This is a genomic window from Streptomyces coelicoflavus (genome assembly GCF_003112555.1).
GTDB classification, from domain to species: Bacteria; Actinomycetota; Actinomycetes; order Streptomycetales; family Streptomycetaceae; genus Streptomyces; species Streptomyces coelicoflavus.
This window is the reverse complement of record NZ_BEWB01000010.1, coordinates 337,090-393,175: the sequence shown is the minus strand read 5'-3', so window position 1 is coordinate 393,175 and position 56,086 is coordinate 337,090. Positions and strand designations below refer to the sequence as shown.

The 56,086-nt window shown below is 73.1% G+C and carries 51 protein-coding genes and 1 riboswitch (1 of these 52 cut by a window edge); of the genes, 14 read left to right on the top strand and 37 right to left on the bottom strand.

The features are described 5' to 3' along the window. From fxsA to Sco07f_RS25660, 4 genes are all read right to left on the bottom strand, one after another. Window positions 1-499, bottom strand: partial view of an FxsA family membrane protein gene (gene fxsA, locus Sco07f_RS25675; protein WP_007447396.1) — the 5' portion only. Its footprint begins 77 nt before the window's first position; only the first 499 of its 576 coding nucleotides appear in the window; it begins with the start codon at window positions 497-499; its stop codon lies off the left edge, out of view. A gap of 46 nt (window positions 500-545) precedes the next feature. Then, window positions 546-1,433 carry a polyprenol monophosphomannose synthase gene (locus tag Sco07f_RS25670; RefSeq protein WP_108989305.1) on the bottom strand — a complete coding sequence of 296 codons (888 nt, stop codon included), beginning with the start codon at window positions 1,431-1,433 and terminating at the stop codon, window positions 546-548. A gap of 524 nt (window positions 1,434-1,957) precedes the next feature. Beyond that, window positions 1,958-3,562, bottom strand: coding sequence for an amidohydrolase (locus Sco07f_RS25665; protein ID WP_167468223.1), 1,605 nt, complete (start codon window positions 3,560-3,562; stop codon window positions 1,958-1,960). 89 nt (window positions 3,563-3,651) lie between these two features. Further along, entirely contained in the window at window positions 3,652-4,092 is a 441-nt protein-coding gene (locus tag Sco07f_RS25660; RefSeq protein ID WP_007447408.1) for an Lrp/AsnC family transcriptional regulator, read from the bottom strand. Between the two features lie 277 nt (window positions 4,093-4,369). On the opposite strand from Sco07f_RS25660, the gene Sco07f_RS25655 reads away from it, so the two are divergent. Beyond that, window positions 4,370-4,807, top strand: coding sequence for a hypothetical protein (locus Sco07f_RS25655; RefSeq protein ID WP_007447415.1), 438 nt, complete (start codon window positions 4,370-4,372; stop codon window positions 4,805-4,807). A 180-nt stretch (window positions 4,808-4,987) separates the two neighbouring features. Beyond that, the gene (locus tag Sco07f_RS25650) at window positions 4,988-5,305 is read left to right on the top strand and encodes a hypothetical protein (protein ID WP_042825771.1); all 318 of its coding nucleotides are present in this window, start codon (window positions 4,988-4,990) and stop codon (window positions 5,303-5,305) included. Here Sco07f_RS25650 and Sco07f_RS25645 read toward each other — a convergent pair. Beyond that, complete coding sequence (locus Sco07f_RS25645) at window positions 5,268-6,476, bottom strand: acyl-CoA dehydrogenase family protein (RefSeq protein ID WP_108989303.1); 1,209 nt, start codon at window positions 6,474-6,476, stop codon at window positions 5,268-5,270. The two genes, Sco07f_RS25650 and Sco07f_RS25645, sit on opposite strands and share 38 nt — an antisense overlap. Window positions 6,477-6,842: 366 nt before the next feature. On the opposite strand from Sco07f_RS25645, the gene Sco07f_RS25640 reads away from it, so the two are divergent. Next, complete coding sequence (locus Sco07f_RS25640) at window positions 6,843-8,108, top strand: glycoside hydrolase family 18 protein (RefSeq protein ID WP_108989302.1); 1,266 nt, start codon at window positions 6,843-6,845, stop codon at window positions 8,106-8,108. Window positions 8,109-8,233: 125 nt separating this feature from the next. Here Sco07f_RS25640 and Sco07f_RS25635 read toward each other — a convergent pair whose 3' ends face one another. From Sco07f_RS25635 to Sco07f_RS25625, 3 genes are all read right to left on the bottom strand, one after another. Continuing rightward, window positions 8,234-8,896, bottom strand: a complete 663-nt coding sequence (locus Sco07f_RS25635) for a TetR/AcrR family transcriptional regulator (protein ID WP_007389777.1) — start codon at window positions 8,894-8,896, stop codon at window positions 8,234-8,236. A gap of 82 nt (window positions 8,897-8,978) precedes the next feature. Then, a complete protein-coding gene (locus Sco07f_RS25630) occupies window positions 8,979-9,119 on the bottom strand; it encodes an SCO1431 family membrane protein (protein WP_007389776.1) in 141 nt (46 codons plus the stop codon). A gap of 111 nt (window positions 9,120-9,230) precedes the next feature. Next, the gene (locus tag Sco07f_RS25625; protein ID WP_167468222.1) at window positions 9,231-10,622 is read right to left on the bottom strand and encodes a C39 family peptidase; all 1,392 of its coding nucleotides are present in this window, start codon (window positions 10,620-10,622) and stop codon (window positions 9,231-9,233) included. Window positions 10,623-10,861: 239 nt separating this feature from the next. Here Sco07f_RS25625 and Sco07f_RS25620 point away from each other — a divergent pair, with 239 nt between their 5' ends. Next, window positions 10,862-11,482 (top strand): uridine kinase family protein, encoded by a 621-nt coding sequence (locus Sco07f_RS25620; RefSeq protein WP_167468225.1) that lies wholly within the window; start codon window positions 10,862-10,864, stop codon window positions 11,480-11,482. Between the two features lie 430 nt (window positions 11,483-11,912). After that, window positions 11,913-13,769: an AAA family ATPase gene (locus Sco07f_RS25615; protein WP_108989300.1), complete on the top strand. Its 1,857-nt coding sequence runs from the start codon at window positions 11,913-11,915 to the stop codon at window positions 13,767-13,769. Between the two features lie 157 nt (window positions 13,770-13,926). Here the strand turns inward: Sco07f_RS25615 and Sco07f_RS25610 are convergent, their stop codons facing one another. The 9 genes from Sco07f_RS25610 to Sco07f_RS25570 all read right to left on the bottom strand — a co-directional run bounded on the left by Sco07f_RS25610 (window position 13,927) and on the right by Sco07f_RS25570 (window position 21,263). Beyond that, window positions 13,927-14,964 (bottom strand): hemolysin family protein, encoded by a 1,038-nt coding sequence (locus Sco07f_RS25610; RefSeq protein ID WP_108989299.1) that lies wholly within the window; start codon window positions 14,962-14,964, stop codon window positions 13,927-13,929. After that, on the bottom strand, window positions 14,961-16,292 hold the full coding sequence (locus Sco07f_RS25605; protein WP_108989298.1) for a hemolysin family protein: 1,332 nt from the start codon (window positions 16,290-16,292) through the stop codon (window positions 14,961-14,963). The genes Sco07f_RS25610 and Sco07f_RS25605 overlap by 4 nt, the downstream gene beginning before the upstream one ends. Before the next feature lie 203 nt (window positions 16,293-16,495). Next, the gene (locus tag Sco07f_RS25600) at window positions 16,496-16,966 is read right to left on the bottom strand and encodes a PH domain-containing protein (protein ID WP_007447425.1); all 471 of its coding nucleotides are present in this window, start codon (window positions 16,964-16,966) and stop codon (window positions 16,496-16,498) included. Window positions 16,967-17,004: 38 nt separating this feature from the next. After that, window positions 17,005-17,862 carry an ATP phosphoribosyltransferase gene (hisG, locus tag Sco07f_RS25595; protein WP_007447429.1) on the bottom strand — a complete coding sequence of 286 codons (858 nt, stop codon included), beginning with the start codon at window positions 17,860-17,862 and terminating at the stop codon, window positions 17,005-17,007. Between the two features lie 49 nt (window positions 17,863-17,911). Further along, window positions 17,912-18,184 carry a phosphoribosyl-ATP diphosphatase gene (locus tag Sco07f_RS25590; RefSeq protein WP_007447430.1) on the bottom strand — a complete coding sequence of 91 codons (273 nt, stop codon included), beginning with the start codon at window positions 18,182-18,184 and terminating at the stop codon, window positions 17,912-17,914. 33 nt (window positions 18,185-18,217) lie between these two features. Beyond that, entirely contained in the window at window positions 18,218-18,703 is a 486-nt protein-coding gene (gene ribH / locus Sco07f_RS25585; protein ID WP_007447431.1) for a 6,7-dimethyl-8-ribityllumazine synthase, read from the bottom strand. 21 nt (window positions 18,704-18,724) lie between these two features. After that, window positions 18,725-20,014 (bottom strand): bifunctional 3,4-dihydroxy-2-butanone-4-phosphate synthase/GTP cyclohydrolase II, encoded by a 1,290-nt coding sequence (locus tag Sco07f_RS25580; protein WP_087791996.1) that lies wholly within the window; start codon window positions 20,012-20,014, stop codon window positions 18,725-18,727. After that, window positions 20,011-20,655 (bottom strand): nicotinamide mononucleotide transporter family protein, encoded by a 645-nt coding sequence (locus Sco07f_RS25575; protein WP_007447433.1) that lies wholly within the window; start codon window positions 20,653-20,655, stop codon window positions 20,011-20,013. Before Sco07f_RS25575 ends, Sco07f_RS25580 begins: the two co-directional genes overlap by 4 nt. After that, window positions 20,652-21,263 carry a riboflavin synthase gene (locus Sco07f_RS25570; protein ID WP_108989297.1) on the bottom strand — a complete coding sequence of 204 codons (612 nt, stop codon included), beginning with the start codon at window positions 21,261-21,263 and terminating at the stop codon, window positions 20,652-20,654. Before Sco07f_RS25570 ends, Sco07f_RS25575 begins: the two co-directional genes overlap by 4 nt. 154 nt (window positions 21,264-21,417) lie before the next feature. Next, window positions 21,418-21,548, bottom strand: a riboswitch (FMN riboswitch). Between the two features lie 215 nt (window positions 21,549-21,763). Between Sco07f_RS25570 and Sco07f_RS25565 the strand changes: the two genes are divergently transcribed. The 3 genes from Sco07f_RS25565 to Sco07f_RS25555 all read left to right on the top strand — a co-directional run bounded on the left by Sco07f_RS25565 (window position 21,764) and on the right by Sco07f_RS25555 (window position 25,493). After that, window positions 21,764-24,133, top strand: a complete 2,370-nt coding sequence (locus tag Sco07f_RS25565) for a chitinase C-terminal domain-containing protein (protein ID WP_108989296.1) — start codon at window positions 21,764-21,766, stop codon at window positions 24,131-24,133. Between the two features lie 161 nt (window positions 24,134-24,294). After that, entirely contained in the window at window positions 24,295-25,059 is a 765-nt protein-coding gene (locus Sco07f_RS25560) for an SDR family oxidoreductase (RefSeq protein WP_108989295.1), read from the top strand. Then, entirely contained in the window at window positions 25,056-25,493 is a 438-nt protein-coding gene (locus tag Sco07f_RS25555; RefSeq protein WP_239109908.1) for a hypothetical protein, read from the top strand. The genes Sco07f_RS25560 and Sco07f_RS25555 overlap by 4 nt, the downstream gene beginning before the upstream one ends. Window positions 25,494-25,514: 21 nt before the next feature. Here the strand turns inward: Sco07f_RS25555 and Sco07f_RS25550 are convergent, their stop codons facing one another. Continuing rightward, on the bottom strand, window positions 25,515-26,714 hold the full coding sequence (locus Sco07f_RS25550) for an ROK family transcriptional regulator (protein ID WP_108989294.1): 1,200 nt from the start codon (window positions 26,712-26,714) through the stop codon (window positions 25,515-25,517). Between the two features lie 132 nt (window positions 26,715-26,846). Here Sco07f_RS25550 and Sco07f_RS25545 point away from each other — a divergent pair, with 132 nt between their 5' ends. Beyond that, on the top strand, window positions 26,847-28,058 hold the full coding sequence (locus tag Sco07f_RS25545; RefSeq protein ID WP_054101798.1) for an MFS transporter: 1,212 nt from the start codon (window positions 26,847-26,849) through the stop codon (window positions 28,056-28,058). On the opposite strand, the gene Sco07f_RS25540 is transcribed toward Sco07f_RS25545, so the two are convergent. Beyond that, window positions 28,018-28,476 carry an acyl-CoA thioesterase gene (locus Sco07f_RS25540; protein ID WP_087791992.1) on the bottom strand — a complete coding sequence of 153 codons (459 nt, stop codon included), beginning with the start codon at window positions 28,474-28,476 and terminating at the stop codon, window positions 28,018-28,020. The genes Sco07f_RS25545 and Sco07f_RS25540 overlap by 41 nt on opposite strands. Before the next feature lie 226 nt (window positions 28,477-28,702). On the opposite strand from Sco07f_RS25540, the gene Sco07f_RS25535 reads away from it, so the two are divergent. Continuing rightward, window positions 28,703-30,121: a uracil-xanthine permease family protein gene (locus Sco07f_RS25535; protein ID WP_007447480.1), complete on the top strand. Its 1,419-nt coding sequence runs from the start codon at window positions 28,703-28,705 to the stop codon at window positions 30,119-30,121. On the opposite strand, the gene Sco07f_RS25530 is transcribed toward Sco07f_RS25535, so the two are convergent. Continuing rightward, entirely contained in the window at window positions 30,103-31,239 is a 1,137-nt protein-coding gene (locus Sco07f_RS25530; protein ID WP_108989293.1) for a glycoside hydrolase family 6 protein, read from the bottom strand. The genes Sco07f_RS25535 and Sco07f_RS25530 overlap by 19 nt on opposite strands. 173 nt (window positions 31,240-31,412) lie before the next feature. On the opposite strand from Sco07f_RS25530, the gene Sco07f_RS25525 reads away from it, so the two are divergent. Together Sco07f_RS25525 and Sco07f_RS25520 are read left to right on the top strand one after the other, a co-directional pair. Beyond that, window positions 31,413-32,108: a DUF5995 family protein gene (locus Sco07f_RS25525; RefSeq protein WP_007447481.1), complete on the top strand. Its 696-nt coding sequence runs from the start codon at window positions 31,413-31,415 to the stop codon at window positions 32,106-32,108. Between the two features lie 130 nt (window positions 32,109-32,238). Continuing rightward, the gene (locus tag Sco07f_RS25520; RefSeq protein WP_054101802.1) at window positions 32,239-33,171 is read left to right on the top strand and encodes an LLM class F420-dependent oxidoreductase; all 933 of its coding nucleotides are present in this window, start codon (window positions 32,239-32,241) and stop codon (window positions 33,169-33,171) included. Window positions 33,172-33,190: 19 nt separating this feature from the next. Here the strand turns inward: Sco07f_RS25520 and Sco07f_RS25515 are convergent, their stop codons facing one another. Further along, entirely contained in the window at window positions 33,191-34,888 is a 1,698-nt protein-coding gene (locus Sco07f_RS25515) for a flavin monoamine oxidase family protein (RefSeq protein WP_108989292.1), read from the bottom strand. A gap of 58 nt (window positions 34,889-34,946) precedes the next feature. Next, entirely contained in the window at window positions 34,947-35,735 is a 789-nt protein-coding gene (locus Sco07f_RS25510) for a carbon-nitrogen hydrolase family protein (protein WP_108989291.1), read from the bottom strand. Between the two features lie 307 nt (window positions 35,736-36,042). Here Sco07f_RS25510 and Sco07f_RS25505 point away from each other — a divergent pair, with 307 nt between their 5' ends. Continuing rightward, window positions 36,043-36,600, top strand: coding sequence for a hypothetical protein (locus tag Sco07f_RS25505; RefSeq protein WP_007447485.1), 558 nt, complete (start codon window positions 36,043-36,045; stop codon window positions 36,598-36,600). On the opposite strand, the gene Sco07f_RS25500 is transcribed toward Sco07f_RS25505, so the two are convergent. The 13 genes from Sco07f_RS25500 to Sco07f_RS25435 all read right to left on the bottom strand — a co-directional run bounded on the left by Sco07f_RS25500 (window position 36,548) and on the right by Sco07f_RS25435 (window position 52,941). Further along, on the bottom strand, window positions 36,548-37,786 hold the full coding sequence (locus Sco07f_RS25500) for an MFS transporter (RefSeq protein ID WP_108989290.1): 1,239 nt from the start codon (window positions 37,784-37,786) through the stop codon (window positions 36,548-36,550). The genes Sco07f_RS25505 and Sco07f_RS25500 overlap by 53 nt on opposite strands. Before the next feature lie 148 nt (window positions 37,787-37,934). Then, on the bottom strand, window positions 37,935-38,387 hold the full coding sequence (locus Sco07f_RS25495; protein WP_003977367.1) for an Lrp/AsnC family transcriptional regulator: 453 nt from the start codon (window positions 38,385-38,387) through the stop codon (window positions 37,935-37,937). A 15-nt stretch (window positions 38,388-38,402) separates the two neighbouring features. Then, window positions 38,403-39,893 (bottom strand): amino acid permease, encoded by a 1,491-nt coding sequence (locus tag Sco07f_RS25490; RefSeq protein ID WP_108989289.1) that lies wholly within the window; start codon window positions 39,891-39,893, stop codon window positions 38,403-38,405. A gap of 444 nt (window positions 39,894-40,337) precedes the next feature. After that, window positions 40,338-40,733: a hypothetical protein gene (locus tag Sco07f_RS25485; protein WP_054101806.1), complete on the bottom strand. Its 396-nt coding sequence runs from the start codon at window positions 40,731-40,733 to the stop codon at window positions 40,338-40,340. Window positions 40,734-40,805: 72 nt separating this feature from the next. Next, window positions 40,806-42,248, bottom strand: a complete 1,443-nt coding sequence (locus Sco07f_RS25480; protein ID WP_007447445.1) for a GuaB1 family IMP dehydrogenase-related protein — start codon at window positions 42,246-42,248, stop codon at window positions 40,806-40,808. Between the two features lie 141 nt (window positions 42,249-42,389). Next, window positions 42,390-42,710: a barstar family protein gene (locus tag Sco07f_RS25475; protein ID WP_007447447.1), complete on the bottom strand. Its 321-nt coding sequence runs from the start codon at window positions 42,708-42,710 to the stop codon at window positions 42,390-42,392. A gap of 41 nt (window positions 42,711-42,751) precedes the next feature. Next, window positions 42,752-43,795: a sugar-binding transcriptional regulator gene (locus Sco07f_RS25470; RefSeq protein ID WP_042825775.1), complete on the bottom strand. Its 1,044-nt coding sequence runs from the start codon at window positions 43,793-43,795 to the stop codon at window positions 42,752-42,754. Between the two features lie 77 nt (window positions 43,796-43,872). Beyond that, window positions 43,873-44,559 (bottom strand): ribulose-phosphate 3-epimerase, encoded by a 687-nt coding sequence (gene rpe / locus Sco07f_RS25465; protein ID WP_007447451.1) that lies wholly within the window; start codon window positions 44,557-44,559, stop codon window positions 43,873-43,875. Between the two features lie 114 nt (window positions 44,560-44,673). Beyond that, window positions 44,674-45,879, bottom strand: a complete 1,206-nt coding sequence (locus Sco07f_RS25460) for an ABC transporter substrate-binding protein (RefSeq protein WP_108989288.1) — start codon at window positions 45,877-45,879, stop codon at window positions 44,674-44,676. After that, on the bottom strand, window positions 45,876-46,814 hold the full coding sequence (locus Sco07f_RS25455) for a GlnX family signal transduction membrane protein (protein WP_108989287.1): 939 nt from the start codon (window positions 46,812-46,814) through the stop codon (window positions 45,876-45,878). Before Sco07f_RS25455 ends, Sco07f_RS25460 begins: the two co-directional genes overlap by 4 nt. Next, window positions 46,811-48,265: a vWA domain-containing protein gene (locus Sco07f_RS25450; protein ID WP_108989286.1), complete on the bottom strand. Its 1,455-nt coding sequence runs from the start codon at window positions 48,263-48,265 to the stop codon at window positions 46,811-46,813. The genes Sco07f_RS25455 and Sco07f_RS25450 overlap by 4 nt, the downstream gene beginning before the upstream one ends. Before the next feature lie 229 nt (window positions 48,266-48,494). Continuing rightward, the gene (locus tag Sco07f_RS25445; RefSeq protein ID WP_167468221.1) at window positions 48,495-50,888 is read right to left on the bottom strand and encodes a tetratricopeptide repeat protein; all 2,394 of its coding nucleotides are present in this window, start codon (window positions 50,886-50,888) and stop codon (window positions 48,495-48,497) included. 49 nt (window positions 50,889-50,937) lie between these two features. After that, a complete protein-coding gene (locus Sco07f_RS25435; RefSeq protein WP_244942145.1) occupies window positions 50,938-52,941 on the bottom strand; it encodes a S1 family peptidase in 2,004 nt (667 codons plus the stop codon). A 75-nt stretch (window positions 52,942-53,016) separates the two neighbouring features. Here Sco07f_RS25435 and Sco07f_RS25430 point away from each other — a divergent pair, with 75 nt between their 5' ends. Continuing rightward, entirely contained in the window at window positions 53,017-53,313 is a 297-nt protein-coding gene (locus tag Sco07f_RS25430) for a trypco2 family protein (protein WP_174855406.1), read from the top strand. Window positions 53,314-53,371: 58 nt separating this feature from the next. Here the strand turns inward: Sco07f_RS25430 and Sco07f_RS25425 are convergent, their stop codons facing one another. Both Sco07f_RS25425 and fmt read right to left on the bottom strand, forming a co-directional pair. Next, on the bottom strand, window positions 53,372-54,790 hold the full coding sequence (locus tag Sco07f_RS25425) for an RsmB/NOP family class I SAM-dependent RNA methyltransferase (protein ID WP_108989283.1): 1,419 nt from the start codon (window positions 54,788-54,790) through the stop codon (window positions 53,372-53,374). A gap of 127 nt (window positions 54,791-54,917) precedes the next feature. Next, window positions 54,918-55,850 carry a methionyl-tRNA formyltransferase gene (fmt, locus tag Sco07f_RS25420; RefSeq protein WP_054101812.1) on the bottom strand — a complete coding sequence of 311 codons (933 nt, stop codon included), beginning with the start codon at window positions 55,848-55,850 and terminating at the stop codon, window positions 54,918-54,920. Window positions 55,851-56,086: the final 236 nt, after the last annotated feature.

The window sequence follows — 56,086 nt, the reverse complement described above, 5'->3', positions numbered from 1 at the left end:
TGCCGTCCGGGCGGTGCATCCGGGCCTGGCGGAAGGCGTCGCCCAGGGTGCCGGGGCCGGCGGCGCGGAGCTTGCGCTCGACCGTCCGCTGGGCGTAGCGGCTGACGGCCTTCTGCACTGGGGGCAGCAGCATCAGCAGGCCGAGCGCGTCCGAGATCAGGCCGGGCAGGATCAGGAGCAGCCCGCCCAGCATCATCAGGCCGTTGCCCTCGCTGTTCGGACGGGCGGCCTCGGGCGGTGTGCCCGACTGCTGCTGATTGAGCGTCTCCGTGAGATTGCGGAAGGCCCGGCGCCCGGCCGCCTTGATGACCACGGAGCCGAGGACCACGCCGGCGACCAGGAGCAGGAAGACCACGAAGCCGCTGGAGGCCCCCGCGACCAGGACCAGCAGCCAGATCTCCAGCACGAGCCACGCGGCGACGCCCAGCGGCAGGAAGGTGCGCAGCCGGGAACGCGGGGGCCGGGCGGGGGACCTGGGGGTCTGAGCGCCAGTCGTCATGCTTCCAGTGTGCCTGGCCCCGGCTCAGTGCGGCGTAAGGGGGCCGTCAGGCGTTGCCGTCTGGGACCTTCGCCGACCCGGTCGACTCCGCCGGCTTTGTCGACTTGTCGCCAGGAGCCTCCGGCCCACCGGGCGCGGCGTCGGGCAGCTTGTCGCGGCCCAGGACCTTGCCGACCCGCTCCCCCACGCCCCACGTGGTGACCCGCCACAGCGCCTCGACGAGGATGTCGCGGCTCATCTTGGAGTCGCCGAGTTCGCGTTCGACGAACGTGATCGGCACCTCGACGACGTGGTAGCCGGCCTTGATCGCCCGACGGGCGAGGTCGACCTGGAAGCAGTAGCCCTGCGAGGCGACCTCTTCGAGGCCGAGCCCTTCGAGGGTCTCGCGGCGGAAGGCGCGATAGCCGCCGGTGATGTCGCGCAGCGGCAGGTCGAGCGCGATCCGCGAGTACATGCTGCCGCCGCGCGAGATGTACTCGCGGGACTTGGGCCAGTTCACCACCCGGCCGCCCGGCACCCAGCGGGAGCCGAGGACCAGGTCGGCGCCCTTGAGGGCGGTCAGCAGGCGAGGCAGTTCCTCGGGCTGGTGGGAGCCGTCGGCGTCCATCTCGATGAGCACGCCGTACCCGTGCTCCAGCCCCCAGCGGAAGCCCGCGAGGTAGGCCGCGCCCAGCCCTTCCTTGCCCTTGCGGTGCATGACCTGGACATGGTCGTCCACGGCCGCCAGTTCGTCGGCGAGCTTGCCGGTGCCGTCGGGGCTGTTGTCGTCGGCCACGAGCACGTGTGCCTCGGGGACGGCCTCGCGCACGCGCGTGACGATCGCCTTGATGTTCTCCGCCTCGTTGTAGGTCGGGATGATCACCAGGGCCGTGCCCAGGGGGCCGAACCGCCTCTCACGCCCCGCAGCCGCGGGCGTCCCGTCGCCGTCGTTCACCGATGCCCCTTCGTGTCCGTACACAGAGGACCACCATAATCGCCGCGGCCTGCGTCGACGTGACAGGACGGCCGTCCGGTGGTGTCGTTTCCCCGAGAGCGGGGTAAGGATGGCCGATTCGGGTCGTTGTGCGACGGATGGGGGCCCGGCGCCCTTCGGGCCGGCCCGGGACCCGCCGGCTGCGGGTCGACCTGAGCCGTTGTCTACTGAGCGCCCGGGCCCCACCCGGGTCACACCTCCCGACCGGCCGGAACGTTCCCTCGTCGCGGTGCGGGCACTGAGCCTGGCTCCCAGTGACGGTGCCCCGGTGCGGCACACCGTCCCTGACTCAGCGGCGCCGCGACGCTTGTGCGGAAGATTCCCCGGTCGGGCGTCCGGTGGTGGACTCCGCCGAACCTACCGGCCCCCGGCCGTCGCCTGTCAACAGCCGTTCGACCTGCACCTTTACCATCAATGCGCAGGTCAGCGCGGAGACGAGGCAGGTCGTGGCCGCCCGAAGATCATCGCCCCGTCGGCCGTGGAGATCACTCGCCCGGCCGTACGAAGACGGTCCGGCCGCCCACCACGGTACGCAGGCAGACGGGCAGGTCCCGGCCGGGGGTGAGGTCGGGCAGGCCGGGCGTGCCCGAGCGCGGGTCGGTCGACCAGCGGGCCACCCGGTCGTCGGGAGCCTGGACGACGAGGTCACCGGTACGCCAGACGGCGTAGTCCGCGGGCACGCCGGGCACCAGGACGCCCGCGTCGTCGCGGCCGATCGCCCGCCAGCCGCCGCGCGTGTGCGCCGTGAACGCCGCGCGGACGGAGACGCGGTGCTCCGGCGTGTGGTGGAAGGCGGCGGCCCGGACCGTGCCCCAGGGGTCGAGGGGCGTGACCGGGCTGTCGGAGCCGAAGGCGAGCGGCACACCGGCGCGCAGCAGGGCCGCGTAGGGATTGAGCGTGCGGGCCCGCTCGGCGCCCAGGCGCTGGGCGTACATGCCGTCCTCGCCGCCCCAGAGCGCGTCGAAGGCGGGCTGGACTGAGGCGGTCAGACCCAGCTCGGCGAAGGCCGCGACGGTCTCCGGCGTGAGCATCTCGGCGTGCTCGATCCGGTGGCGGGCGGCGCGGACGCGGGCGAGGCCGATCTTGTCGGCGGCGGCACGCACTCCCTCGACGACGGCGCTCACGGCGGCGTCGCCGATGGCGTGGAAGCCCGCCTGGAGGCCGGCCTCGGTGCACGCGACGACGTGGGCGGCGACGGCGGCGGCGTCCAGGTGGGCGGTGCCGGTGTGGTCCGCGTCGGCATAGGGCTGGTGCAGACAGGCGGTGTGCGAGCCGAGGGAGCCGTCGACGAAGAGGTCGCCGGCCGCCCCGACGGCTCCCAGCTCCCGCGCCTTGTCGACGTCCTGTTCGGCCCAGTAGCCGATCACCCTCGGTCCGGGTTCCCCCGCGGACAGGCGCAGCAGCCCGGTGAGGTCGTCCTCGGAGGAGATGTCCGGGCCTGCGCATTCGTGAACGGTTCCGATGCCGAGGGAGGCGGCGTGCGCGAGGGCGGCGCGCTGGGCCCCGGCGCGCTGGACCGGCGTGACGGCCCCGAGGGCGGCGGCGCGTACGGCGTGGTGGGCGTCGCCGGTGAGCGGGCCGTCCCCGCGTGCGAGGTCACCGGGCGCCAGGTCGAGGAGGGCGGTGGTGACGACGGCCGAGTGGACGTCGATCCGGCTGAGGTAGAGGGGACGGCCGCCGGTCGCGGCGTCCAGTTCCGCGCGCGTGGGGGGCTGCCCGTCGGGCCAGCGGGCGGCGTCCCAGCCGTGGCCGAGGAGCACCCGGTCGTCCGGGCGGGCGGCGGCGAAGTCCCGTACGAGGGCGAGGGCCGCCTCGCGGGTGGGGGCGCCGGTCAGGTCGAGACCGGTGAGGGCGAGGCCCGTGGCGGTGGTGTGCACATGTGCGTCGGTGAACGCGGGGGTGACGAGGGCGCCGTCCAGGTCGATCACCTCGTCGACCCCGTCCGCGAAGGCGTCCGCGGCGCCCTCCGAGCCGACCCAGGCGACCTGGCCGCGCTCGACGACCATGGCCGTGGCGAAGGGGTCGGCGGGACTGTGGACCTCGCCGCGGCGCAGCAGGACGGTCGTGGACGGGGTGGTGGACTCACTCATGGGCACCAGTCTCGCCCCTCACGGGCCCCGCCCGGCAGCCGGGGCGGCCGGGGAGCGGGGCGGGTCCCGGCGCTCCCTCGCGGCGCCGGTCAGATCCGCGGCGGCCGGGACTCGTAGGGGGTCGACAGGACCACGGTGGTGCGGGTGGAGACACCGGCGAGGGAGCGGACCCGTGCGAGCAGTTCCTCCAGCTCGTGCGGGGTGGCCACGCGGACCTTGAGGATGTAGTTCTCGTCGCCCGCGACGCTGTGGCAGGCCTCGATCTCGGGGACACCGGCGAGGCGGTCCGCGATGTCGTCGGGCGCGCTGGGGTCGAACGGTTTCACCGAGATGAAGGCGGTCATCGGCAGCCCGACGGACTCCGGGTCGACCACCGCGGCGTAACCGCGGATGACGCCACGCTGCTCCAGCCGCCGCACCCGCTGGTGCACGGCCGAGGTGGACAGGCCCGTGGCCTTGCCCAGGTCGGTGTAGCTCATCCGCCCGTCCTTGACGAGCAGCTGCACGATCTGTCGGTCCAGCTCCTCCATGGCGCAAGAACCTACAGTGCCGCTGATCTCCCCGGATAGCCGAGCAGCCCAGGTCATACCCCGTTCGTGATGTGACGGGCGCGCGACGGGGCGCCGGGACCGCGGCCGGGCGGGACAAATCCCCCGCAGGGGGCATCTGCGAGCGGCATGTGACGAAGACCACACTGGTTGAACGTTCTCCGTAATGTTCCCGTGATTACCCCGGAGGGGGGACGGGAAGTGCTTGCTGTGGTCGAGGCCGCAGTGCCGTCACGGCCCAGCCCGAGGGGGAGATCCCATGCAGAGTCTTAAGCGCCCTGGTCGTACCGCGTCCAAGCGGCAGCAGCCGGTTGTCGAGCCCGTATCGGAGGGCGTCGAACCGGACGCCTTCGACGACGAGGAACTCGACACGTACGACACCTACGAGATGTACCGGGTGGTCTGCCCGGACTGCGCGCAGCCCATCGCCCTGCTGGCGGACGAGGAGAAGCTGCCGGAGCACGCGCTGTGTGCCTCGCCGTGGAACCCGTTCGGGCTCACGGTCTGCGCCGGCACCGGCCGCAGTGCCACCGAGGCGCGTTCGGCGGACGAGTCGCTCCGGCCCCACGAGCAGGACACCGCGCTGCTGTTGACGCTCCCCCACGGCCTCGACTGGCGCACCCAGCCCTTCTCCCACGTCGGCGGCCCGGGCTCGCGCCCGATGCGGGTGCCGACGATGCGGCGCGAAGCGGCCTGAGGCGGCGAAACCGGCCCGCGTCACGTTGCTCCGGGGCCGTGACGCGGGTGGGGGGCGACGGGGCGCGGCGAGGGGCGTCGGGCCGGGGCCGGCAACCGGTGTTCGCCCGTGGGCACCCGCGAACTCACGCTCGAATACGCCCGCCGGTGACCTGTCCGCGGTTTGCCGCGTTGCCCGGGTATGACCCCCACGTACTCGTCGGCCGGAAGCCGGCGCCGCGTGTTCGTGCCGGTGCCCGCGGGGCCGGTTCCCCCGGCCCCGCAGATCCCGGACCCGCCGATCTACCGAGAGCTGATGCGGACCTGGGCCGACGGCGGCCGCACCCTGCCGGGACGCCACGACCCCGAGTGGGTGAGGCTCGCGGAGCCCCCGCGCGGGCTCGGTGACTTCTTCGCCTCGGGCGACTTCTTCACCACCGGCGACTTCCGGGTCGGCGGCGGCTTCGCCGTCGCCGCCGACCTCACCGCTCCTCGGGACCCGCGAGGTGACGGGCGATGACCATGCGCTGGATCTGGTTGGTGCCCTCGACGATCTGCAGCACCTTGGCCTCGCGCATGTAGCGCTCGGCCGGGAAGTCGGCCGTGTAGCCGTATCCCCCGAGGACCTGCACGGCGTCGGTGGTGACCCGCATCGCCGTGTCGGTGCAGTGCAGCTTGGCCATGGCGGCCTGCTTGGCGAACGGCAGTCCGGCGTCGCGCAGCCGGGCCGCCGCCAGGTACAGCGCGCGGCCGGCCTCGATCTGCGTCGCCATGTCGGCGAGCATGAAGCGCAGCCCCTGGAAGTCGGCGATCGGCTTGCCGAACTGCCGCCGCTCGGCCGCGTAGGACACCGCCTCGTCCAGCGCCGCCTGGGCGACGCCGATCGCGCAGGCGGCGATGCCGAGCCGGCCGGATTCGAGCGCGGACAGGGCGATCGCGAAGCCCTGCCCCTCGTCGCCGATGCGGCGGGCGTCGGGCACCCGCACGCCGTCGAGGTGGACCTGCGCGGTGGGCGAGCCCTTGAGCCCCATCTTCTTCTCCGGCACCGCGGCACTGAGGCCCTCGGCGTCGCCGGGCACGAGGAAAGCGGTGATGCCGCGCGGTCCGTCCTCGCCCGTGCGCGCCATGACGGTGCAGAAGTCGGCGATGCCGCCGTGCGTGATCCAAGCCTTGGTGCCGGTGATCACCCAATCTCCCCCGCTCTCGGCTTCGCTCGAGCGGGCGGTGCCCCCATCGTCGCGCACGGCCTTGGTGCGCAGTGAGGCCGCGTCGGAGCCGGAGGCGGGTTCGGAGAGGCAGTAGGCGCCGAGCAGACCGCCGCCGAGCATCGCGGGCAGGTGCTCGGCCTGCTGCTCCTTGGTGCCGTAGGTGGCGAGCGCGTAGGAGGCGAGCGTGTGCACGCTGACGCCGAGGCCGACGGTGAGCCGGGCCGCGGCCAGCTCCTCCAGGACCTGGAGATAGACCTCGTACGGCTGCTCCCCGCCGCCGAACTCGGCGTCGTAGGGCAGTCCGAGGAGGCCGGAGTCGGACAGGAGGGTGAAGACCTCGCGCGGGAAGCGTCCGGCGTCCTCCTCCTCGGCCGCGCTCGGGACGATCTCACGCTGCGCGATGTCGCGGACGAGCGAGATCAGGTCCCGTGCCTCGTCCGTGGGCAGTTGCCGGTCCACCGGCTGCGGGGCGCGGTCGGGCATGGCGACGCTCTCCTCCCTGTTGGGCACATCGGCGGACGTACGCCTTGGGTGGAGGCGGCTCCGCCGGTCGTTCGGGCCTGGCCGATGCTCGCACTCCCGGGTCGCGGAAGCGGCTGACCAGCGGCTGTGCGCTGTGAGTATGCCCGATCGGAGGCACGGAGTCACCAGTTAACGACCGCTTACTCAAAGAATTCGGAGAACAACCCGGACCGGGCCCCGAGGTCCGGGATTCCGGCTCCGGAAATCAAGAATGGTCCGAACCATTGACCGCACTGGTCTAGTCCTCCTACGGTGACGAACCGAACGCGTTACCGCGTTCATGCCAATCGGCGCGCGTTCCCTCTTCCCCCCACGAGGAGACACCCGATGCACGTCCCGCACCTCCCCCGCGTCCGCCCCACCCGGACGCTCCTCTCCGCCCTGTGCACCGTCGCCCTCGGCGCCGGGCTGCTGGCCGGCGCCGGACCGGCCACGGCCACCGCTGCGGCGCCCGCCGCACCGGCCGAGGCACCCGCCGCGCAGGCCGCGGCCGGATCCAAGGTCGTCGGCTACTTCACCGAATGGGGCGTCTACGACCGCGACTACCACGTCAAGAACGTCGAGTCGTCCGGCTCCGCCGACCAACTCACCCACATCAACTACTCGTTCGGCAACGTCACCGGCGGAAAGTGCGCCATGGGCGACGCCTACGCGGCGACCGACCGGGCCTACACCGCGGCCGAATCCGTCGACGGCGTCGCCGACACCTGGGACCAGCCGCTGCGCGGCAACTTCAACCAGCTGCTCAAGCTGAAGAAGAAGCACCCCGACCTGAAGATCCTCTGGTCCTTCGGCGGCTGGACCTGGTCCGGCGGCTTCGCACAGGCCGCGCAGAACCCGGAGGCGTTCGCCCAGTCCTGCTACGACCTGGTCGAGAACTCGAAGTGGGCCGACGTCTTCGACGGCATCGACATCGACTGGGAGTACCCGAACGCCTGCGGCCTGAGCTGCGACACCAGCGGCCGCGAGGCCTTCCCCAAGCTGATGGGCGCCCTGCGCGCCAAGTTCGGCCAGGACTACCTGGTCACCGCGGCGATCACGGCCGACGCCACCTCCGGCGGCAAGATCGACGCGGCGGACTACGCCGGGGCCGCCCAGTACGTCGACTGGTACAACCCGATGACGTACGACTTCTTCGGTGCCTGGGACGCCGCCGGGCCGACCGCCCCGCACTCACCGCTGACCTCGTACTCCGGCATTCCGAAGGAGGACTTCCACACCTCGGCGACGATCGCGAAGCTCAAGGGGCTCGGCATTCCCTCCTCGAAGCTCCTGCTCGGACTCGGCTTCTACGGCCGCGGCTGGACGGGCGTCACCCAGGCGGAACCGGGCGGCACCGCGACCGGCCCGGCCAAGGGCACGTACGAGAACGGCATCGAGGACTACAAGGTGCTGAAGACGAGTTGCCCGGCGACCGGCACCGTGGGCGGTACCGCCTACGCCAAGTGCGGTGACGACTGGTGGAGTTACGACACTCCGGCGACCATCGCCACCAAGATGGCCTACAAGAACGAACAGGGCCTGGGCGGCACCTTCTTCTGGGAGCTGAGCGGCGACACCGCGAACGGTGAGCTGATCAAGGCGATCGACTGAACCACCCGGCGCACACGGGGGGCGGAGGGGCGGAGACCGGCTCGGGTCTCCGCCCCTCCGTCGCGCGTCTCCGTCGAGCGCCTCCGTCGGACGTCCCCGTCGGACGTCCCCGTCGGACGTCCCCGTCAGACGCCGTCGCGGCGGGCCGGGGCCGGGGCCGGGCAGGCCGGGTCCAGTTCCTCGATGGCGCGCAGCGTGCCGCCGAGCGACCTCACCAGCAGTTCACGCATGGTCTCGCGGGGCAGCTCGGGCCGGCCGATCCAGTCCAGGGTGGCGCCCTCGACGCTGCACACCCAGGCGAGCAGGCCCATGCGGGCGAGCGGCCCGATGTCCGAGCGGCCGTACGCCCCTTCGGCGATGGTGACGACGATCGCCTCGCGCACCCCGTCCCGGATGGCGTGCACCTCGGCGTCGAAGCCGACGCCGCCGCTGACGATCGTGCGGTAGGCGGCCTGGTTGTGCTCGGCGTAGCGCAGATAGCCGTCGATGGTGCGGTGGACGCGGTCCACCTGCGGCAGTTCGGTGCCGCGCGCCGCGGTCGTGACCAGGTCGGTGACGGAGTCCTGGACGATCGCCAGGTAGTAGCCCCGCTTGGACTGGAAGTAGTAGTAGATCAGCCCCTTGGCCACATGCGCCTGGCGGGCGATGTCGTCCATCGAGAGCGCGTCGTAGGACGTGTCGGCGAACAACCTCCGCCCGATGGCGATGAGTTCGGCACGGCGTGCCGCCGAGCGCTCGGTGCCGCGCGCCCGGGGACGGGCGTCGGCAGGTTGTTGACTGATATTCAATTTCGACCCTGGTCTCCTACGGGCGGCGGGACATCCGCAGTATGGCAGGTCGGGTCGTGGGGCAGGTCACACGCGGGTCACGTCACAGGAGGCCCAGCTGGACCACGAGCATCGCGACGACCACGACGAGGGTCCAGCCCATGACGTGTTCGAGGATCTTCGGCCCGTCGTCCTTGGGGCCGCCGGTGCGGACGCGGGCGGCGGCTGCGGTGTGTGCGGTCATGGCTTCTCGCTGATCTCGGGCTTCGGCTGGGGCGGAGTCCCCCCGCTCACGGTGTCCACCTTGCCACCGTGAGCGGCTTTTGCGGCCGAGAGCTTGGTCACAGCGTGCCGGTCAGCGCACGCCCACCGCCGCGAGGGCCTTGCGCTGCCGCGGGCCGGGGTGGGCCGGGAAGTACAGGTAGCAGACGCCGCCGGTGCCGGAGACGACCTTGCCACTGGCGTTGTACCGCTTCGTCCGCAGCCAGATGTTCTCCCACTCGCGCCGGTCGTAGACGCGGCGGACGGCGTCGTTGTCGTCCGAGGCCGGGTCGTTGGCGATCACGTCGCCGTCGGCGGTGAAGCCGATCACGGTCATCAGGTGGCCCGAGGTGCCGTAGCCCGACCCGGTCAGCTCCTCCTCCAGGAACGACTGGGACGTGATGGCCGGGATGCCGGCCGCGATCAGCGTCTCCAGGTCGGTGAGGGAGCCGAGGCGGGTCACCACACCCTGGAGACCCTTGAAGGTGGCGGCGTACGCGGCGTTGAAGGGCCAGTTGCCGCAGCCCTCGTACTGGTAGTCGTACGTGTAGCGGGCGGCGTGGCAGACCTGCGGGTCGGCGTAGGACGGGTCGACCCAGGCGAGCTGTTCCTCGGTGAGGCGGCCGCCCCAGTACTCGATGATCATCTGCGAGGAGGTGGGGCTGCACCAGGCCTCGCCGCCGTTGTCGTACTCGGGGTACTGGCCCTTGTGGATCTCCTGCGAGTGGCGCGGGACGCGCAGTTCCCCGGCGTGGCGCGGGGTGGAGGCCGGGACGGTGAAGCGGTCGGGGACGTCGGAGCCCATCGCGCCGAGCCGCCAGACGGTGGGCGTGGCGCGCGTGCCGGGGCGGCGGTGGAGGGTGAGCCGGAGCCGGTAGGAGGTCAGGCGCAGGCCGGTGGAGGCGTCGTCGATCGAGAAGGTGTCGGTCCAGATGCTGCTTCTGCCGTCGCCCTGGTCGTCGACCGAGGTCCGCCTGATGTCCTGTTCGCCGTCGCCGGCCGTCCAGCGGCCCATCACGTACCAGGGCGTGTCCGTGCCGTCGGAGTAGGCGCCCTTCAGCTCGACCTGGATCCAGGTGCCGCTCGGCGTGTGCGCGTTCCAGGAGGCGATGACCTCCGTCGAGGGCACCGTGAGCCGGTGGACGGGCGAGGTCCAGGTCGCGTACTCCCAGGCGGCCGTGGTGCCGGTGTGCGGGTCGGTGTAGTCGGTGGTGCCGGCCGGGGCGCCGATCACGACGCCGGGGCGGGCGCCGGCGACGGGGCGGACCCCCTGCGCGGCCCCTTGCCGCCAGTCCCGGAACGTGGTCCAGGCGTGGTAGTCGACCGGTCGCCGGGGGGCGGCCCGGCCGGGGCCCGCGGCGGCGCCGCCGGTGCCGGCGGCGGGCGCGGCCTGGGCGGTGGCCGGGATCGCTCCGCCCGCCACGGCGGCCGCCGCGACGGCCGCGGCCAGGAGGGTTCTGCGGGACGGCTGTTCGACTCTGCTCATGGGCGGGAGACCCCCAGGTGTCCGGGTCGGGCGGGTCCGTCGTTGCACGTTCGTGCGCCAACTATGGCCGCAGGCGCCCGCTCCTGCCAGCACTTCCACGCACGCCACGCCACCAATATTGGTGTCTACCAGTGACGGGGGCCGGGGTGCGGAGACCGCGGCGCGGGAGCCCGGGGACACGGGTGGCTAGAGTGCGGGTGAACGTGTCCGTCCCTCCGGCCCACAGGCAGGATTCCGCCATCCTCGATCTCGCAGCCCGGCTCCGCCGGCTTCCCCCCTCCTGCGGGCCCGTGCGCCTCGTCGGCGTCGACGGACACGCCGGGTCAGGGAAGTCCACGTTCGCCGGGCGGCTGGCGGCCGGGCTGGACGGGGCACCGGTGCTGCGCCTCGACGACATCGCCAGCCACGAAGAGCTGTTCGACTGGACCGCACGGCTGCTCGGCCAGGTGATCGAACCCCTGCGGCGCGGTGAGACCGCGCGCTACGCGCCGTACGACTGGCGGACCCGGCGTTTCGGGGCTCCGCGCCCCCTGGCGCCCGCTCCCGTGATCCTCGTCGAGGGCGTCGGCGCGGGCCGCGCGGCGCTGCGACCCCACCTTGCCGGACTGCTCTGGATGGACCTGCCGCCGGAGCAGGCGTGGGCCCGCGGACGGGCGCGCGACGGAGCGGAACAGCGGGCGTTCTGGGACGGGTGGATCCCGGCCGAGCGCCGGCACTTCGCCGAGGACCCCTCGCGCCCCTTCGCGCACCTTCTGGTGCGACAGCGCGAACAGGGGTACGAGGTGCTGCCGGGACCCGCGGGAACCGCCACCGGAGCCCACTTCCTCACGCAAAGTGACGGACCGTCCGCGATGTGTTGAACACGTGAAGATCGCGTCCCGGCAACGCGCCAACGTGCCCCAACTTCGCTTGACCCAAGGGCCGTACAGGTCTTACGTTCTGAATGTGCGGCAGTTCGAAGCCGCCCGCAGACGCGAAGCCCCCGGTTGTTCCCCCGTGATCGGGGGCTTCGTTCTGCCCCGAGCACGCTTCCCGGCTTGCCGCGCGGCGCCACACGATCACCCTGGGTCACCGTCCGGCCGTGCGCCCCCGTCGCCCCGACCTCGTGGAACGGTCCCTCCCGCACCCTTCGGAGGAAAGACCGCCGCGGGTACGATGCCCTCGGTGCGGGCTACCGGAGATTGCCGCACGCACCTGCAACTCCGGTCCGCGGCGCAGCCGTTGACCGAGGCGGCCGGCGGGCGACGGCTCGGCGGCTTACCGACGGGGGCACGGTAGGTGGGGGACGCGATGGACTTCGGCACGCAGGGCCCACAGGCCCCGGCCGAACTCGCCTGGCTGCGCGGCGTGGACGCCTACACCATGGGGGCCTACCCGCAGGCGGAGGAGGAGTTCCGGGCGGCGGTCCGGATCGATCCCGCGATGGCCGACGGGTGGCTGGGACTGCACGCCCTGCGCGTCGACACCACCACCGCACTCCTGCGAATGTTCCGCAACCGCGACCGCTTCGGCGAGCAGCGGGCCCGCCATCGCCGCACCCTCAACTCCTGGTACTGGCTGGGCTGGTGGGTGCAGCCCGTGCTGGAGAACCCCCGCGACCTGCTGCTGGCGCACGCCTCGCACTGGCTGGACGGCCGGCACGTTCCGGAGCTGGACCGTGCGCTGGCCGGACTGCCGCCGGTGGACTCCGACCCCCAGGTCCGCTTCCTGCACGCCTGCCGCGCCTACCTCGTCAAGGACTGGGAGCAGCTCGTCCGGCACACCGACCCGCTGCTCGGCGACCCCTTACTGGGCATCGAGGCCGGCCTGTTCAGCGGCATGGCGCGGGTCCGCCTGGAGATGTTCGGGCAGGCCGAGCCACTCCTTTCGGCGGCCCTGATGCGGTGCCGCAGCGAGCAGCCACAGCGCAAGGAGCTGCGCTACTGGCTGGCCCGGGCCCACGAGGGCACCGGGCGCAGCGCCGCCGCGCTCCCGCTGTACCGGGCCGTGCACCGTGTCGACCCCGCCTTCATGGACACCTCGGCCCGGCTGGCGGCGATCGCCGAGGGCGACGGCTACGACGATCCGGCCGACCTCGCGGGACTCGCGCAGGCCGGTGCGGGGACGGACGGCCTGGACGGACTCGACCCCCTCTTCGGCACCGAGGAGCGCGGCGTCAAGCTCTCCGCTCCCGAGCCCTCGCTGTCCGCCCCGCTGCCCCCGCTCGGCGGACCGCCGGTGCGTGAGAAGGCGGGCGGGGCCGACCCGTCCCTGCCCAGCGGGCCCACCGATCCGGCGCTGCTGGAGGAGGCGCTCGCCGAGCTGGAGCGGATGGTGGGCCTCGAACCGGTGAAACGGCAGGTCAAGGCGCTGTCCGCGCAGTTGAACATGGCGCGGCTGCGGGCCGGGCAGGGCCTGCCGGTGCAGCCGCCCAAACGTCACTTCGTCTTCTCCGGCCCCTCCGGCACCGGCAAGACCACCGTGGCCCGCATCCTGGGCCGCGTCTTCTACGCCCTCGGGCTGCTCGGCGGCGACCACCTGGTGGAGGCCCAGCGGGCCGACCTCGTCGGTGAGTACCTGGGCCAGACCGCCGTGAAGGCGAACGAGCTGATCGACTCCGCGCTCGGCGGTGTCCTCTTCGTCGACGAGGCGTACTCCCTGTCCAACTCCGGGTACGGCAAGGGCGACGCCTACGGCGACGAGGCGCTCCAGGTGCTGCTGAAGCGGGCCGAGGACAACCGGGACCACCTGGTGGTGATCCTGGCCGGCTATCCGGAGGGCATGGACCGGCTGCTGGGCGCCAATCCCGGACTCTCGTCGCGCTTCACGACGCGGGTGGACTTTCCGTCGTACCGGCCGCTGGAGCTGACCTCGATCGGGGAGGTGCTCGCGGCGGAGAACGGGGACGTGTGGGACGAGGAGGCGCTGGACGAACTGCGGTCGGTCGCGGGCCATGTGGTGGATCAGGGGTGGATCGACGAGTTGGGGAACGGGCGGTTCCTGCGGACGCTGTACGAGAAGAGCTGTGCGTACCGGGATCTGCGCTTGTCCGTGTATCCGGGGGCGTTGAGCCGGGACGATCTGGCGACGTTGCGGTTGCCGGATCTGATGCAGGCGTATGGGGAGGTGCTGTCGGGGCGGGGGCCCGGGGGGCCGTCGGCCGTGTAGGACGCGAGCCTCGGTGCGGGGGTGGGTGCGCAGCCCGGCGTTGCGGGGTGCCGCTGCGCCCACCCGTGCCGCCCTGGGGGGTACCTCCCAGGCCGTTCAGGCACTGGGGGAGGCACGACTGCCCGCAGCGGCGGCCGGGGGGCACGGCTGCCCGCGGTCAGGTCGCCAGGATCACCTCTTTGTGGGCGGGATCGTTCACCTCGCCGACCAGGAGTTCCAGTACGTCCTCCAGGGCGACCAGGCCCAGTCCCTTGCCCGTCGCGTCCGTCACCTGGGCCAGGTGGGTCGCCGCGCGGCGCATCACCGTGAGGGCGTCGTCCAGGGGGAGTTCGGGGCGCAGCGTGGTCATCGGGCGCCAGAGGTGCTGGGGGACGGCGCGGTCGGACTCATCCAGGTCGAGGACGTCCTTGACGTGCAGGTAGCCCATGAAGGCGCCCTGGTCCGCCGCGATCGGGAAGCGCGAGTACCCGGTGCGGGCGGTGAGCGCGACGATCTCCCCCGGCGTGACCGAGGGGCTGACCGTCACCAGGGACTCGCGGGCGAGGAGGACGTCCGTGACCGGGCGGGAGCCCAGTTCCAGGGCGTCCTCGAGGCGTTCCTGCTCCTCCGGGTCCAGCAGTCCGGCCTGGCCGGCGTCCTCCACCAGCCGGTTGAGCTGTTCGCTCGTGAAGACGGCCTCGACCTCGTCCTTGGGCTCGACGTGGAAGAGCCGCAGGATTCCCTGCGCGCAGGCGCCGAGCGCGACGGTGACGGGCCTGCACAGGCGGGCGAAGGCGACCAGGCCGGGGCTGAGCCACAGCGCGGCCTTCTCGGGGGCGGCCATCGCGAGGTTCTTCGGGACCATCTCGCCGATGACCAGGTGGCAGAAGACGACGGCGGCCAGGGCGATGACGTAGCCGAGCGGGTGGATCATGCCGTGCGGCAGATGGATCCACTCGAAGACCGGCTCCAGCAGGTGGGCGACGGTCGGCTCGGCGACCGCGCCGAGGGTCAGCGAGCAGACGGTGATGCCGAACTGGGCGGCGGCCATCATCTGCGGCAGGCGTTCCAGCCCGTACAGCACCTGCCGGGCACGGGCGGTGCCGAGCGGTTCGATCTGGCTGCGGCGCACCGAGACGAGCGCGAACTCGGCGCCGACGAAGAACCCGTTGGCGAGCACGAGCAGCGCGGCGAAGAGGAGTTGCAGGATGCTCATCGGGCCGCCTCCAGGACGGAGACCGGCGCGGTGCGCACCAGGCGTATCCGCTCGGCGCGGTAGTGGCCGACCTGGCGGACCGAGAGCCGCCAGCCGGGCAGTTCCGCGCGGTCGCCGACGGCGGGGATCCGGCCCAGCAGGTCGGCGACGAGCCCGGCCACGGTCTCGTACGGTCCCTCGGGGGCCTCCAGGCCGACGCGGCGCAGGGCGTCCACGCGGCAGCTGCCGTCGACGTCCCAGGCGGGCCGGCCCTCCTCGGGCGGGGCGGGGGCCAGTTCGGGCACGTCGAGGCCGTCGTGCTCGTCGCGGACCTCGCCGACGAGTTCCTCGACGATGTCCTCCAGGGTGACGACGCCGGCCGTGCCGCCGTACTCGTCGACGACGACCGCGATGGGCTGCTCGCTGCGCAGCCGGGTGAGCAGCGGCCGTACGGGCAGGGTCTCGGGGACCAGCAGCGCCGGGCGGGCGATCCGGCCGGCCGGGGTGCGCAGCCGGTCGTGGACGGAGACGGCGAGGGCGTCCTTGAGGTGGACCATGCCGACGATCTCGTCGATCTTCTCCCGGTAGACGGGGAAGCGGGACAGGCCGGTGGCGCGGGTCAGGTTGACGACGTCCTCGGCGGTGGCCGAGGAGTGCAGGGCGCTGACCTTCACCCGGGGGGTCATGACGTGCTGGGCGGTCAGTTCGCCGAGGGAGAGGGTCCGCACGAAGAGGTCGGCGGTGTCCTGTTCCAGGGCGCCGGCCCGGGCGGAGTGCCGGGCCAGGGAGACCAGTTCGCCGGGGGTGCGGGCGGAGGCCAGCTCCTCGGCGGGTTCGATGCCCAGCGTGCGGACCAGGCGGTTGGCCACGGTGTTGAGCGCGGCGATCACCGGGTGGAAGAGCCGGGCGAAGGTGTGCTGGGGACCGGCGACGAAGCGCGCGACCTGGAGCGGCTTGGACACCGCCCAGTTCTTGGGCACCAGCTCGCCGATCACCATCTGCACCGCGGAGGCCAGCAGCATGCCGACGACGACCGAGACACCGGACACGGCGCCGTCGGGGACGCCGATCGCCGTGAACGGGCCGTCGAGCAGCCGGGCGAGCGCCGGTTCGGCGAGCATGCCGACGACGAGGGAGGTGATGGTGATCCCGAGCTGGGTGCCGGAGAGCTGGAAGGACAGCTCCTTGAGGGACTCGACGACCCGGTGGGCGCGCCGGTCGCCGGCCGCGGCGGCCTGCTCGGCGTCGGGGCGTTCGACGGTCACCAGGCCGAACTCGGCCGCGACGAAGAAGCCGTTGGCGAGGATCAGCAGGAATGCGGCTGCCAGGAGCAGCAGGGGGGTGGTCATGATGCCGCCGCCTGTGGGGTGTCACAGCAGGGAGCGGCGCAGGTACTGCAGGACGGTCCGTCCATCGCCGGAGGGAGTCACTCCTCGGGTAGCAGGAACCCCGCGCACCGGGCGGAGCGACGGGGCGAGGACGCGACGGGCCGCGTCCTCGTTCCCAGATTAATCACGAAAAGGGTGCCCGCGGCAGGGTCGGCGGCGCCGCGTCAGTCACGCGGCGCCTCGGGGAGGGCACCGGAACGGGCCTCCACGAGGTCGCGCAGGGCACGTGCGTCGGCGAGGGCACGCTGCTTGGCGATGCCGGGCTGGATGCCGAGCGCGGGCAGGCTGGTGCCGTCGCTGAGGTCGAGGAAGACCCAGGGGTCGCCCTGGCGGAGGTTGACCCGCAGGATCTCGGGCCAGGCGAGGTGCCGCCTGGCGGTCAGGTTGACCACGGTGACGCCCGTCTCGTCGGCGACGACCCGGGGGCGGGCCAGCAGGAGCAGCACGCCGGCCAGGACGAGTGCCGTCAGCACGAAGCTGAGGCGCTCCCCCGGGCCGAGGCCGGCCAGCACCATCCCGAGCACCGTGACGGTCACGAAGGTGACGACCGCGAGGACGATCAGGACGGCACGGGTGCGTCCGGGACGGAAGGTGACGGGCAGGGCAGGGAGGTGGTCCGGCGTGGTGTCGGGCATGGTGTGGCTCCGGGTCGTGCTCCGAGGCGGGGAGGGGGTCAGAGCCGGCAGGCGTGGATGGCCGTGGTCAGGATGGCCCGGGCGCCGATCTCGTACAGGTCGTCCATGATCCGCTGGGCCTCCTTGGCGGGGACCATGGCGCGGACGGCGACCCAGCCCTCGTTGTGCAGCGGGGACACGGTCGGGGACTCCAGGCCGGGGGTGAGGGCGACGGCCTTCTCCAGCTGCTCCACCCGGCAGTCGTAGTCCATCATCACGTAGGTCCGGGCCACCAGGACGCCCTGGAGGCGGCGCAGGAACTGCTGGACCTTGGGCTCGGTGGTCTCGTCGGGCTCGGCGCCCGAGCGGCGGATCACGATGGCCTCGGACTTCATGATGGGCTCGCCGAACACCTCCAGGCCCGCGTTGCGCAGGGAGGTGCCGGTCTCGACGACGTCCGCGATGACCTCGGCGACGCCGAGCTCGATGGCGGTCTCCACGGCGCCGTCCAGGTGGACGACGGAGGCGTCGACGCCCCGGTCGGCCAGGTGGGCGGCGACGATGCCCTCGTAGGAGGTGGCGACGGTACGGCCCTTGAGGTCGTCGATGCCCTGCGCGGCGCCCGGCTTGCCGGCGAAGCGGAAGGTGGAGCGGGCGAAGCCGAGCGGGAGGATCTCCTCGGCGTGGGCTCCTGAGTCGATGAGCAGGTCGCGGCCGGTGATGCCGATGTCGAGCTTGCCGGAGGAGACGTAGATCGCGATGTCGCGGGGGCGGAGGTAGAAGAACTCGACCTCGTTGACCGGGTCGACGATCCGCAGTTCCTTGGACTCGCGGCGCTGCTGGTAGCCGGCCTCATGCAGCATCTCCCCCGCGGGGCCTGACAGGGAACCCTTGTTGGGGACGGCGATGCGCAGCATGAGGTCGGCTTCCTTTGCGTGAAGGGGTGGGGGAAGGGGGTCCGGGGGCTTACAGGTGGGCGTAGACGTCGTCCAGGGAGATGCCGCGGGCGACCATCATGACCTGGACGTGGTACAGCAGCTGGGAGATCTCCTCGGCCGCCGCGTCCTTGCCCTCGTGCTCGGCGGCCATCCAGACCTCCGCGGCCTCCTCGACGACCTTCTTGCCGATGGCGTGGACGCCCTTGTCGACCAGTTCGGCGGTGCGGGAGGTGGCGGGATCGCCGTTGGCTGCCTTGTGCTGGAGCTCGGTGAACAGCTCCTCGAACGTCTTCTTGGACATGATGGCCCCCACTTTACGCGTGCCCCGGTGGGCCTAGCGCCACGGTTCGGATACTGAGCGGAGCGTCGCCGCCGTGGCGACGGCCGCGGTCACGGCCTCGTGGCCCTTGTCCTCGTTGGACCCCTCGAGGCCGGCCCGGTCCAGGGCCTGCTCCTCGGTGTCGCAGGTGAGGACGCCGAAGCCGACGGGGACGCCGGTCTCGACGGAGACCTGGACCAGGCCCTGGGTCACGCCCTGGCACACGTAGTCGAAGTGGGGGGTGCCGCCGCGGATGACGACGCCGAGGGCGACGATCGCGTCGTAGCCGCGGCCCGCGAGGACCTTGGCGACCACCGGCAGCTCGAAGCTGCCGGGGACCCTGAGCAGGGTCGGCTCGTCGATGCCCAGGTCGCGCAGGGCGCGCAGGGCGCCGTCCACCAGTCCGTCCATCACCTTGTCGTGCCACTGCGACGCGATCACGGCGACCCTGAGGTCCCCGACGTTGCGTACGGACAGTTCCGGTGCACCCTTGCCGCTCACGTGTCTCCTCGTCTCACTTGCTTACTGGTTGCCGCAGGTGGACACGGGGGTCGTGTCCAGCCAGGGCAGGTCGTGTCCCATCCGGTCCCGCTTGGTGCGCAGGTAGCGGAGGTTGTGCTCGCCGGCCTGGACGGGCATGGGCTCCCGGCCGGTGACCTCGATGCCGTGCCGTGCCAGGGCGTCGCTCTTGTCCGGGTTGTTGGTCATCAGGCGGACGGCCCGCACACCGAGGTCCGCGAGGATCTGGGCGCCGGCGCCGTAGTCGCGGGCGTCGGCGGGCAGGCCCAGTTCGAGGTTGGCGTCGAGGGTGTCGCGGCCGCGCTCCTGGAGCTCGTAGGCGCGCAGCTTGGACATCAGGCCGATGCCGCGTCCCTCGTGGCCGCGCAGGTAGACGACCACGCCCCGGCCCTCGGCCTGGATGCGGTCCAGGGAGGCGTCGAGCTGGGGGCCGCAGTCGCAGCGCTGGGAGCCGAAGACGTCGCCGGTGAGGCACTCGGAGTGGACGCGGACCAGGACGTCCGCGCCGTCGCCGATCTCGCCGTGGACGAGGGCGATGTGCTCGACGCCGTCGACGGTGGAGCGGTAGCCGTACGCCGTGAACTCGCCGTGGCGGGTGGGGAGCCGGACCTCGGCCTCGCGGCGGACGGTGGGTTCCTCGCTGCGCCGGTAGGCGATCAGGTCCTCGATGGAGATGATCGTCAACCCGTGCTTGCGGGCGAACGGGATCAGCTCGGGCAGCCGCAGCATGCGCCCGTCCTCGCCGGCGATCTCCACGATGGCGCCGGCCGGGCGCAGGCCCGCGAGGCGGGCGAGGTCGACGGCGGCCTCGGTGTGGCCGTTGCGGACGAGGACGCCGCCGGAGCGGGCGCGCAGCGGGAAGACGTGCCCGGGGCGGACCAGGTCGGTGGGCTCGGCGGTGCCGCTCGCCAGGAGCTGGAGGGTGGTGGCGCGGTCGGAGGCGGAGATGCCGGTGCTGACGCCGTGGGCGGCGGTGGCGTCCACGGAGACGGTGAACGCCGTCTTCATGGACTCGGTGTTGTCGTCGACCATCTGCGGGAGGCGGAGCCGGTCCAGTTCCTCGCCCTCCATGGGGGCGCAGATCAGGCCGCGGCACTCGCTCATCATGAAGGCGACGATCTCCTCGGTCGCCTTCTCGGCGGCGACGACGAGGTCGCCCTCGTTCTCGCGGTTCTCGTCGTCGACGACCACGACGGGGCGGCCTGCGGCGATGTCGGCGACGGCCTGCTCGACCGGGTCGAGGGAGAGGTCGTCGATGCCGTCGGGGCTGTAGAGGATGGGTGCCGTGCTCATGCGGGCGCTCCTTCCGGGAGGGGGCGGGCCGCGTTGCGCGAGCGCAGCCACCAGTCGCGCAGGCCCCACAGGACGAGCGCGCCGTAGAGGACGTAGACGAAGCCGGAGAAGGCGAAGCCGTTGGCGAAGTTCAGCGGGACGCCGACGAGGTCGACCAGCAGCCAGGCGAACCAGAACTCGACCATGCCGCGGGCCTGGGCGTACATGGCGACGACGGTGCCGACGAAGATGTACGCGTCCGGCCAGGGGTCCCAGGACAGGGTGGGGTAGGCGGTGAAGAGGGCGCCCACCGCGAGGGTGCCGACGGCGGCCGCGGCGGCCAGCGCACCGCGTTCGCGCCAGGTGGCGAACCGTACGGCGACGGAGCCGTCCTGTGTCTGCTGCCGGCCGCGGTTCCACTGCCAGAAGCCCCAGGCGGCGACGACCATGACGACGATCTGCTTGCCGGCGCTGCCGGAGAGGTGGGCGGTGGCGAAGGCCGCGAACAGGACGAGCCCGGAGACGAACTGCACGGGCCAGGTCCAGATCGAGCGCCGCCAGCCGAGGGCGAGGCCGAGCAGACCGATCACGTTGCCGATCATGTCCGACCACTTGATGTGCTGGTCGAAGAGCGTGAACGCCTCGGAGTTGAGCCAGTTCACCGGGCGTCTCCCTGCTCGACGTGCGCGCCCAGCAGCCGCTCCACGTACTTGGCGATGACGTCGACCTCGAGGTTGACCGGGTCGCCGGGCTGCTTGATGCCGAGCGTGGTCAGGGCGAGGGTGGTGGGGATGACGCTGACGGTGAAGAAGTCGGGCCCGGCGTCGACGACGGTGAGGCTGATGCCGTCGACGGTGATGGAGCCCTTCTCCACGACGTAGCGGGCGAGGTCGGCGGGCAGGGAGATCTTCACGAACTCCCAGTGCTCGGAGGGCTTGCGCTCCAGGATCTCGCCGGTGCCGTCGACGTGGCCCTGCACGATGTGGCCGCCGAGCCGGGCGCCGACTGCGGTGGGGCGCTCCAGGTTGACGCGGGAGCCGACGGCGAGGACTCCGAGGCTGGAGCGCTTCAGGGTCTCGGCCATCACGTCGGCGGTGAACTCGTCGCCCTCGTGGTCGACGACCGTGAGGCAGACGCCGTTGACGGCGATGGAGTCGCCGTGGCGGGCTCCTTCGGTGACCGCGGGGCCGCGCAGGCGGAAGCGACAGGCGTCGTCGAGGGTCTCGACGGCGGTGATCTCGCCCAGCTCTTCGACGATTCCGGTGAACACTTCCCGGGTCCTCCTGCCTCTTCGGGCACGGACTCCGGGGCTGTCGACGAACGACAGAAGGGACGGACGGGAACTCGGAACGACGACGCCGGACGGGGCCCGCCCATGAACGGACGTGCCCCAGAGATCGGCGGCGCGCACGTGTGCTCGCCCGCCGCGCACTGCCTCCCATCCGGACTTTAACCGTCGGTCCAGGAATTTCACCTGGTCAACCGGCCGCTGGAAGCGACCGGGTCGCGGACTGTAACCGCCGGTTCGGACTTTCACCGACCCCGGAGTGCGCTGCTTCTGGTACAGGGCCAGTGTGCCACGCCCGGCGGCCGGCCATACGGACAGAGCGTGTGGAGTGGATCACAGAGCGCTCCTCCACCTGGACTCCACCGCACCGTGCCGCTCCAACCGGGGCGCACGCCAGGCGCGTTGAGATTGGTCCATACCTATTGACTCACTGGTCTAGTCCTCTCTAGGGTCTGCGCAACTTCCGTGGAGAGGAACCGACTGTGCCTTCCCCGTCACGCTCCAGATCCCGCCACAGAGCGGGGCCGGCCCTGTTCGCGGCGGTGGCCGCCGTCGCGGGCCTGCTGCTCGCCGGTCTCCCGGCGACCGCGTCGCAGGCCGCCGCCCAGGACTCCTGTCGACCCGACGGGCTCTACCAGACGCCCGGCGTCGACGTCCCCTACTGCTCGGTCTACGACGCCGACGGCAGGGAGAAGATGGGCGCCGACCACCCGCGCCGGGTGATCGGCTACTTCACCGGCTGGCGCACGGGCAAGGACGGCAGGCCGGCCTACCTCGCCTCGGACATCCCGTGGGACAAGATCACCCACATCAACTACGCCTTCGCGCACGTCGACGGGGGCAACAAGCTCTCCGTGGGCTCGGACGGCGCGAAGAACGCGGCGACCGGCATGACCTGGCCCGGGGTCGCGGGCGCCGAGATGGACCCGGACCTGCCCTACAAGGGCCACTTCAACCTGCTCAACAAGTTCAAGAAGCAGCACCCGGACGTCAAGACGATGATCTCGGTGGGCGGCTGGGCCGAGACGGGCGGCTACTTCGCGGACGACGGCTCGCGCGTGGACTCGGGCGGCTTCTACTCCATGGCCACCAACGCCGACGGCTCGGTCAACCGGGCCGGTATCGACACCTTCGCGGACTCGGCGGTCGACTTCGTCCGGAAGTACGGCTTCAACGGCGTCGACATCGACTACGAGTACCCGACGACGATGAAGGACGCGGGCAACCCGCTCGACTGGTCCTTCGCCAACGGCCGCCGGGCCGGGCTGGTCAAGGGCTACGCGGCGCTGATGAAGTCGCTGCGCGAGAAGCTGGACCGCGCGGGCGCCGCGGACGGCAGGCACTACCTGCTCTCCGTCGCCGCGCCGTCCTCCGGGTACCTGCTGCGCGGCATGGAGACCTTCCAGGTCCAGAAGTACCTGGACTACGTCAACATCATGTCCTACGACCTGCACGGCGCCTGGAACGAGTACGTCGGCCCGAACGCCTCGCTCTTCGACGACGGCAAGGACGCCGAGCTGGCCGCTGCCAACGTCTACGGCAGCGCCCAGTACGGCGGCATCGGCTACCTCAACACCGACTGGGCCTACCACTACTTCCGGGGCTCCATGCCGGCCGGCCGCATCAACATCGGCCTGCCGTACTACACGCGCGGCCACAAGAACGTCCAGGGCGGCACCGACGGCCTGTGGGGCAAGGCTCCCGCATCCACCTGCCCGGCGGGCTCCGGCCTGACCAAGTGCGGCGACGGCGCCGTCGGCATCGACAACCTCTGGCACGACCTCGACGCCAACGGCAAGGAGTCCCCGGCGGGTTCCAACCCGATGTGGCACGCCAAGAACCTGGAGAAGGGCATCGTCGGCGACTACGTCACCGACTACGGCTTCCCGGCGGACACCAAGCTGACGGGCAGCTACGCCCGCAAGTACGACGCGACGCTGGTCGCGCCCTGGCTGTGGAACGCCGACAAGAAGGTCTTCCTGTCCACCGAGGACGAGCAGTCGGTCGGGGCCAAGGCCGACTACGTGGTGGACCGCGGCATCGGCGGCGCGATGATCTGGGAGCTGGCCGGCGACTACGTCTGGAACGCCGCCAAGGGCCAGTACGAGATGGGCGACACCCTCACCTCGCTGATGTACGACACGTTCAGGTCGGCCGCTCCGTACGGCGCGAAGAAGTCGAACGCGGACCTGCCGACGCAGGCCGTGGACGTGGACGTGGAGTTCACCGACTTCAAGCTGGGCGACTCCAACTACCCGATCACGCCCAAGCTGCGGATCACCAACAACACGAAGACAGCGCTGCCGGGCGGCACGGAGTTCCAGTTCGACTACGGGACCTCGGCCCCGGGGAACGCCTCCGACCAGTCCGGTTTCGGCACCAAGGTCATCAGCAGCGACCACACGGGCGGCAACGCGGGCGGTCTGAAGGGTGACTTCCACCGGGTGTCGATGAAGCTGCCGGCGTGGCAGTCGCTGGCGCCGGGCGCGACCGTCGACCTGGCGTTCAACTACTACCTGCCCGTGTCGACCCCGTCGAACTGGACGGTGACGATCGGCGGCAAGGCGTACGCCCTGGCCGGCGACCTCGCCCGGGGCACGACCGTGGTGGACCCGGGGGCGGAGACGCCGGCGCCCACGCCGACGGACACGCAGTCCCCGACCCCTGGCCCGAGCCCGACGGACGGCACCGGACAGTGCACCGTCCCGGCCTGGGACGCGGGCGCGTCCTACGGCGGCGGCACCACGGTCTCCCACCAGGGGCACACGTGGAAGTCCAAGTGGTGGACGAAGGGCGAGGAGCCCGGAACCACCGGTGAATGGGGTGTCTGGCAGGACCTCGGCGCCTGCTGACCCCACCCGAACGGGCCCGGCGGCGGTGACGAAGGCCCTTGCCCGCCGCCGGGTCACCCCAACGCACCCTGCCGGGCTCGGGCAGGGTGCGTTGCCCTCCGGTCTGCGCCACGGTGTGATGGGCGAACCGCACGCCCACGTCCGGCAGGGGGCTGAACAGCATGACCACGATCCTGGTGACCGGCGGCACCGGCACGCTCGGCCGGCTCGTCACCGAACGGCTGCGCACCGACGGGCACGAGGTACGGGTGCTCAGCCGGCACAGCCGGCCGTACGCCGTGGACCTGCGCGAGGGCGGCGCCGGCCTCGACACGGCGCTCGCCGGAGCAGACACCGTCGTGCACTGCGCGACCACGCAGCGCGGCGGGGACGAGCGGTCGGCCGCGAACCTGGTCGCGGCGGCGAAGCGGGCCGGGGTGGCCCACCTGGTCTACATCTCGATCGTGGGCGTCGACCGGGTGCCGCTCGGCTACTACCGGTCCAAGCTCGCCGTCGAGAAGCTGGTGGAGGAGTCGGGCCTCGGATGGACGGTGCTGCGGGCGACCCAGTTCCACGACCTGGTGGTGCGGGTGCTCCGGGCGCTGGCCAGGATGCCGGTCCTGGTGCTGCCCGCCCATGCCTCGGACCAGCCGGTGGAGGTGGCGGAGGTCGCGGACCGACTCGCCGGACTGGCCGTGGGCGCCCCCGCCGGACGGGTGCCGGACATGGGCGGCCCCGAGGTGCGCACCTTCGCGTCGCTGGCCCGCTCCTACCTGGACGCGACGGGCCGCCGTCGGGCCGTGGTGAACGTGCCGCTCGCGGGGAAGACTTACCGCGCGTTCCGCGCGGGCGGGCATCTCGCGCCCGAACACGCGGTCGGCAAGGGCACATTCGAGGAGTACCTGGCGGTGCGGTTCGGCGGCGGGGAGGGCGGACGGCGCGGATGAGCAGACGGGCGGGGCTGCGGGCGGGGCTGGGACTGCTCGCGGGCGGTCAGGTGGTGCTGGGGCTGTGGATCCTGCTGCTGCCCGGGCTGTTCTGGAAGTGGCCGTGGGTGTCGCATCTGCCGCCCTACAACGAGCATCTGCTCCAGGACTTCGGCGGGGCGAGCCTCGCGCTCGCCGTGGTGTTGTGCGCGGCGGTGGCGACGATGGAGCGCCGCCTGGTGCTCACGTCCCTGGTGGCCTATCTGGTCTCCGCCGTGGCCCATCTGCTGTTCCACGCCCGGCACCTGGAGCCCCTGTCGGCGGCGAGCGCCGCGGGTTTCGTGGCCCTGCTGGGGACGGCGGTGCTGCTCCCTGCGGTACTGGTGTGGCTGGCGGCGGACGGTTCGGCGTTCCGGGAGCCGGGCTCCGCGGGCACCGGCCGACGCCCCGAGTAGGAACCTTCCGGGCGCCGCGGGTTACCGCTCCGGCGGTGCGAAGAGGTCGTCCTGGGCGCGGTCGCGGGCGGTCAGCAGGGCACCGCGCAGGACCGCGCCGCCGCCCAGGGTGCTGGGCCGCACCTCCGTGGCCAGCGGGGACATCCGGGCGAGGCGGTGCTGGACGCGGTCGGCGAGGGCGTCGGCGCCGGCCCGGCCGATCTCACCGGCGAGCACCAGGCAGCCGGGGTCGAGGACGGAGACGACGGCGGCGGCACCGAGTACGACCCGGTCGGCGAGGGCGTCGAGGAAGCCCTCGGCGGCGGGGTCGCTCCCGGACGCCGACCGGCGTACCGCCTCCCGGACCAGTGCGGCGGCGTGCGGCTCGGGCCCGGCGGGTCGTGCCGTCACCCCGTGCTCCGCCGCGAGCGCGGCGACCGCCGCCGCCCCGGCCACGGAGTGGAAGCCGCCGTCGCAGTCGGTGGCCGACGGCAGGCCCGCGGTGCCCGGCACCGGCATGAAGCCGATCTCGCCCGCTCCCCCGGACACACCCCGGCGCAGGGTGCCGTCGAGGACGACGGCCGCGCCGATGCCGAGGCCGAGCCAGAGGAGCACGAAGGTGTCCCGGTCGCGGGCGGCGCCGTCGCGCTGTTCGGCCAGGGCGGCGAGGTTGGTCTCGTTCTCGACGCCGACCCGCGCCTCGGGGAACTTCTCCTGGAGGGCCGCGATCAGACTGCGGTGCCACCCGGGCAGTCCGCTGGAGTCCCGGAGTTCCCCGCCGACCGGGTCGATCAGTCCGGGGGCGCCGATGCCGACGGTGTGCAGCCGGTCGGCGCCGGCCTCCTTGACCGCGCGCTCGACCAGGCTCACCGCCTGCTCCACCGCGGGACCGGTGCCGGAGTGGTCGTCGATCGGCACCGACGCCTCGGCGAGGACCCGGCCGAGCAGGTCGGAGACGAGCACGGCGACGCCTTCGGTGCGCACGTCGAGGGCGGCGAGGTGGGCGCGCCCGGCGACGATGCCGTAGAGCTTGGCGTTGGGCCCGCGGCGCTGCTCGCCGGACTCCCCCGCCACCTCGATCAGTCCGGAGGCGGTGAGGCGTTCGACGAGATCGGCGACGGAGGGCCGGGACAGGCCGGTCAGCTGCTTCAACTGCCCAGCCGTCAACGGGCCCTCCTGCTGGAGCAGCTGAAGGGCGAGCCGGTCGTTGATGGCCCGGGCGGTGCTCGGGGATGCGGGCATGCCGGGATCCTTCCAGATCGGGGGCGCGGAGGCGCACGCCGGTAATCCACTATCTATCAGGCAGGCTCCCTGATAGTTTACGCCGCGCGCTGCCACGCACTGCCGCGCACCGAGAACACGGAGGGGTGGACCATGAGCACAGGGACCTACGGGCGAGACGAGGTGAAGCGCGCCCGGTACGCCGTGGCGGCCGTGTTCGCCGTGCACGGCTCCGTCACCGGCTCCTTCGCGACCCGCGTGCCGTGGATCCAGGACCACGCCGGCGTGAGCGCGGGCCAGTTGGGGCTGGCGCTCGCCTTCCCGGCGCTCGGTGCCTCGCTCGCCATGCCGCTGGCCGGCCGGGTCACCCACCGCTTCGGTGCCCGCGCCGCCCTGCGCGGTCTGCTGGCACTGTGGACGCTGGCCCTGGTCCTGCCCTCCCTCGCCCCGAACCTGCTCACCCTGTGCCTCGCCCTGTTCGTCTACGGCGCCACGGCGGGCATGTCGGACGTGGCGATGAACGCCCTGGGCGTCGAGATCGAGAACCGTCTCGACAAGTCGATCATGTCCGGGCTGCACGGCATGTGGAGCGCGGGCGCGCTGATCGGATCGGCGGCCGGGACGCTCGCCGCCCACCTGGGCACGGACGCCCGGACGCACCACGTCCTGGCCGCCGCGGTGCTGACCGTGACGGGCCTGGCGGCCTGCGCCTGGGTGCTGGATCTGCAACCTTCCGAGGACGAGGACCCGCCGCCGCGGTTCGCGCTGCCGCCGAGGTCGGCGGTGCTGATCGGCGCGGTCGGCTTCTGCGCGGTGTTCGCGGAGGGCGCGAGCCTGGACTGGTCGGCGGTCTATCTGCGGGACGAGCTGGAGGCCTCGGCCGGTCTGGCGGCGGCGTGCACGACGGGCTTCACGCTCACCATGGCGCTGACCCGGCTCGTCGGCGACAAGGTGGTGGACCGGTTCGGCGCGGTGCGCACCGTCCGGGTGAGCGGGGTACTGGCCACCCTCGGCGGTCTGCTGGTCGTGGTCGGGGGCGGTCCGGCGGTGGCGATGACCGGCTTCGCGCTGATGGGCCTCGGCATCGCCGTGGTCGTCCCGCTGTGCTTCGCCGCGGCCGGCCGGGCCGGCTCCAACCCGAGCCTGGCCATCGCGGGTGTCGCCACCATCACGTACACCTCGGGTCTGATCGCGCCGGGCGCGATCGGCGGGCTCGCCGAGGCGACCAGCCTGGTGGTGTCGTTCGGTCTGGTGACCGCGCTGGCGTGCTGCCTGGTGGTGTTCGCGCGGGTGCTGCGGGCCGGGGACCGCAACCGGCCGACGATCAGTCCGCCGGCCGCAGAAGTGCCCGGCCGGCAGTCCTGAACGCCTCGCTCCACGGCGCCGGGCGCAGCGTCCGGGAGTCCAGCCGGACCAGCACCCGGGTGCCGCGGGCGTAGGTGGTGGCGCCGTCCGCCGAGCAGAACCGGAACCCGTAGGTCAGCCCGGTGGTGCCCAGCCGGTCCAGCCACAGGTGGACGGCGTAGGCGCCGGGCCGGGTGACCGGCGCCTGGTAGCCGATCGTCAGCTCCTTGACCGCGTTGCAGGCGTCGCCGGCAGCCTCCCAGTCGCCCTCGAACCGGAAGCCGTACCCGGCCCACAGCTCGGTCCAGGCCCGCTCGACCAGCACCGGGTAGCGGGCGTTGTGCAGCAGCCCGAGCGCGTCCAGGTCGTCGAAGTGGACGGTGACGGGGACGAGCAGGCCGTGGGACAGGGCGGGTGCGGTGGGTGCTTCGGCGGTCACGGGCGGGACTCCTGGTCGTGCTCGGCTGTGCGGCGTGCGGCGGTTCGCACGGGGGGCTCGTACGGGGGTTCGTACGGGGTTCGTGCCGGGTCCGTACGGCGGTCCCCCTCATCCTAAGCGGATGCTCAGGACACCCCCCGGGGAAGGGTGCAGGTCAAGCGCACGGGCGGGCACCCCCGACAATGGTCCGGACAGTCCTCACGTACAGAGAAAGCGAAACCTCACCATGGACCTCGGCGTGCGCTGGAAACTGCACGGGGACGGGAAGGTACCCGCCCCCGGAGCGGTGGTCCGCCCCGACGAACGGCTCTCCTGGCCCCGCACGGCCGGGCTCGGCGCCCAGCACGTGGTGGCCATGTTCGGGGCGTCCTTCGTGGCTCCGGTCCTGATGGGCCTCGACCCCAACCTCGCGATCATGATGTCGGGCGTGGCGACCGTCATCTTCCTGCTCGCCACCCGCGGCCGGGTGCCCAGCTACCTCGGCTGCTCGCTCTCCTTCGTCGGCGTCGCCGCGGTGATCCGGGCGCAGGGCGGCACCAGCGCCACGGTGACCGGCGCGGTCCTCGTCGTCGGCGTCGCGCTGTTCCTGGTGGGACTCGCCGTGCAGCGCTTCGGGGCGCGGATCATCCATGCCGCGATGCCGCCGGTCGTCACCGGCGCGGTGGTGATGCTGATCGGCTTCAACCTGGCCCCGGTCACCGCCTCCACCTACTGGCCGCAGGACCAGTGGACGGCGCTGTTCGTGATGCTGTTCACCGGTCTGGCCGTGGTGTGCCTGCGCGGCTTCTGGTCCCGGATCGCGATCTTCCTGGGACTGGTCTTCGGGTACGTCCTGTCCTGGGCGCTCGACCGGATCTTCGGGAAGATCCACTCGGTGGACGGCGGCGGCAAGCTGACCGACCACTGGCGGCTGGACTTCTCCGCGGTGGGTCAGGCCGACTGGATCGGGCTGCCGTCGTTCCACGGGCCGAGCTTCGAGTGGTCGGCGATCCTGGTCGCCCTCCCCGTCGTCATCGCCCTGATCGCGGAGAACGCCGGACACGTCAAGGCGGTCGGCGAGATGACCGGCGACAACCTGGACGACAAGCTGGGCACGGCGATCTCGGCCGACGGCATCGGCTCGGTGCTCTCCACCGCGGTCGGCGGGCCGCCCAACACCACGTACTCCGAGAACATCGGCGTGATGGCCGCGACCCGGGTCTACTCGACGGCCGCCTACTGGGCCGCGGCGGGCTTCGCGCTGCTCTTCGGCCTCTGCCCGAAGTTCGGCGCGGTCGTGGCCGCGATCCCGGGCGGCGTGCTCGGCGGCATCACCGTCATCCTCTACGGCATGATCGGCCTCCTCGGCGCGCAGATCTGGATCAACGCCAAGGTGGACATGCGCAACCCGCTGAACCTGGTGCCGGCCGCCGCGGGCATCATCATCGGCGTCGGCAACGTCAGCATGGAGTTCACCGACACCTTCTCCCTCAGCGGCATCGCGCTCGGCACCCTGGTCGTCATCACCGGCTACCACGCGCTGCGCGCCTTCGCCCCGGCCCACCTCAAGACCCAGCAGCCGCTGCTCGACGAGGGCACGTCGTCGTACGACGAGAAGACCGGACCCGGCGGTGACGGCGGCGGGGGTCAGCGCGCCAAGTCGTAGGCGTACGACGGGGTGAACGTGCCCGGTTCGCCCTTGCAGCCGTCGGACTCCCCCGGGAGCTTGACCCACAGGTAGGCGTCGATGCGCCCCATGCCGGTGCTCAGGGTCGGTGCGCGGCCGATCCTGCGGCCGGCCGGGTCGCACCACTCGCCGTCGGGCGGGGCGCCGTTGCCGTTGCGGCTGGTGTCGATGACGGCGCCGAGGGTCGCCGGGCCGCCGAGGGCGTCGAGGACGGCGCGGTCGTAGGCGATCTCGTCGGCGGTGGCGTGGAAGTTGGAGACGTTGCTGAAGACGCCGTCGGAGGAGTCGGCCGAGGCGGCGCCGGCCTGTTTCAGCCAGCCCGCCTGCTTGGCGGGCGCGTGCCAGCCGGAGTGGCCGGCGTCGTAGTAGACCCGGGCGCGGGGACCGGCGTCCTTCAGCACCCGGCCGGCCCGGGCCAGGGAGGCGAAGCGGTCGGCGCGGTCGCCGGCGGACAGGCACTCGGACTGGGCGACCGAGTCGGGTTCCAGTACGACGATCACCTCGCCGGAGCCGAGCCCGGCGGCGAACCGGTCGATCCAGGCGTCGTAGGCGTCCAGGTCGGGCGCGCCGCCCTCGGAGTGGCCGCCGCAGTCGCGGTCGGGTATCGCGTACGGCACGAGGACCGGCACCCGGCCCTGGGCGGCACCCGCGGAGGTGACGGCGCGGACCCTCGCGGTGATGGTGGCCGGGGTGTGGTCGGCGAACCAGACGGCCGCCGGGTGGTCGGCGATCCGCGACGCGATGACGTCCCGGCGCGGGTCGTCGGGGTGGGCCCGGACCCAGTCGAGGACCTGCGAGTCGGCGTGCCGGTAGAGGCGGGTGGCGGCGGTGGGCGGAGGTTTCTCCTTCTCGGAGACCCGCTTCGGCGACGGGTCGGGAGCGGGCCTCCCGGTGGCCGGGGACGACGACGCGGAACGCGACGGCACCGCCGACGGGGACGGGGGCGGGGACGGCGGGGCGGGCGGGGTGTCCGGGCGCACGGAGTGGGTCACCTGCGGGTGGGCGACGTCGGCACCGTCGCCGTCCTCGTCGCCGGGCGCGGTGAGCATGCCGGTGGCGGTGCCCACCGCGACGACGACGGACGCCGCCGCGACCATCGCACCGCGCCCGACGGCGCGCCTGCGCTCGGCCCTGCGAGCGGCCGGACGCCGGGCACGAAGGCCTGACACGTACGGTCCCCCTCCCCCGCGCGGCGGGCGCGTTCCCCCGTTCTGGGGAAGCGTCGGGCCCGCCGGCACTGCCGTCAGCCTAAAGCTGCGACGCTGCCGCCATGGCGCACTGCGAGCAAGTCCCGACGGCCGCCTCGTCGGTGGACACCGTGCTGTTCCGGATGCGCGCCCTCGACTCGGCGCTGCCGGCCCGCGACGGTCTGGCGGTGTTCAACCGTGTCTACCTGGCCGTCACGGAGGCCGTGGACCGCCACATCGACGGCGGCCGGTTCCCGGACGCGCGGGCGGCTACGGCGCTGGACGTGCGGTTCGCGGAGCGTTATCTGGCCGCCGTGGACGCGGCGCAGGAGGACCGCCGTCCGCCCGCGTGCTGGCGCCCCCTGTTCCAGCTCCGCCGCCATCCCGGGGTACGGCCGCTGCAGTTCGCGCTGGCGGGCATCAACGCGCACATCGGCCACGATCTCGCGCTGGCCGTGGTGGACACCTGTCGTACGCTCGGCTGCGAACCCGTCGACCTGGAGGACGAGTTCGATCGCGTGGGTGATCTCCTCGTCTCGCTGGAGGAGCGCATCCGCGACGAGCTGATGCCGGGACCCGACCTCCTTCAGATCGCCGACCCGCTGACCCACCTGCTCGGCTCGTGGAGCCTGGAGCGCGCCCGTGAGGCCACCTGGGCGGCGGCCCGCGCGCTGTGGGCGCTGCGCCGGCTGCCGGACGTCGCCGGGGAGTTCACCGTCCGGCTGGACGCCGCGGTGGGCTTCGCGGGCCGCATGCTGCTCACGCCGCTGCGGGACTGATCCGGCCGGTGCGACGGCGTGCGCTCCCGGAACTCCCCCGCGATCGCTGTACGTTGAACCCGGTTGGAACCATGCGCAGCATGCGGACCATGGGCGGCATCGCACCCCGACGGCGAAGGAGCACCCCGGCATGACGACCCGGCTCGGACTCGGCCTCCCCCAGATGCGGCAGTACGACATCGGCAAGGACGTCCCCGACGTGGCGCGCGCGGCGGAGCGGATGGGCTACGAGAGCCTGTGGGTGTTCGAGCGCGCCCTGTTCCCCGAGCCCGCCGCCGAGGGGCTGTACGGCATCGAGGGCCTGCCCTGGCCGGACACGTACCGGAGCGTGGCGGAACCGCTGGTCACCCTCGCCCTGGCCGCCGCGGTCACCGAACGGGCCCGGCTCGGCACGAGCGTCCTGGTCGCCCCGCTGCACGTCCCCTTCCAGCTGGCGAGGGCCCTGGCCACGCTGGACGCGGCGAGCGGCGGCCGGGTGCTGGCGGGCTTCGGCACCGGCTGGTCCCGCGCCGAGTACGCGGCGGCGTCCGTGCGGCCGTTCGCCGAGCGCGGTGCCGCCCTGGACGAGTTGATCGGGGTGTGCCGCGCGGTGTGGGGCCCGGACCCGGTGGTGTACGACGGAGAGGTCACGAAGATCGCGTCCGCCGTGGTCGGCCCCAAACCGGCCCGGCCGATCCCGGTCCTGCTGGCGGCGGGCGACAGCGGCCGGGCCCGGCGCCGCCTGGTCGACCACGCCGACGGCTGGCTGCCGACCGGCATCGGTGCCGAGACGGTCGCCGAGCAGTGGCGGCGGCTGCGGGACCTGGCCGCCGAGCGGGGCCGCACGAAGCCCCTCCGGACGGTGCTGCGGGTCAACACCCGCTACAGCGTGAAGAACCACGAGGGCTCCGGCCGCCGCCCCTTCCAGGGCGGTGTCGACCAGATCGTCGAGGACCTGGCCGCGCACGCCGAGATCGGTTTCGACGAGATCCTCGTCGACGTGCAGAGCACCACGCGCGACGCCGGGGAACTCAAGGACGTCGCCGCCCGGATCTACGAGAAGGCCCGGGCGGCCGGGATCTGAGGTCCCGCGCCGGGAACCCCTAGTCCTCCGGGAGTTCCACCGGCGCGATCTCCTCGTACAGGTCGCCCGGGCCGGGGTTGGTCGTGTCGGTCTGCCCGCCGAAGTGGTGCATGACGCCCCAGACCGCGTTGAGCGCTGTCTGGACGGCCCCCTCGGCCCAGCCGGCCGTCCAGGAGATGTCGTCGCCGGCGAGGAAGATGCCCCGCTTGTCCTCCGGCAGCTCCTCCTGCATGAAGTGGGTGAACAGGCGCCGCTGGTAGCGGTAGTGGCCGGGCAGGTTGGCCTTGAACGCGCCCATGAAGTAGGGCTCGTTCTCCCAGGAGACCGTCACCGGGTTGCCGATGACGTGCTTCCTGATGTCGACCTTCGGGTAGATCTCGCCGAGCGACTTCAGCATGACCTCCATCCGCTCGTTCGCGGACAGCGGCAGCCACTTCAGGCTGTCGTCGCACCAGGTGTAGGAGAGGCAGATGACGGCGGGCTTGTCCGGGCCGTCGTCGAGGAGGTAGGTGCCGCGGGTCATCCGGTCGGTGAGCGTCATCGACATGACGTCCCGGCCCGTGTGCTCGTCCTTGTCCAGCCAGAACGGCCGGTCGACGGGCACGAAGAGCTTGGAGCTCTCCATGTAGTGGGTCCGCTCGATCGCGGTCCAGTGGTCGATCGGGAAGAGCGAGTCGTCGCAGGCGATCTTCGAGAGCAGCATCCAGGACTGGGCGGTGAAGATCGCCGCCCGGTAGGTGCGGATGTCGCCGTCGGCGTCGGTCACGGTGATGCGGTTGCCGGCGGTGCGGTTCAGCCGGGTCACCGCCGGGCGGGGTTCGCCGTCCGGGTGCAGGGTCTTCAGCGAGGTGCCGTACGGCCAGTGGACGATCTTCTCCGGCTCGCGTTCCCAGAGCCGCAGCGGCAGCTGCTGGGAGCCGCCGACGATGCCGCGGTGGTGGTCGTCGGCCTCGGTGTAGACGACGCGGAGGATCTCCAGGATGGAGTTGGGGAAGTCGGTGTCCCAGCCGCCGGTGCCGAAGCCGACCTGGCCGAAGATCTCGCGGTGCCGGAAGGACTTGAAGGCCTCCGAGTCGCACAGGAAGCCGTAGAAGGTCTGGTTGTCGAACTTCTCGACCAGCTTCGCCCAGATCTCGCGGATGCGGGGGACGTCGCGCTCGCGCAGGGCGCGGTTCATGTCGGAGAAGTCGGCGCCCTCCTCCAGGCACTTCGCCCAGGCGTCGGCCACGTCCCGGTAGACCTGCGGCAGGTCGTCGAGGGTCTCGGCGTAGTGCGACTCGCCCTTGAGGTCGACGACGGTCGAGGGGGTCGCCTCGGCCAGCGGGTTGGGGAAGGCCCGGGTCTCGAGGTCCACCAGGTCGATGTAGTGCTGGAGGGCGGTGGAGGACGGCGGGAAGCGCATCGCGCCCATCTCGGCGGTCAGCGAGGGGTCGCAGCCGTCGAAGCCGACGGTGCGCAGCCGGCCGCCGATCCGGTCGGCCTCGTAGACGACGGGCTTGAGGCCCATCTTCATCAGCTCGTAGGCGGCCACGATGCCGGACAGGCCGCCGCCGATGACGGCGACCTCGGCGCCGTGCTCGGTGGCGGGTATCTGGCCGAGCCCGGCGGGGTGGGCGAGGAAGTCGTCGTACGCGTACGGGAAGTCCGGCCCGAACATGGTGATCGGCGGCTGCTGCTCGTCTGCGTGCTCGATCGCGTTGGGCACGGTGGACGTCATGGGGTACGGACTCCTTGCACGGGTGGAACGGGGGTCGGGACGCGCGGGGCTCCGGGTCTCAGGCGAGGGCGCCGTAGAGGCCGGGGCGGCGGTCCTTCAGGTACGGGTTGGCCTCGCGCGAGGCGGCGAGGAGGGCCGGGTCGACGTCGGCGAGGATCAGCTCCTCCGCCCGCCCGGCGCGGGCGCGGGCGACGCCGTCGGGCCCCGCGAGGACGGACAGGCCGACGAACTCGAACTCGCCCTCCTGGCCGACGCGGTTGACGTACGCGACGTACATCTGGTTCTCGAAGGCCCGCACCGGCACGACGGACTCGGCGACGAACTGGAACGGGTGCATCTGCGCGGTCGGGACGAGCAGCAGGTCGGTGCCGGCCAGGGCGTGGGTGCGGACGTTCTCCGGGAACTCCACGTCGTAGCAGATCATCAGGCCGACGGTGAGGCCGTTCAGACCGGCCTGGACGACGGGCTGCTCGCCCGGCGTGAAGTGGTCGCGCTCGAAGCAGCCGAAGAGGTGGGTCTTGCGGTAGTTCGCCGACCGGGTGCCGTCCGCGGCGACGAGCTGGAGGGAGTTGAAGACGCGTTCGCCGTCCCGCTCGGGGTAGCCGTACGCGACGGCCAGGCCGTGCCGGCCGGCGATCTCGGCCACGGCGTCGGCCGAGTCCCCGTCGGCGGACTCGGCGAGGGCGTCGACGGCGTCGCCGATGGCGTATCCGGTCAGGAACAGCTCGGAGGTGACGAGCAGTGCTGCGCCCGCGGCGGCGGCGCGGCCCGCGGCCTCGTCGAGGACCTTGAGGTTCTCGGCGACGGAACCGGGGCGGCCGGAGCTCTGGAGCAGGGCGGTGCGCATGCGTGATCCTCACCGGTCAAAGGGGGTTCGGGGGCCAGATAGACGGTACGGTCGGCGGGCTCGGGCGGACAAGACGGACCCGTTGCGCGCCGGTGAGCGGATCGTTGCGTGCGTCCGGCACACCTCGGCGATTCGTTGCGCGCCCGGGCGGGCGCCCCGTCCTCCCCGGGGAGCAGGCCCGCGCCGTCCCTCCCCGCCGCGCGGCGGAGGCGGCTTTCGACCCGGGCCCGATGTGGCGCGGGCGCGGCGCCGGAACAGTGGGGACCGTTCGGTCCACCGGTTTCGCATCCCTGGGAGACGACCCGCCATGAAACGCCGTACCGCGACCGCCGCGCTCTGCGCCGCCCTGCTGATCACCGCCACCACCACGGGAGCGGCCGTCGCCGACGGCCCCCACGGGGGCCCGCACGGCGGCCCGCCGCCGAGGGAGGCCGCCGCGCTGACCGGCACGGCCGAGCTGTACCGGTCGGCCGGGGACGACATCACCTTCACCTTCGACGCCCACCTGGCCGCCGAGCACGGCGACGACCCGCTCCGGGCGACCGGCACCTTCGAGTTCAGCCACTACCTCAACGGCGAGGGGGCGCGGGCCAAGGCCGACGTGGACTGCCTGCTGACCGGCGGCGACGTGGCCGTCGTCTCCGGCGTCATCACCGACTCCGACCTTCCCGGCGCCGAGGGCAGGCGGGTCGGGGTCACGGTCCACGACCTGGGCCGGCACGACCGCCTCGGCTACAGCTGGGCCGCCATGGGCAGCCCCGCGGAGGGTGGTGAGCTGCCCCGGTGCGTGTCGTCGGCACCCTTCGAGAAGGTCAAGAAGGGGACCGGCGACTTCCACGTCGTGCCCTGGCAGCCGCGACTGTAGTCCGGGCGGCGCCGGCCAGCACCAGCGCCGTCACGAGGTACGGCACCGCGGACAGCGCGAACGCGGTGCCGTGGCCCCACGCCGTGGCCGCAGCCGCGTAGGCGCCGTAGGTGGCGAGGTTGCCCAGCTCGCTGCCGAGGCCCGCGACCGAGGTCAGGGTGGCCCGCCCGGTGTCGTCGATGCGCTGCTGGAGGCGGGCGTCGGCCAGCACGGTCGCCAGCTGGAAGCCGCCGAAGGCGAGCGCCACCAGGACCAGTGCGCCCGGTGTGCCGGCCAGGGCGCCGACGGCCAGGGCGAGTGCGGAACCGGTGAGCAGGGCGGCGAACCCGCTGGTGGTGAGGCGTTCGGCGGGGCCGGCCAGCAGACTGCCGGCCGTCGCACCGGCCCAGATCACCAGCAGCAGCCAGGGCACGGTCTCTGCCGCCACACCGGTGTCGCGCGCCAGCAGCGGCGTGTACTCGTCGAGCGCGCCCCACACCGCGGTCACGGCCGCTACGAGGAGCAGCGCGCCGCGCACGGACCGGTCGGCGCGGGCGTCGGCCAGTCCCGCGCGCAGGGTCGCGGACCAGCGTTCGCCGCCGCCGGAGGGTGTGCGGTGCTCGGGGAACCGGGTGGCGACCACCGCCCCGGCCAGGCAGGCCAGCACGCTGGCCGCGCCCACCGCGTCGTAGCCGCCCCGGGCGAACACCGGACCGGCCAGGCCCATGGCGGACATGGTCGCGGCGATGCCGATCGCGCGGGCCCGCCCCATGACGCGGGCGTACTGGTGGGCCGCACCGGCCCGGTCCAGCTCGTCGTAGACCAGCGCCTCCAGCGCGCCCGAGCCGAGCGCGCCGCCGGCGCCCCACAGCACGAAGCCGAGCGCGAAGGCGCCGTAGGAGGGCACGAGCACCCACAGGGCGAAGCCGGCGGCGGTGAGCAGCGGGCCGAGGATCAGCAGCAGCCGCCGGGAGAAGGCGTCGGCCCAGGCGCCGGAGGGCACCTCGAGCAGCACGCCGGTCAGCGACCACAGGGCGAACAGCGAGGCCGTCTGCCAGACGGACAGACCGGTGTCGGCGAACAGCAGCGCGTACACCGGGTAGAGCAGGACGAACTCGTCGCAGAACGCGGAGGCGTACAGGGTGCGCACGAGCCGGCGGGTACCGGCGGGCGCGTGGGCACGCCCGGGCGAGGTGGAGAGAGTCATGAGGCCTTCCCGAGGGGGCGGATCGGACACCGGAGGTACGGCGTCCGGGGCGGCCCTCGGGAGGAGGCGCTACGGGTGACGCGGGTGGATCAATGTCGTCGGCTCATGGCACCGATGCTAGACGCCGGCCGGCGTCCTGCCCATGGGATTACGTGGGCGAGCCCGACGAGAAGCGCCGCAGCAGCGGGGAGAGCACCAGCACGGACTTGGTGCGCTCCACGAACGGCTCCCCGGCGATCCGCTCCAGGACCCGCTCGAAGTGGCGCATGTCGGAGGCGAAGACCTGGGCGACCGCGTCCGCGTCCCCGGTGACGGTGGAAGCGGCCACCACCTCCTGGTAGCGCTCCAGGCCCCGCTGGATGGTCTCGGGCGAGGTGTTGCGGCGGCAGAAGATCTCGACGAACCCCTCGGTCTCCCAGCCGAGCGCGGCCGGGTCGACCCGGACGGTGAAGCCGGTGATGGCTCCGGTGGCGCGCAGCCGGTCCACGCGCCGTTTCACGGCGGGCGCGGACAGGCCGACCGACTGCCCGATGTCCGCGTAGGAGCGGCGGGCGTCCTCGGCGAGGGCGTGCACGATGCGTTCGTCGAGATCGTTCAGCACTGCGGGTCGTTCACTTCACTTCTGGTGCGTCCGGACCTCGGAGGGGTCCGCTGTGGCGAGTCGAGAGCGGCGGTGGCCGTACACGAAGTAGAACACGAGCCCGACCGCCATCCAGACACCGAAGACCACCCAGGTGACGGTGGACAGGCTGCCCATCATCCAGACGCAGAAGCCGAAGCCGAGGGCGGGCAGGACCGGCGCCAGCGGGACCCGGAAGGTGCGGCGCATGTCGGGCCGGGTCCGGCGCAGCATCACGACGGCGACGTTGACGAGCGCGAAGGCGAAGAGGGTGCCGATGCTGGTGGCGTCGGCGAGCTGCCCGAGCGGGATGGCGGCGGCCAGGACGCCGCAGAACAGCGAGACGATCAGCGTGTTGGCGCGGGGCGCGCCGGTCTTCGGGTGGACCTTGGAGAACACCTTGGGCACCAGTCCGTCGCGGGACATGGCGAACAGGACGCGGGTCTGGCCGTAGAGGACGGTCAGGACGACGCTGGCGATGGCGACGACGGCGCAGAAGGCCAGCAGGGTGCCCCAGAAGCTCTGCCCGGTGACGTCGGTCATGATCTGGGCGAGGGAGGCCTCGGAGTCGGTGAAGGTCCGCCAGGGCCTGGCGCCGACGGCGACGGCCGCGACGAGGACGTACAGCACCGTGACGATGACCAGCGACAGCATGATGGCGCGGGGCAGGTCGCGCTGGGCGTTCTTCGCCTCCTCACCGGCGGTGGAGGCGGCGTCGAAGCCGATGTAGGAGAAGAAGAGCGTCGCGCCGGCCGCGCTGACCCCGGCCATGCCGAGGGGCATGAAGTGCTCGTAGTTGCCGGAGCGGAAGCCCTGTACGCCGATCGCGCAGAACAGCACCAGCGCCGCGATCTTGACGACGACCATGATCGTGTTGGCGCGGGCCGACTCGCGGGCGCCGCCGAGCAGGAAGGTCATGGCGAGCAGGACGACGATCAGCGCGGGCAGGTTGAAGATGCCGCCGTCGCCGGGCGGTGCCGACAGGGCCGCGGGGAGGGTGACGCCGATGGTGCCGTCGAGCAGCTCGTTCAGGTACTCGCCCCAGCCGACGGCGACGGCGGCCACGGACACGCCGTACTCCAGGATCAGACACCAGCCGCAGACCCAGGCGATCAGCTCGCCCATGGTGGCGTAGGCGTACGAGTACGAGGATCCGGCGACCGGGATGGTGCCGGCCAGTTCGGCGTAGGACAGGGCCGAGAAGAGCGCGGTGAGTCCGGCGATGACGAAGGACAGCGTGACGGCCGGGCCGGCCTTGGGGACGGCCTCGCCGAGGACGACGAAGATGCCGGTGCCGAGGGTGGCGCCGATGCTGATCATCGTGAGCTGCCAGAGGCCGAGGGAGCGGCGGAGGCTGCCGCCCTCGCCCTGGCCGCCCTCGGCGACGAGGCGTTCCACGGGCTTGCGGCGCATGAGGCGCGCGGCGAGACCCGGGGACGGTGGGCCGGCCGCCCCGTCGTGGTGCGGGGGTGCGCCGTGGTCGATCACGCGGTGACTCCTTTGTCGCTGCCGGTCGCGCCGCCGGGGTGAGCGGACGGGCTCCCGGCGGGCGTCTGGAGCGGCGGGGACCGGCGGGCAGGCTCGTGAAGAGCGGGAACCCACCGAGCGGGGTCCCCGCCACGCCACGTACAGCGCAGAACACTACGAGGGGCGCGGTGCTCCGGTAATGCAGCAACCTTGCGTGTTCGAGCACGATCGTTGCGTTCGACGGGGCGGCGCGGGGGTTCGTTGCGCGAGGCCTGCGGGGCGTTGCGTCCGGGACCGGCCGACGGCCGTCGGGCCTGGTCAGCAGCCGTACCGGGGCCGCGGCTCCGACGCCCCGTCCCGGCCCGTCGCGGCCCGTCCGGCGGGGCAGGTCGGGTGCCTCCGGTTCTGTCGGGTTCCGTCGGTCCTGTCGGGTTCCGTCGGTCCTGTCGGGTGCCGTCGGTCCGGTCAGGCGTCGTCGGGTCCGCCCGCGGCGGCGCGCGCGTCGGCCGCGTCCGTCGCGTCGAAGCCGATCTCGCCGGGCCGGCCGCGGGCGTCCTCCTGGGCGTCGATCCAGCGCATGTGTGCCTCCCACGCGGCCTGCTTGCTGGTGCCGAGCGCGGCCCCGATCTGCGCCCAGGAGGCACCGGCCTCGCGGGCGGCGCGGACGCTCGGCTGACGCCCGTAGGCGGCCTTGCGGGCGACCACCTCGCTCAGCGCGAGCAGTTCGAGGAGCTGGGGGCGGTCCAGGGCCTCGTCGTCGCTGCCGAAACCGGCGAGCGACTCGCGGGCGCGCAGTTCGTCGAGGCGGGCCACGGCGGTCAGCAGGGTGTGCTGCGGCTCGATGCTCTGCGGTGTGGTCATGCCCCTACCGTCCCGTCAGGCCTGCTTGACGTCAAGCAGGCCTGACGGGACGGTGCACGGGCCGGGCGCCGGTCAGCTCCAGCTGGCGTGCAGCGGCTTGCCCTCGGCGTAACCGGCGGCGCTCTGGATGCCGACGATGGCCTTCTCGGCGAACTCCTCCAGGGAGCCGGCGCCGGCGTAGGTGCAGGACGAGCGGACGCCCGCGATGATCGAGTCGATCAGGTCCTCGACTCCGGGACGGGCCGGGTCGAGGAACATCCGGGAAGTGGAGATGCCCTCCTCGAACAGCGCCTTGCGGGCCCGGTCGTACGCCGACTCCTCCGAGGTGCGGTTGCGCACCGCGCGCGCGGAGGCCATGCCGAAGGACTCCTTGTAGGCGCGGCCGTTGGCGTCGTGCTGGAGGTCGCCCGGGGACTCGTAGGTCCCGGCGAACCAGGAGCCGACCATCACGTTGGACGCGCCGGCCGCGAGGGCCATGGCGACGTCGCGCGGGTGGCGGACACCGCCGTCGGCCCACACGTGCTTGCCGTACTTCTTGGCCTCGGCGGCGCATTCCAGGACGGCGGAGAACTGGGGCCGGCCCACGCCGGTCATCATCCGGGTGGTGCACATGGCGCCGGGGCCGACGCCGACCTTGACGATGTCGGCGCCCGCCTCGATCAGGTCGCGCACGCCCTGGGCGGAGACGATGTTCCCCGCGACGATCGGCACCCGCGGGTCGAGCTCGCGCACCACCTTGACCGCGCTGATCATCGACTCCTGGTGGCCGTGCGCGGTGTCGATGACGAGGGTGTCCACGCCCGCGTCGAGCAGCTGCTTGGCCTTGCCGGCCACGTCGCCGTTGATACCGACGGCGGCGGCGATGCGGAGCCTGCCGTTCGCGTCGACGGCCGGGGTGTACAGCGTGGCGCGCAGCGCGCCCTTGCGGGTGAGGATGCCGGCGAGGCGGCCGTCCTTGTCGACGGCGGGCGCGTAGCGCCGGTTGGCGGCGTCGAGGGTGTTGAAGGCCTCGCGGGGGTCCAGGTCCGCGTCGATGAGGATCAGGTCCTTGGACATGACCTCCTCGAGCTGGGTGAAGCGGTCCACGCCGGAGAGGTCGGCGTCGGTGACCACGCCGACCGGCCTGCCGTCCTCGTCCACGACGACGCCCGCGTTGTGCGCGCGCTTGGGCAGCAGGGCCAGCGCGTCGGCGACGGTCTGGTGCGGGGCCAGCACGATCGGGGTGTCCAGGACGTGGTGGCGGCTCTTCACCCAGGAGACGACGTCGGTGACGACCTCGATCGGGATGTCCTGCGGGATGACCACGAGGCCGCCGCGCCGGGCCACCGTCTCGGCCATCCGGCGGCCCGCGATGGCGGTCATGTTGGCGACGACCAGCGGGATCGTGGTGCCCGTGCCGTCCGGGGCGCCGAGGTCCACGCCCTGCCGTGAGCCCACGGCGGAGCGGCTCGGCACCATGAACACGTCGTCGTACGTCAGGTCGTACGAGGGCTGGATGTCATTGAGGAAACGCACGTGCTGCACATCCCAGTCGATCAGAGGTGGCCCCCGGACAGGTCAGCCAGGGGGAAAGAGCACGTACTTCATTGTCCCACGAGGCGTGGCCGATCATCCCCGGGCGGATCATCCAGGCTGGTCAGCGACCTGTTTGGAGGATCATCCAGGGCCGAGGGTGACGAACAGCCCCGGGCCGCGGTCGGTGGCCTCGGCGAAGACCTCCTCGGCGACGGCCCACTCGTCCGGCCGCGCCTCGGCGTACGCCCGCCAGCCCTCCACGACGAGGACCAGGCCCCGGTCCGCCGCGCCCTCGGGCCAGACGGAGGGGTCGGCGAGGGAGTCGGCGAGCGCGTCCCAGTTGCGGCCGAACCAGTCGGGCAGCGCCAGGTCGCGGACGCAGCGGTCCATCAGGCCCGCCTTGTCCGTGACCCCGCCGAGGTCCAGCGTGACCACGAGCCGTCCCGCGGAGTCCTCGGTCATGTCGCGCCCCTTCTCCCTGGTCTTGCCGTGCCGGCCGGACGTCAGATCCCGTCGGGGTCCGTCCGGTTGAGCGTCGACTTCGGTGCCGGGCCCGCCGTCATCAGGTAGTCCGCGGCCGACGTGTCCGTCACCAGGCTGGTGACGAGACCCGAGCGCAGCACCGCGTCGATGGCCGCCGCCTTGCGCTGCCCGCCCGCGATCGCGACGACCTCGGGGATACGGCGGAGCTGGTCGGCCTTGACGGTGATGCACCGCTCGCCCAGGTCCCGCCCGACCCGGCGCCCCTCGGAGTCGAAGAGGTGGGCGGACATCTCGGCGGCGACCCCGAGCGAGGCGTAGTGCGCCCGCTCCTCGTCGCTGAGCATGTCGTGCACCGTCGAGATGCCCGGCTCCCAGGAGCCGATGGAGACGCAGGCGACCGTGACCTTGTCGAAGTACTCGAAGGCCCGGGCGATGCCGGTCTGGTGCCGCAGCGCCTGCGCGGTCGCCGCGTCCGGCAGCAGCATCGGCGCGTAGATGGGGTGCGCGTCGCCGCCGGACACCTGGGCGGCGCGGCGCACGGCCTCCACCGAGCCGCGCTCGGCGGTCCCGGCGTCGTACACGCCCGTCAGCTGCACCACGGTGCACGGCGGCAGCCGGTCGAGCGCCGCCGCCATGTGGATGGTGGACCGGCCCCAGGCCAGGCCCAGCACATCCCCCTCGTTGACCAGCTCGCCGAGCAGGTCGGCGGCCACCTCCCCCAGGTTCTCCGGATCGGGCGTCTCCTCGGCGTCCGCCGGTGACTCCACCACGACGGCGTGCCGGAGCCCGTAGCGGGCGCGCAGGGCGTCCGAGCGCTCGGCGTCCAGCTCGGCCGGCACCCGGATCTCGATGCGTACAAGGTCCCGCTCGAGGGCGGTCTCGAGAACCCGGGCCACCTTGAAGCGGCTGACGCCGAACTCCTCCGCGATCTGGATCTTGGACTTGCCCTCGAGGTAGAAGCGGCGGGCCATGGCCGCCGCCTGGACCAGCTCAGCGGGTCCCATCCGCATGGCTGAACGGCCCGCCGACATACCCGACACGGCGATCTCCTCACTGCTGTTCACACTCTGGATACGCCGTTCATCCTTGCAGATTCGGCGCACTTGATCAGCCCTGGTGGGAGCCGTTCACTTTCTGTTCCTCAGTGGTCGCAGGACCAGGATGCCTTGGCGGTCGCCGCGTCGGCCTGCGTGCGCAGTGCACGTACCGCCTCTGCCGGGTCGGACGCCCCGTACACCGCGGAACCCGCGACGAAGACGTCGGCGCCGGCATCCGCGCACCGCTCGATCGTGGCCGCCGAGACACCGCCGTCCACCTGGAGCCACAGCTCCAGACCGTGCTTCCTGATCAGCTCACGGGTGCGGCGGATCTTCGGAAGCATGATGTCGAGGAACGCCTGCCCACCGAAGCCGGGTTCAACCGTCATGATCAGCAGCATGTCGAGTTCGGGGAGCAGGTCCTCGTACGGCTCGATCGGCGTCGCGGGCTTGAGCGCCATGGACGCGCGGGCGCCCTTGGCCCGGATCTCCCTGGCCAGCCGCACCGGCGCGGCGGCCGCCTCGGCGTGGAAGGTGACGGAACCGGCGCCCGCCTCCACGTACTGCGGCGCCCAGCGGTCGGGGGCCTCGATCATCAGGTGGCAGTCCAGCGGGGTGTCCGTCGCCCGGGCGAGGGACTCCACCACCGGCACGCCGAGCGTGAGGTTCGGGACGAAGTGGTTGTCCATGACGTCGACGTGGAGCCAGTCGGCTCCCTCGACCGCCTTGGCCTCGTCCGCGAGGCGGGCGAAGTCGGCGGACAGGATGCTGGGGTTGATCTGGGCGGCCATGTTCCCAAGCCTGCCATGCCCTCCGGGGGTGGGCGGGGAGGGGTCCGGGGTGGGCGGGGTTGTTCGTCGGCCGCGGGCCCGGTGGTGGGTTGCTCGCGCAGTTCCCCGCGCCCCTTAACCCGTGCCGCAGACCGGGAGGTTCTGGGGCTTGCGGAGGTGGTCCAGTTCTTTCAGGCGGGTGTGCAGGTGGGTCGGGTCGGCGAAGTGGCGGAGGACCGCCTGGTGGAAGGCGTCGCGGGTGGTGCGGGGCATCGCGTCGGAGGCGTCCCAGCAGCGGGTGCGGCCGGGTTCGCGCAGGATGGTTCCGATCTGCCGCTCCGTGGCGTCCTGCTCGGTGTCCGGCGCGGCCGCCCGGTTGGCCGTGTACTCGGGCAGCGCGGTGTCCGGGTCGGCGAGGTAGCGGATCAGCTGCTCGGCCTCGGGGGTCGGGTTCAGTACCGCCGCCAGGTCGCCGGAGACCTCCCAGGCGCCGGCGTCCGCCCCGGCCGCGGGCACGACCTCGGAGAAGTGGACGTAGTCGCCGCCCTCCTTCCGCCAGTGCCCGGCGCGGAAGGAACCCTGGTGCTCCAGGCGGCCCGCCGCGCAGTCGGCGTCGAACGCGGTGGTCAGCACCTGCTCGACGCGGTCGGCGTCGCCCGCCCCCACCAGGTCGGCCCAGGTGGTCCAGGCCCGGCGCACGGCGTCGTCGGTCCAGGGCAGCCTGCCGTTGGCCCAGTCCTCGTACACCCTCGGGCCGGCCTGCTGGAGCAGGATGTCCTCCACCCAGTCGGTGCCGGGCCAGCCGGAGGTCGCGCCGGACTCCAGGCCGGCGCACCACCGTGCGGGAGGGCCGGCCGAGTCAGCCGTCGGCGCCGGTCCGGCGTACCAGACCATGCTCTTCAGGCCGGTCTTCACGGGCAGCCAGTACGTGTGGGCGCCCTCCCCGGGCACGGTGACCTCGGGGGCCCAGAAGCGGTCGTAGTCCCCGGCGTCGAAAAGGCCGTCCAGCGGGTGGAGCCGGCCGTCGACGGCGTAGGCGAGCAGTTCGCCGGGGCCGGGCAGCACCGCGACGTCGGGCGGGTTGCCGGCCGCGATGTCGGCGGCCAGCACCTGGCTGAGCGCGGAGCTGCCCTGGTAGACGACGTCGATCCGGTACTTCTCCTCGAACGGCTCGATGACGTGCTCCTCGAACTGCTCGCGCTCCGTGCCGCTCCAGTTGGCGAGCAGGGTGACGGAGCCCTCCCAGCCGCGCGCCCAGCGCACCGTGGCGTAGACGCCGGCGCCGAGCAGGGCCAGGCAGAGGCAGAGGATGCCGAGGGTGCGGGCGCCCGGGCGGCTCATCGCTGGCTCCGGAACCGGTACTCGGCGATCCGCGGCCACAGTCCCCACAGCGCCAGCGCCGCCACCACGGCTCCTCCCAGTGGTATCAGGTCGGACAACGAGGCCCAGAACCCGGCGTCCGCGAGCGCGCCCCGCACCTCGCCGGCCCCCTCGGGGACGGCGTCCGGGACGGCCGGCGGCACCTGTACCCCGGCGACGGAGTCCGTCATCGCGCGGTGCGCCGACAGGGTCTGCCAGGCCAGCACCGGCACGCCGACGGCGCACACCGCGGTGGCGGCCAGCAACCGCAGCTGCACGGGCCGCCGGAAGCGGTGCCGCAGGAAGCGCTGGGACTCCAGCAGCGCCCCGCACAGGGCCGCGTACAGCACCGCGACCGTGCACCAGCCGAGCCACAGCTGCCAGGGGAAGGCGGCCTGCCGCCGGGCCTCGGCCAGCTGTTCGCCGCGCAGGGCGTCCAGGCGGCTCATGATGTCGCCCTCGGTCCCGGCCTCGGCCTCCACGCCGAGGACCTTCTCGGCGTAGTGGAGGAAGGCGGCGCGCAGCGGTGACCCCTCCGGCTCGCGGCCCCGGCGCTCCACCCAGCCCGAGTAGACGGCTATCAGCCCGGTGACGGTCTGGACGTCGTGGCGGCCCGTCAGGCCGGTGACGTTCTCCGAGGCGGCCAGGGCCAGGCTCTGCTGGGCCACCGAGATCTGGGTGAGGAACTCGCCGCTGGTGTCGCCCTCGGCGCCGGTCTCGCGGACCACGGCGTTCGCCTGGCGCAGCGCGCTGCGCGCGGTGTCGACGGCGCGGATGCCGGGCGTGCTCGCGGTGGACAGGGGAACGGTGTCGTCGTGCACGCCCCGGTAGGCGAAGAGCAGCGCGAGGGTGGTCGCGGTCGCCAGGACCAGCAGCAGCCTGAGCCTGCGGATCAGGTCCCGGCGGGTGGTGCTCACGGCCGTGCCTCGAAGGGGTGGCCGCAGGACGGGCAGAACCGGGCGGCCGCCGGAGCACCGGCCTCGCAGACCGGGCAGCGCACGGTGGCACCCCCTCGCGGCACGGCGCCCGCCGCCCCGGAACCGGTGCCGGAGGCGGGGCCGTACGTGCTGTGGCTGAACGCGGTGATCAGATGCTGGAAGTCGATGGCCTTCACGTCGGGGAGCAGGACGACCCGACCGCTCTCGGCGTCCTCGATCCGCACCAGCCGGGCCAGCCGGGCCAGCTGCTCCTCGACGCCCATGGCGTGGGCGAGCCGGGCGGCTCGGCCCAGCTGGTGCTCGGCCAGGTCGAGCTGTCCGCGGCGGTGGGCGTCTGCGGCCGCGGCGACCGCCTCGCCGAGCCGCTGGTGCTGCTCGAAGTGCTCGACCTGGGCGTCGGTGTGCCCGGACAGAGCCGGGTCGTCGGTCCAGTGGACCAGGCAGGGCAGCGGCGGAGGCAGCCGGACCACGTCGTCGCCGGGCACGTCGACGGCGACCACGGCGAGCTGGAGGTCCTCCCGGTACGGGCGGCCGGAGGGGTCGGCGGTCAGGCACAGCTGGTAGCGGCGCGTCTCGTCGCCCCAGGCGCGGGTGACGAAGCGGCCGGTGCCGTCCTCGGCGTTCAGCTCCACCTCGGTGGGGAAGACCTGCTTGAGGTAGCGCACGGTGCTTCCGGGCATCGGGGTCACGGAGATCACCAGCTCGGGGACGGTCTTGGTGAGCAGCCGGTTCATCAGCTGCTCGTACTCCGCCGGCAGGGCCGCCTCCTCGCGCACCGAGGACGCGCTGCCGTGCAGCCGGCGGGTGATGCGCAGCAGTTCCCGGCCGTCCCAGCCGTCCCCGATCCCCCACGCGTCGCAGACGAACCGGCCCGCGCACTCCTCCAGGACCCGGGCCAGCGGCATGTGCTCGTCGTGCTGGTTCTTGCCGTCGGTGAGGAGCAGGACGTGGCCGATCGGCGCGTCCTGTTCCGCCAGCAGCCGCCGGCTCAGGTCCAGCCAGGCGCCGATGCAGGTGCCGCCGCCCGCGACCGTCTCGCGCACGGCCCGTTCCGCCCGGGCCCGGGTGCGGGCGGAGGCACGGGCCATGCGCGGCGTGTCCGGGTACACCACGGCTGCCTGCTCGCTGCCCCGGACCACCGCGAACGGGGTGCCGTCGGGCAGCTTGCGGATCGCCGCGACCGCCGCCTCCTGGGCCGCGTGCAGCTTCTCCACCGGCCAGGTCATCGAGCTGGAGCAGTCCACCGCCAGCACCTGCGCCAGCAGCGGGCCGCCCGGGCCGCCGCCCCCGGTGCCGTCCACGCTCACGCTGAGGATCGCGTGCATCCGCGGGTCGCCCGCCTCACGGGACAGGTACTTCCACTGGTCGACCTCCAGCCCGGCGATCACCCGCCCGGCCGCCTCGCCCGCCCCTCGCGTTCCTGTCTCCACGGTGTCCGTGCCCCCTCGCCCACGTCGTCGCCCGTCCCACCCACGTCTGCGCCCGTCCCGCCCACGTCTGCGCCCGCGTTCGTCCCCGTCTCCCTCCGCTGCTTCCTTCTCCGGCTCCCTCCGCCGCTTTCGTCCCCGGTTCCCTCCGCCGCTTTCGTCCCCGGTTCCCTCCGCCGCTTTCGTCCCGGCTCCCTCCCCGAGGCCGTCGCCGTCCCGCCCCGTCGCGTCCTCACGCCGTACGCCGCCACCCCCGCGCCAGCTCGCGCAGCCCGGCCGGGGCCGGGAGGACGGCGTACGCGGTGTCCAGCAGGTCGCCGCGCTCGCCGGCGCTGCCCGCCTGGTCGGCGAGGTCCCGGAGCGACCCGGACAGCAGCCTGCGCAGCGCGTCCTCGCTGTCCTCGGGGCCGAACAGCTCTCCGGCGGGGAAGCCGCTGCCCCAGCCTTCGGGCGGGCGGCAGGCCAGCGCGTGTTCGCGCAGTTCGGTCGCCAGCCGGTCCCAGGACCCGCTGCCGTCCAGGTGCAGCTCCGCCAGCCGTTCGGCGGCCTCGCGCAGCTCGGTGACGAGCGGCCCGGTCCCTCCGGGCAGCCGGGCGGCCAGGATCCGCACCGCCGCGACACGTGCGGCGTCGTAGTGCCGGGAGGTGGTCGGCACCCCGTCCAGTACGCCGACGGCCCGGCGCCGGCCCGCGCGGCGCAGCCGGACCCGGGCCAGCCCGAAGGCGGCGCTGCCCTGGGTGGGGTCACGCCGCAGGACCGCCTCGTAGAACTCCTCGGCCTGCGCCGCACGGGCCCCCGCCCGTGCGGCCGCCTGCGCGTCCGCCTGCGCCTCCACCGGGCGGGCTTCCCGCAGGCCCGGCTCCCGTACGCCGGCCTCCCGGAGCCGCTCGGCCAGGTACTCGGCGCAGTACCCGAGCGCCAGCTTGGGCGCCACCTCGCCGGGCAGCGCCTCGTACGTGGCCGCGAACTCGCCCTCCGCCCCGTCCACCGCACCGCGGGTGAGATGGACCAGTCCCCGGTGCCAGAAGATCCGCCAGTCGTAGTCGTCGCTCCACCCCTTGGCCCACGCCACCCACTCCTCGGCCCGCGCCGCGTTCCCGGCGTCCAGGTAGGCGCGGCACAGCCACAGCGCCGTCTCCACGGTGCGCAGCGCCGGGTCGCCCTGGGCGCGTTCGGCGATGCGGTCGGGGGTGTCCGCGGCGAGCCCGCCGAGCAGTACGGCCGCCGGGTCCGAAGCGTCGGGCAGGGGGACCGGCAGCGCGCGGGCCACCGTCCGCGGCTCGGGGACCCCGGCCGGCAGCTCCGGTGCCTCACCGCCCGGGCGCCGCGTCCACCACTCGAGCGCCGGGACCGTGCCCAGCGCGGCGCCGAAGACCGCCGCGGTCGGTTCGAAGCGGGTGGAGCGCTCGGGGTACGGCTCCCGCCCGCCGAGCGCCTGGTCCTCGCGCAGCACCTCCCACAGCTGGCGGGACATCTCGGCCGCGGAACGGAACCGGGCGGCGGGGTCGTGGTGGGTGGCCCGCCGGATCAGCGCGTCGAACGAGCGGGCGGCCAGTCCGGCGGGCCGGGTGGCCCGCTCGGCGAGCACTTTCAGGGTCCGGCCGACGGTGTACAGGTCGCTGTCGACGTCGAGCCCGCGCAGGTCGCGTTCGCGCTTCGGCGGGGAGTAGCCGTGGGTGTGGACGAGCCCGGAGGAGCGGTCGTCGATCCGTCGGATGGCGCCCAGGTCTATGACCTTGATCTCGCGCCCGTAGTGGATGACGTTCTCGGGCTTCATGTCGCAGTAGAGCAGGCCCCGGTCGTGCAGGTACTCCAGGGCACCGAGGATCTTGCACCCGTACGTGATGACGTGCCCGAACTCGAGGCCGCCGGCACCGAACAGCCGCGCCAGGTCCTCCTCGGGGGCGAACCGGATCCAGGCGAGGGAGCGGCCGCCGACGTACTCCATCACGATGTAGCCGGTCGGCTCGGCGTCGCCGGGCGCCCGGTGCTGGACGTGGGTGACGATGCGGACGATGTCGCGGTGGTGGAGGGTGGTGAGCGAGCGGCGCTCCTCGACCGCCGCCCGGCGGGCCACGGCGTCGCCGGTGTTGATCAGCCCCTTGAGGACGACGTGCAGGCCGGGCACGCGGGTGTCCTCGGCCAGGTAGACCCAGCCGTGACCGCCGACCGCGAGGTAGCCGAGCACCTGGTAGTGCCCGCCCACCCGGTCGCCGGGGCGCAGCTTGGGCCGGAACGAGTACTCCGTACCGCACTGCGGGCAGAATCCGTGGTCGGGCGCGGGACTGCCGTCGTAGGAGACCCCGATGGTGCCGGCGCAGTTGGCGACACCGCAGCGCCGGCCACCGGTCGGGGGCCGGGCGACGGTGTCGGCGGCCTCGGAGGGGTCCGGGGAGGGCAGGGCCGGCAGGACGAGGAGCCCGTCACGGTCCAGCTCGCCGACGGCCGGGGCGGCAGGGTTCTGCGGGGGTTCGGCCGGTGCGGCGGAGCCGTCCGGGGCGGGGGCGGCGGGCCGCGCCGAGGAGGGGTCGGGGGCGAGGGGGCGGCGGAAGCAGGTGTCGCAGAAGCCGGTGACCATGATGTGGCCGCCCTGGCAGTCGGGTCTGACACAGGCTCTTCCGCTCATCCCGGCAGCCCCCCGTGCGGTCGCGGGCCGGTCGGTGGAGTTCTCGCCGTCATCGCGCGTCCCTCCCGCCGTGCTCCTCGACGCGCCGGGTGTAGGCGTCCACCGCCGCCTCCGCCGCGCGCACGTCGCACGGTCTGGTCCGAAGCAGGGCGTGGGCCCGCAGGTAGAGGTCGTCCACCGCCGGGTCCTCCTCGCCCTCCAGGGAGTGCTGGTGCAGGACGTGATAGCCGCGCAGCCGCCCGGCGAGTTCGTCACGCCGGTCGCGAAGCCGGTCGAGCTCCGCGACGCCCGCCCTCAGCCGGCCGGCCACCCGGTCGGCCAGCAACTCGTAACGGTCGAGGTCGGGAGTGTGCCCGGGGACACGACCGGGGGCACGGGCTGGCTTCCGGCGGTCCTCGCCCGGGTCGTCGTCGCGGTCATGCTGCCGGTCCCGGTCGCGGTCGCGGGCCTGCCACCGGTCCTGGTCGAGACCGACGTCCTGGTCACGCCGCCGGTCTTGGTCGGGGCCGTGGTCGTGGTCGTGGTGCCAGTCTTGGTCCCGGTCATGCCGCCGGTCTTTGTCCCGGTCGCCGCCCCAATCGCGGTCGCGGTGCCAGTCCGGGTCCCGGTCCCGGTCCCTGTCCCTGTCCCTGTCCCTGTCATGGTGCCGGTCGCCGTCTGGCTCGTCGTCGCGTTCCCGGTCGTCGTCCGTGCGCAGCAGGGCGGCCAGGGCGGCGTGCGCGGCCACCAGTTCCGAGTCGAGCGGGCGCACGCCGTGCGGGACCACGGCCGCCAGGCGTTCGTGCAGGTCTTCGGCGAGCGGCCCGGTGATGTCCCGCAGCCGCTCGACGAGCCGGGCGCGACGCTCCCGCGCGGGCCGGGCGAGCAGTCGCTCACGGGCCCGGCGGTGGCAGTCGCCGGCCGTGCGGAAGACCAGCAGCAGGCGGCTGCCTCCGGCGCGCAGCACGTCCAGCAGGTCCAGCAGGGACGGCGGGTCGGCCGCCTCGTCGACGCCGACGACGACCAGGTTGAGGGATGTCTTGGAGGCGCGGATACGGTCGAGCGGGGGATCCTCCGGGTGCTGCCACAGGCCGATGCGTTCGGCGATCCGCTCGGCGATCTCGGCGGCCGTCAGCCCGCTCGCGTCCACGGCGAGGTCGTGGCCACCCGCCGACGGAACGGTGCCGGGCGGGTCGAGCGACGCGCGGTCGATCGAGACCGCGGTGCGCAGTTCCCGGTCGGCGAGGGTGATGGCGCGGCTCAACGTGGCCGCACGCGCGGCGTCGCCGGGTTCGACGACACTGATCTTCACCTGGCTGCCGTCGTCGCGCAGCCAGGCGGCGAGGCGCTGGGCGAACGGCTCGTCGAGCAGGTTCCGGGAGGCGCCGTCGGCGGTGGGGAGCAGCCGCTCGTCGACGGCCGTGGGGCCCAGGATGTGCGGCTTGAGCCGGGGCAGGTGACGGGCGATGGTCTCGGCGGGACTCATGAAGGAGAACCGGTTCCCGTGCTGGTCCAGCTGCCCGCTGAGCACCATGCCGATGACCTCGCCGGTCCGGCTGTCGGCGACGCCCGCGCCGCTGCATCCGGGGCTGGCCAGTTCACCGGGGCTGACCGGGCTCAGCTGCACCTGCCCGTCGCGCCCGCAGCCGCCCACGACGGTGGAGCGGAACCAGATGCCGCCGTTGTAGGCGTAGGGGAAGCCGTACATGCGCACTTCGCGGCCGGGTGCCGACAACCGGTGCAGCCGTACCGTTTCCTCCGCAGGCCGGGGCCGCTCCAGCCGGAGCAGCGCCACGTCCCCGCTGGGGTCGCCGTCGGCGTCCCGCGTTTCCGGCACGTACGCGGTGCCGTCCACCCGGGCGCGCACCGCGGGCACGCTGTGGTCGGCCGCGCCGACGAACTCCGCCATGAGCCGGTCCGCCGCGCGGTCCACGACGTGCGCGCAGGTGAGTACCTGGTCCGGGGTCAGCAGAATGCCGGCCCCCGCGATCTCCCCGTCCGCTCCCCTGATCCGCACCGCCCAGCTCGGTGTCTTCATGGGCGAGGCGGCCGGATCTCCCCCGCCAGCAGCCATATGCGAACTATACGGGCGCCTGCTCCTGTCGCATACTGCTGCGGCAAGAGTGAACAAACTCTGTACGGAGGCGAGTTGACGAACGAACCGGGTTTCGTGGGGCTGGCCGAGGTGATCGGCCGGATCCGGGGCGAACTGGAGGAGGCCCGCGCCGATGCGGAGGGCCGGGACCTCGGTTTCGCCGTGGAGAACGTGAGCCTGACCTTCACCGTGCAGGTCCACCGGACCGGCAGCGGCCGGGGAGGCCTCCGGATCGGCGTGGTGACGGCCGAACTGGGCGGGTCCGTCGACCACCAGACCACCCACCAGGTCCAAGTGGACCTGAAACCGGAGCTGGCGGGCGGGGAGCGGGTGAAGGTGAACAGGCGCTAGGCGTGTTGACGCGCGCAGCCGGTCCGGGGAACGGATCCGGTCCGGGGCGCGGAGCCGGTCACGAGGTGCGGCGCACGAGCGCCAGGTACATGGCGTCCGTGCCGTGCAGGTGCGGCCAGAGCTGGACGTCGGGTCCCTCGCCGAGGCCGGGAACGCCGGGCAGCAGCGGCCGGGCGTCGAGCAGCTCGGTGCCGGGGTGCTGCTTGAGGACGTCCGCGACGACGGCGCGGGTCTCGGCGAGGTGGGGCGAGCAGGTCGCGTAGGCGACGACGCCGCCGACCCGTACGGCCTCCAGGGCACCCCGCAGCAGCCCGCGCTGGAGCGGGGCGAAGCCCTCCAGGTCCTCGGGGCGGCGCCGCCAGCGCGCCTCGGGACGACGCCGCAGGGCACCCAGGCCGGTGCACGGCACGTCGACCAGGACGCGGTCGAAGCTCCCCGGCCGCCACGCGGGACGGGTCCCGTCGGCGGCGATGACCTGGTACGGGCCGGGATTGCCGTCCAGCGCCCTGGCCACGAGCCCGGCGCGGTGCGGCTGCTTCTCGGAGGCGAGCAGGAAGGCGCCGCGTTCGGCGGCGAGCGCACCGAGGAGCGCGGCCTTGCCGCCCGGGCCCGCGCAGCCGTCCAGCCAGCGCCGGTCCGGTCCGTCCAGCGGCGCGTTGGCGAGGGCCAGGGCGACCAGCTGGCTGCCCTCGTCCTGCACCCCGGCGCGGCCCTCCCGCACGGCCTCGACGGCCCCGGGCTCACCGCCCTCGCTCAGCCGCACGGCGTACGGCGACCAGCGCCCCGGTACGGCGGCCTCCTCACCGAGCAGCTCCTCGGGGGTGGCCCGGCCCGGCCGCGCGACGAGCGTGACCTCGGGGCGTTCGTTGTCGGCGGCCAGCAGCTCCTCGATGCCGGCCCGGCCGCCGCCCAGCGAGTCCCACAGCGCGGAGACGACCCAGCGCGGGTGCGAGTGCACGACGGCCAGGTGGTCCTCGGGGTCCTCGTCGTAGGGCGGGGCGACCCGCTCCAGCCACCCGTCGAGGTCGTCCCGGGCCACCTTGCGCAGCACGGCGTTGACGAACTTGGCCCGCCCGTCCCCGAGCACGACCCGCGCCAGCTCCACGGAGGCGGAGACGGCGGCGTGGCTCGGGATACGCGTCCCGAGCAGCTGGTGCACACCCAGGCTGAGCACGTCGAGCACCGGCGGGTCGACCTCGCGCAGCGGCCGGTCCACGCAGTCCGCGATGATCGCGTCGTACGTCCCCTGCCGGCGCAGCGTCCCGTAGACCAGCTCGGTGGCGAGGGCGGCGTCCCGGGCGTCGAACTTCTCGGGGCCCTCCTTCTCCCGTGCCTTGCGCAGCAGCGGCGGCAGGACGAGGTTGGCGTACGCGTCGCGCTCGTCCACGGCCCTGAGCGCCTCGAAGGCGAGGAGGCGGACGGGGTCCTTCTGGGGCCTGCGGTACGGCTTGCGGGGACGGCGGGGCTGTTCGCTCACGAAAAAGGTGCTCCGGGTGTGGGGTGAAGTGCGCTCACCAGCGTACGCCGGGCCGGTGAACGGAAAACGGTGAGGCGGAGGCCGGGAGGCTGGGAGGTCGGGAGGCCGGGAGCCGCTCGGGCCCGGGTCAGCCGCCGAGCAGCTCGCCCTCGGTGATCCGCGCGCCGCGCGCCCAGTCCGCGGCCCGCATCGGCTTCTTGCCCTGGGCCTGCACCCACAGCAGCTCGACGGCGTGCGAGCCGGTGCCGACGTACACGTTGTTCTTCCCGGCGGCGAGCTGCCCCGGGGCGAGGTCCGTGCGGTCGGGCAGCGGCACGGCCTGTACGAGCTTGAGCCGCTCGCCCCGGAAGGTGGTCCAGGCGCCGGGGGCCGGGGTGCAGCCGCGCACCACCCGGTCGACGCGCAGCGCGGGGGCGGTCCAGTCGACGCGGGCGTCCTCGACGGTGATCTTCGGCGCGAGGGTGACGCCCTCGGCCGGCTGCGGTACGGCCTTCAGGCTGCCGTCCTCGATACCGTCCATGGTGGCCGCGAGCAGCCCGGCGCCGGCGAAGGCCAGCCGGGTCAGCAGGTCGCCGCTGGTGTCGGTGGGGCGGACGGTCTCGGTGACCGTCCCGTACACGGGGCCGGAGTCCAGGCCCTCCTCGATCAGGAAGGTGGACGCGCCGGTGATCTCGTCGCCCGCCATCAGCGAGTGCTGTACGGGGGCTGCGCCGCGCCAGGCGGGCAGCAGCGAGAAGTGCAGGTTGACCCAGCCGCGGGCGGGCACGTCCAGGGCGACGCGGGGCAGCAGGGCGCCGTAGGCGACGACGGGGCAGCAGTCGGGCGCGATCTCCCGCAGCCGCTCCAGGAACGCGGGGTCGCGCGGCTTCGCGGGCTTGAGCACCTCGATGCCCGCCTCCTCGGCCCGCTCGGCCACGGGCGAGGCGACCAGCCGGCGCCCCCGCCCGGCCGGAGCGTCGGGCCGCGTGACGACGGCGGCCACCTCGTGACGCCCGGAGGCGATCAGGGCGTCCAGGGCGGGAACGGCGACCTCGGGGGTGCCGGCGAAGACGAGCTTCATGGGTGGGACGGGCCTCTCGGGCGGGGGCGGTTGCGGGCGACGCACCAGTCTACGAGCCGTCAACCGACGGAAAGCCGCCGACGGCCCAGTACCCCCGCGGGAGAGCTCGGCTTCTCGTCCGACTGGAAACGAGTGGTGCGCGGGCGGGAGACCTCCCGGGGCCGAAGGCCGAGGGGGCGCACGAAGAATCCCCCACGCCCCCACCCCGTGACCAACCCCGCACCCGCACGTTGGTC

Coding starts and splice junctions, on each gene's coding strand:
- Sco07f_RS25600 (WP_007447425.1), bottom strand. CDS start 16,966: ATGCCCGACACCACGCCGGACCACCTCCCTGCCCTGCCCGTCACCTTC.
- Sco07f_RS25460 (WP_108989288.1), bottom strand. CDS start 45,879: ATGAGCCGCCCGGGCGCCCGCACCCTCGGCATCCTCTGCCTCTGCCTG.
- Sco07f_RS25550 (WP_108989294.1), bottom strand. CDS start 26,714: ATGCCCGCATCCCCGAGCACCGCCCGGGCCATCAACGACCGGCTCGCC.
- Sco07f_RS25505 (WP_007447485.1), top strand. CDS start 36,043: ATGAAACGCCGTACCGCGACCGCCGCGCTCTGCGCCGCCCTGCTGATC.
- Sco07f_RS25645 (WP_108989303.1), bottom strand. CDS start 6,476: ATGCCCGACCGCGCCCCGCAGCCGGTGGACCGGCAACTGCCCACGGAC.
- Sco07f_RS25530 (WP_108989293.1), bottom strand. CDS start 31,239: ATGGTCGCGGCGGCGTCCGTCGTCGTCGCGGTGGGCACCGCCACCGGC.
- rpe (WP_007447451.1), bottom strand. CDS start 44,559: ATGGCCGCCCAGATCAACCCCAGCATCCTGTCCGCCGACTTCGCCCGC.
- Sco07f_RS25555 (WP_239109908.1), top strand. CDS start 25,056: ATGAGCAGACGGGCGGGGCTGCGGGCGGGGCTGGGACTGCTCGCGGGC.
- Sco07f_RS25545 (WP_054101798.1), top strand. CDS start 26,847: ATGAGCACAGGGACCTACGGGCGAGACGAGGTGAAGCGCGCCCGGTAC.
- Sco07f_RS25485 (WP_054101806.1), bottom strand. CDS start 40,733: ATGACCACACCGCAGAGCATCGAGCCGCAGCACACCCTGCTGACCGCC.
- Sco07f_RS25660 (WP_007447408.1), bottom strand. CDS start 4,092: ATGGAGGAGCTGGACCGACAGATCGTGCAGCTGCTCGTCAAGGACGGG.
- Sco07f_RS25515 (WP_108989292.1), bottom strand. CDS start 34,888: ATGACGTCCACCGTGCCCAACGCGATCGAGCACGCAGACGAGCAGCAG.
- Sco07f_RS25630 (WP_007389776.1), bottom strand. CDS start 9,119: ATGACCGCACACACCGCAGCCGCCGCCCGCGTCCGCACCGGCGGCCCC.
- Sco07f_RS25655 (WP_007447415.1), top strand. CDS start 4,370: ATGCAGAGTCTTAAGCGCCCTGGTCGTACCGCGTCCAAGCGGCAGCAG.
- Sco07f_RS25605 (WP_108989298.1), bottom strand. CDS start 16,292: ATGACCACCCCCCTGCTGCTCCTGGCAGCCGCATTCCTGCTGATCCTC.
- Sco07f_RS25615 (WP_108989300.1), top strand. CDS start 11,913: ATGGACTTCGGCACGCAGGGCCCACAGGCCCCGGCCGAACTCGCCTGG.
- Sco07f_RS25500 (WP_108989290.1), bottom strand. CDS start 37,786: ATGACTCTCTCCACCTCGCCCGGGCGTGCCCACGCGCCCGCCGGTACC.
- Sco07f_RS25445 (WP_167468221.1), bottom strand. CDS start 50,888: ATGAGCGGAAGAGCCTGTGTCAGACCCGACTGCCAGGGCGGCCACATC.
- Sco07f_RS25525 (WP_007447481.1), top strand. CDS start 31,413: ATGGCGCACTGCGAGCAAGTCCCGACGGCCGCCTCGTCGGTGGACACC.
- Sco07f_RS25650 (WP_042825771.1), top strand. CDS start 4,988: ATGACCCCCACGTACTCGTCGGCCGGAAGCCGGCGCCGCGTGTTCGTG.
- Sco07f_RS25610 (WP_108989299.1), bottom strand. CDS start 14,964: ATGAGCATCCTGCAACTCCTCTTCGCCGCGCTGCTCGTGCTCGCCAAC.
- Sco07f_RS25665 (WP_167468223.1), bottom strand. CDS start 3,562: ATGAGTGAGTCCACCACCCCGTCCACGACCGTCCTGCTGCGCCGCGGC.
- Sco07f_RS25560 (WP_108989295.1), top strand. CDS start 24,295: ATGACCACGATCCTGGTGACCGGCGGCACCGGCACGCTCGGCCGGCTC.
- Sco07f_RS25535 (WP_007447480.1), top strand. CDS start 28,703: ATGGACCTCGGCGTGCGCTGGAAACTGCACGGGGACGGGAAGGTACCC.
- Sco07f_RS25510 (WP_108989291.1), bottom strand. CDS start 35,735: ATGCGCACCGCCCTGCTCCAGAGCTCCGGCCGCCCCGGTTCCGTCGCC.
- Sco07f_RS25520 (WP_054101802.1), top strand. CDS start 32,239: ATGACGACCCGGCTCGGACTCGGCCTCCCCCAGATGCGGCAGTACGAC.
- Sco07f_RS25590 (WP_007447430.1), bottom strand. CDS start 18,184: ATGTCCAAGAAGACGTTCGAGGAGCTGTTCACCGAGCTCCAGCACAAG.
- hisG (WP_007447429.1), bottom strand. CDS start 17,862: ATGCTGCGCATCGCCGTCCCCAACAAGGGTTCCCTGTCAGGCCCCGCG.
- Sco07f_RS25625 (WP_167468222.1), bottom strand. CDS start 10,622: ATGAGCAGAGTCGAACAGCCGTCCCGCAGAACCCTCCTGGCCGCGGCC.
- Sco07f_RS25475 (WP_007447447.1), bottom strand. CDS start 42,710: ATGACCGAGGACTCCGCGGGACGGCTCGTGGTCACGCTGGACCTCGGC.
- Sco07f_RS25580 (WP_087791996.1), bottom strand. CDS start 20,014: ATGAGCACGGCACCCATCCTCTACAGCCCCGACGGCATCGACGACCTC.
- Sco07f_RS25640 (WP_108989302.1), top strand. CDS start 6,843: ATGCACGTCCCGCACCTCCCCCGCGTCCGCCCCACCCGGACGCTCCTC.
- Sco07f_RS25435 (WP_244942145.1), bottom strand. CDS start 52,941: ATGGCTGCTGGCGGGGGAGATCCGGCCGCCTCGCCCATGAAGACACCG.
- fmt (WP_054101812.1), bottom strand. CDS start 55,850: ATGAAGCTCGTCTTCGCCGGCACCCCCGAGGTCGCCGTTCCCGCCCTG.